At 68.6% G+C, this 56349-nt stretch carries 58 protein-coding genes, 1 tRNA gene and 1 pseudogene (2 of these 60 running past the window's edge); 30 read left to right on the forward strand and 30 right to left on the reverse strand.

The features are described from left to right. Together E6C70_RS12790 and E6C70_RS12795 are read right to left on the reverse strand one after the other, a co-directional pair. Positions 1–1395: the 5' portion of an ABC transporter permease gene (locus E6C70_RS12790; protein WP_136424921.1), read on the reverse strand. 243 nt of this gene lie to the left of the window's left edge; the window shows 1395 of its 1638 coding nt (coding positions 1–1395); the start codon lies at positions 1393–1395; its stop codon lies off the left edge, out of view. After that, a complete protein-coding gene (locus E6C70_RS12795; protein WP_136424922.1) occupies positions 1392–2360 on the reverse strand; it encodes an ABC transporter ATP-binding protein in 969 nt (322 codons plus the stop codon). The genes E6C70_RS12790 and E6C70_RS12795 overlap by 4 nt, the downstream gene beginning before the upstream one ends. Before the next feature lie 97 nt (positions 2361–2457). On the opposite strand from E6C70_RS12795, the gene E6C70_RS12800 reads away from it, so the two are divergent. Next, on the forward strand, positions 2458–3792 hold the full coding sequence (locus E6C70_RS12800; protein WP_235833444.1) for an MATE family efflux transporter: 1335 nt from the start codon (positions 2458–2460) through the stop codon (positions 3790–3792). Positions 3793–3826: 34 nt separating this feature from the next. Here E6C70_RS12800 and E6C70_RS12805 read toward each other — a convergent pair whose 3' ends face one another. Both E6C70_RS12805 and E6C70_RS12810 read right to left on the reverse strand, forming a co-directional pair. Further along, entirely contained in the window at positions 3827–5041 is a 1215-nt protein-coding gene (locus E6C70_RS12805) for an amidohydrolase (protein ID WP_136424923.1), read from the reverse strand. A 273-nt stretch (positions 5042–5314) separates the two neighbouring features. Beyond that, positions 5315–6379, reverse strand: a complete 1065-nt coding sequence (locus E6C70_RS12810; RefSeq protein WP_136424924.1) for a LacI family DNA-binding transcriptional regulator — start codon at positions 6377–6379, stop codon at positions 5315–5317. Between the two features lie 176 nt (positions 6380–6555). Here E6C70_RS12810 and E6C70_RS12815 point away from each other — a divergent pair, with 176 nt between their 5' ends. From E6C70_RS12815 to E6C70_RS12840, 6 genes are all read left to right on the forward strand, one after another. Beyond that, positions 6556–7806 (forward strand): MFS transporter, encoded by a 1251-nt coding sequence (locus tag E6C70_RS12815; protein WP_136424925.1) that lies wholly within the window; start codon positions 6556–6558, stop codon positions 7804–7806. A gap of 309 nt (positions 7807–8115) precedes the next feature. Next, positions 8116–8811, forward strand: coding sequence for an endonuclease NucS (gene nucS, locus E6C70_RS12820; RefSeq protein WP_136424926.1), 696 nt, complete (start codon positions 8116–8118; stop codon positions 8809–8811). A 357-nt stretch (positions 8812–9168) separates the two neighbouring features. Continuing rightward, positions 9169–11556, forward strand: coding sequence for a pectate lyase-like domain-containing protein (locus tag E6C70_RS12825; RefSeq protein ID WP_207670129.1), 2388 nt, complete (start codon positions 9169–9171; stop codon positions 11554–11556). 111 nt (positions 11557–11667) lie between these two features. Then, complete coding sequence (locus E6C70_RS12830; protein ID WP_235833445.1) at positions 11668–12357, forward strand: HAD hydrolase-like protein; 690 nt, start codon at positions 11668–11670, stop codon at positions 12355–12357. 3 nt (positions 12358–12360) lie between these two features. Next, the gene (locus tag E6C70_RS12835; RefSeq protein ID WP_136424927.1) at positions 12361–13203 is read left to right on the forward strand and encodes an SMP-30/gluconolactonase/LRE family protein; all 843 of its coding nucleotides are present in this window, start codon (positions 12361–12363) and stop codon (positions 13201–13203) included. Between the two features lie 335 nt (positions 13204–13538). After that, positions 13539–14180 carry a ScbR family autoregulator-binding transcription factor gene (locus E6C70_RS12840; protein ID WP_136424928.1) on the forward strand — a complete coding sequence of 214 codons (642 nt, stop codon included), beginning with the start codon at positions 13539–13541 and terminating at the stop codon, positions 14178–14180. Positions 14181–14201: 21 nt separating this feature from the next. On the opposite strand, the gene E6C70_RS12845 is transcribed toward E6C70_RS12840, so the two are convergent. Next, entirely contained in the window at positions 14202–14561 is a 360-nt protein-coding gene (locus tag E6C70_RS12845) for a hypothetical protein (protein WP_136424929.1), read from the reverse strand. A 244-nt stretch (positions 14562–14805) separates the two neighbouring features. Here E6C70_RS12845 and E6C70_RS12850 point away from each other — a divergent pair, with 244 nt between their 5' ends. After that, positions 14806–15861 carry a serine/threonine-protein kinase gene (locus E6C70_RS12850; protein WP_136424930.1) on the forward strand — a complete coding sequence of 352 codons (1056 nt, stop codon included), beginning with the start codon at positions 14806–14808 and terminating at the stop codon, positions 15859–15861. Between the two features lie 83 nt (positions 15862–15944). On the opposite strand, the gene E6C70_RS12855 is transcribed toward E6C70_RS12850, so the two are convergent. Continuing rightward, complete coding sequence (locus E6C70_RS12855; RefSeq protein WP_136424931.1) at positions 15945–16808, reverse strand: alpha/beta hydrolase; 864 nt, start codon at positions 16806–16808, stop codon at positions 15945–15947. A 204-nt stretch (positions 16809–17012) separates the two neighbouring features. Between E6C70_RS12855 and E6C70_RS12860 the strand changes: the two genes are divergently transcribed. Beyond that, entirely contained in the window at positions 17013–17357 is a 345-nt protein-coding gene (locus E6C70_RS12860; protein ID WP_136424932.1) for a hypothetical protein, read from the forward strand. A gap of 32 nt (positions 17358–17389) precedes the next feature. Here E6C70_RS12860 and E6C70_RS12865 read toward each other — a convergent pair whose 3' ends face one another. The 3 genes from E6C70_RS12865 to E6C70_RS12875 all read right to left on the reverse strand — a co-directional run bounded on the left by E6C70_RS12865 (position 17390) and on the right by E6C70_RS12875 (position 19771). Next, entirely contained in the window at positions 17390–18289 is a 900-nt protein-coding gene (locus E6C70_RS12865; protein WP_235833446.1) for an EamA family transporter, read from the reverse strand. Positions 18290–18540: 251 nt separating this feature from the next. Then, on the reverse strand, positions 18541–18951 hold the full coding sequence (locus tag E6C70_RS12870; RefSeq protein WP_136424934.1) for a DUF1622 domain-containing protein: 411 nt from the start codon (positions 18949–18951) through the stop codon (positions 18541–18543). Positions 18952–18991: 40 nt separating this feature from the next. Further along, complete coding sequence (locus tag E6C70_RS12875; protein WP_136424935.1) at positions 18992–19771, reverse strand: DNA/RNA non-specific endonuclease; 780 nt, start codon at positions 19769–19771, stop codon at positions 18992–18994. Positions 19772–19860: 89 nt separating this feature from the next. Between E6C70_RS12875 and E6C70_RS12880 the strand changes: the two genes are divergently transcribed. After that, a complete protein-coding gene (locus E6C70_RS12880) occupies positions 19861–20688 on the forward strand; it encodes an SGNH/GDSL hydrolase family protein (protein ID WP_235833447.1) in 828 nt (275 codons plus the stop codon). Positions 20689–21036: 348 nt separating this feature from the next. Here E6C70_RS12880 and E6C70_RS12885 read toward each other — a convergent pair whose 3' ends face one another. The 3 genes from E6C70_RS12885 to E6C70_RS12895 all read right to left on the reverse strand — a co-directional run bounded on the left by E6C70_RS12885 (position 21037) and on the right by E6C70_RS12895 (position 22931). Then, a complete protein-coding gene (locus E6C70_RS12885; protein WP_136424937.1) occupies positions 21037–22053 on the reverse strand; it encodes a PHP domain-containing protein in 1017 nt (338 codons plus the stop codon). 72 nt (positions 22054–22125) lie between these two features. Beyond that, positions 22126–22464: a hypothetical protein gene (locus tag E6C70_RS12890; protein WP_136424938.1), complete on the reverse strand. Its 339-nt coding sequence runs from the start codon at positions 22462–22464 to the stop codon at positions 22126–22128. A gap of 62 nt (positions 22465–22526) precedes the next feature. Next, positions 22527–22931 (reverse strand): DoxX family protein, encoded by a 405-nt coding sequence (locus tag E6C70_RS12895; protein ID WP_136424939.1) that lies wholly within the window; start codon positions 22929–22931, stop codon positions 22527–22529. Between the two features lie 217 nt (positions 22932–23148). On the opposite strand from E6C70_RS12895, the gene E6C70_RS12900 reads away from it, so the two are divergent. Both E6C70_RS12900 and E6C70_RS12905 read left to right on the forward strand, forming a co-directional pair. After that, a complete protein-coding gene (locus tag E6C70_RS12900; protein ID WP_136424940.1) occupies positions 23149–24105 on the forward strand; it encodes a cytochrome b/b6 domain-containing protein in 957 nt (318 codons plus the stop codon). Between the two features lie 65 nt (positions 24106–24170). Next, positions 24171–25553 carry an alpha/beta hydrolase gene (locus tag E6C70_RS12905; protein ID WP_136424941.1) on the forward strand — a complete coding sequence of 461 codons (1383 nt, stop codon included), beginning with the start codon at positions 24171–24173 and terminating at the stop codon, positions 25551–25553. Between the two features lie 27 nt (positions 25554–25580). Here E6C70_RS12905 and E6C70_RS12910 read toward each other — a convergent pair whose 3' ends face one another. Beyond that, entirely contained in the window at positions 25581–26984 is a 1404-nt protein-coding gene (locus E6C70_RS12910; RefSeq protein WP_136424942.1) for a pyridoxal phosphate-dependent decarboxylase family protein, read from the reverse strand. 393 nt (positions 26985–27377) lie between these two features. Next, positions 27378–28928 (reverse strand): MFS transporter, encoded by a 1551-nt coding sequence (locus E6C70_RS12915; protein ID WP_136424943.1) that lies wholly within the window; start codon positions 28926–28928, stop codon positions 27378–27380. A 61-nt stretch (positions 28929–28989) separates the two neighbouring features. Between E6C70_RS12915 and E6C70_RS12920 the strand changes: the two genes are divergently transcribed. Then, positions 28990–29568 carry a TetR/AcrR family transcriptional regulator gene (locus E6C70_RS12920; protein ID WP_168770951.1) on the forward strand — a complete coding sequence of 193 codons (579 nt, stop codon included), beginning with the start codon at positions 28990–28992 and terminating at the stop codon, positions 29566–29568. A gap of 10 nt (positions 29569–29578) precedes the next feature. Here E6C70_RS12920 and E6C70_RS12925 read toward each other — a convergent pair whose 3' ends face one another. Next, a complete protein-coding gene (locus E6C70_RS12925; RefSeq protein ID WP_136424945.1) occupies positions 29579–30061 on the reverse strand; it encodes a glutathione peroxidase in 483 nt (160 codons plus the stop codon). Between the two features lie 101 nt (positions 30062–30162). Here E6C70_RS12925 and E6C70_RS12930 point away from each other — a divergent pair, with 101 nt between their 5' ends. Continuing rightward, positions 30163–32313 carry an alpha-galactosidase gene (locus tag E6C70_RS12930; protein ID WP_328590854.1) on the forward strand — a complete coding sequence of 717 codons (2151 nt, stop codon included), beginning with the start codon at positions 30163–30165 and terminating at the stop codon, positions 32311–32313. A gap of 69 nt (positions 32314–32382) precedes the next feature. After that, on the forward strand, positions 32383–32568 hold the full coding sequence (locus E6C70_RS12935) for a hypothetical protein (RefSeq protein WP_136424946.1): 186 nt from the start codon (positions 32383–32385) through the stop codon (positions 32566–32568). Positions 32569–32604: 36 nt separating this feature from the next. Here the strand turns inward: E6C70_RS12935 and E6C70_RS16745 are convergent, their stop codons facing one another. Beyond that, positions 32605–32781 (reverse strand): hypothetical protein, encoded by a 177-nt coding sequence (locus E6C70_RS16745; RefSeq protein ID WP_168770952.1) that lies wholly within the window; start codon positions 32779–32781, stop codon positions 32605–32607. 241 nt (positions 32782–33022) lie between these two features. Further along, positions 33023–33808: an SDR family NAD(P)-dependent oxidoreductase gene (locus E6C70_RS12940; RefSeq protein ID WP_235833448.1), complete on the reverse strand. Its 786-nt coding sequence runs from the start codon at positions 33806–33808 to the stop codon at positions 33023–33025. A 134-nt stretch (positions 33809–33942) separates the two neighbouring features. Between E6C70_RS12940 and E6C70_RS12945 the strand changes: the two genes are divergently transcribed. Continuing rightward, on the forward strand, positions 33943–34452 hold the full coding sequence (locus E6C70_RS12945; RefSeq protein WP_136424948.1) for a MarR family winged helix-turn-helix transcriptional regulator: 510 nt from the start codon (positions 33943–33945) through the stop codon (positions 34450–34452). A gap of 82 nt (positions 34453–34534) precedes the next feature. Here the strand turns inward: E6C70_RS12945 and E6C70_RS12950 are convergent, their stop codons facing one another. Next, complete coding sequence (locus tag E6C70_RS12950; RefSeq protein WP_136424949.1) at positions 34535–35260, reverse strand: Type 1 glutamine amidotransferase-like domain-containing protein; 726 nt, start codon at positions 35258–35260, stop codon at positions 34535–34537. Positions 35261–35463: 203 nt separating this feature from the next. Here E6C70_RS12950 and E6C70_RS17105 point away from each other — a divergent pair, with 203 nt between their 5' ends. From E6C70_RS17105 to E6C70_RS12965, 3 genes are all read left to right on the forward strand, one after another. Next, positions 35464–35805: a biopolymer transporter Tol gene (locus E6C70_RS17105; RefSeq protein ID WP_136424950.1), complete on the forward strand. Its 342-nt coding sequence runs from the start codon at positions 35464–35466 to the stop codon at positions 35803–35805. Positions 35806–35925: 120 nt separating this feature from the next. Then, on the forward strand, positions 35926–36249 hold the full coding sequence (locus E6C70_RS17345) for a DUF7882 family protein (protein WP_491044376.1): 324 nt from the start codon (positions 35926–35928) through the stop codon (positions 36247–36249). 57 nt (positions 36250–36306) lie between these two features. After that, positions 36307–36768 carry a BLUF domain-containing protein gene (locus tag E6C70_RS12965; protein WP_235833449.1) on the forward strand — a complete coding sequence of 154 codons (462 nt, stop codon included), beginning with the start codon at positions 36307–36309 and terminating at the stop codon, positions 36766–36768. Positions 36769–36815: 47 nt separating this feature from the next. Here the strand turns inward: E6C70_RS12965 and E6C70_RS12970 are convergent, their stop codons facing one another. Both E6C70_RS12970 and E6C70_RS12975 read right to left on the reverse strand, forming a co-directional pair. After that, entirely contained in the window at positions 36816–37151 is a 336-nt protein-coding gene (locus E6C70_RS12970; protein ID WP_136424952.1) for a hypothetical protein, read from the reverse strand. Positions 37152–37268: 117 nt separating this feature from the next. Next, a complete protein-coding gene (locus tag E6C70_RS12975; protein ID WP_136424953.1) occupies positions 37269–38363 on the reverse strand; it encodes a YihY/virulence factor BrkB family protein in 1095 nt (364 codons plus the stop codon). A 224-nt stretch (positions 38364–38587) separates the two neighbouring features. Between E6C70_RS12975 and E6C70_RS16750 the strand changes: the two genes are divergently transcribed. Beyond that, entirely contained in the window at positions 38588–38725 is a 138-nt protein-coding gene (locus E6C70_RS16750; RefSeq protein WP_168770953.1) for a hypothetical protein, read from the forward strand. Between the two features lie 43 nt (positions 38726–38768). Here the strand turns inward: E6C70_RS16750 and E6C70_RS12980 are convergent, their stop codons facing one another. Next, entirely contained in the window at positions 38769–38960 is a 192-nt protein-coding gene (locus E6C70_RS12980) for a hypothetical protein (protein WP_207670131.1), read from the reverse strand. 288 nt (positions 38961–39248) lie between these two features. Between E6C70_RS12980 and E6C70_RS12985 the strand changes: the two genes are divergently transcribed. From E6C70_RS12985 to E6C70_RS17115, 3 genes and pseudogenes are all read left to right on the forward strand, one after another. Then, complete coding sequence (locus tag E6C70_RS12985; RefSeq protein ID WP_207670132.1) at positions 39249–39950, forward strand: SDR family NAD(P)-dependent oxidoreductase; 702 nt, start codon at positions 39249–39251, stop codon at positions 39948–39950. A gap of 58 nt (positions 39951–40008) precedes the next feature. Beyond that, positions 40009–40287 (forward strand): annotated as a pseudogene (locus E6C70_RS17330) (VOC family protein); the annotation flags it as partial. A gap of 24 nt (positions 40288–40311) precedes the next feature. Further along, a complete protein-coding gene (locus E6C70_RS17115) occupies positions 40312–40719 on the forward strand; it encodes a VOC family protein (RefSeq protein WP_235833452.1) in 408 nt (135 codons plus the stop codon). Between the two features lie 251 nt (positions 40720–40970). Here E6C70_RS17115 and E6C70_RS12995 read toward each other — a convergent pair whose 3' ends face one another. After that, positions 40971–41330, reverse strand: coding sequence for a VOC family protein (locus E6C70_RS12995; RefSeq protein WP_136424956.1), 360 nt, complete (start codon positions 41328–41330; stop codon positions 40971–40973). A 112-nt stretch (positions 41331–41442) separates the two neighbouring features. On the opposite strand from E6C70_RS12995, the gene E6C70_RS13000 reads away from it, so the two are divergent. The 3 genes from E6C70_RS13000 (at position 41443) to E6C70_RS13010 (ending at position 43222) form a co-directional block, all read left to right on the forward strand. Continuing rightward, positions 41443–41952, forward strand: coding sequence for a MarR family winged helix-turn-helix transcriptional regulator (locus E6C70_RS13000; protein WP_235833453.1), 510 nt, complete (start codon positions 41443–41445; stop codon positions 41950–41952). 119 nt (positions 41953–42071) lie between these two features. Further along, a complete protein-coding gene (locus E6C70_RS13005; protein ID WP_235833454.1) occupies positions 42072–42491 on the forward strand; it encodes a hypothetical protein in 420 nt (139 codons plus the stop codon). Beyond that, positions 42488–43222 (forward strand): J domain-containing protein, encoded by a 735-nt coding sequence (locus E6C70_RS13010; protein ID WP_136424957.1) that lies wholly within the window; start codon positions 42488–42490, stop codon positions 43220–43222. The genes E6C70_RS13005 and E6C70_RS13010 overlap by 4 nt, the downstream gene beginning before the upstream one ends. 6 nt (positions 43223–43228) lie before the next feature. On the opposite strand, the gene E6C70_RS13015 is transcribed toward E6C70_RS13010, so the two are convergent. The 7 genes from E6C70_RS13015 to E6C70_RS13045 form a co-directional block, all read right to left on the reverse strand. After that, complete coding sequence (locus tag E6C70_RS13015) at positions 43229–45880, reverse strand: phosphoenolpyruvate carboxylase (protein WP_136424958.1); 2652 nt, start codon at positions 45878–45880, stop codon at positions 43229–43231. 61 nt (positions 45881–45941) lie between these two features. Then, positions 45942–46565: an SGNH/GDSL hydrolase family protein gene (locus E6C70_RS13020; RefSeq protein ID WP_136424959.1), complete on the reverse strand. Its 624-nt coding sequence runs from the start codon at positions 46563–46565 to the stop codon at positions 45942–45944. Then, a complete protein-coding gene (locus E6C70_RS13025) occupies positions 46562–47644 on the reverse strand; it encodes a glycoside hydrolase family 130 protein (protein WP_136424960.1) in 1083 nt (360 codons plus the stop codon). The genes E6C70_RS13020 and E6C70_RS13025 overlap by 4 nt, the downstream gene beginning before the upstream one ends. Then, positions 47641–48729, reverse strand: coding sequence for a glycoside hydrolase family 130 protein (locus tag E6C70_RS13030; RefSeq protein ID WP_136424961.1), 1089 nt, complete (start codon positions 48727–48729; stop codon positions 47641–47643). Before E6C70_RS13030 ends, E6C70_RS13025 begins: the two co-directional genes overlap by 4 nt. A 38-nt stretch (positions 48730–48767) precedes the next feature. Then, complete coding sequence (locus tag E6C70_RS13035; protein WP_136424962.1) at positions 48768–49664, reverse strand: carbohydrate ABC transporter permease; 897 nt, start codon at positions 49662–49664, stop codon at positions 48768–48770. Then, positions 49661–50569 carry a carbohydrate ABC transporter permease gene (locus E6C70_RS13040; protein WP_136424963.1) on the reverse strand — a complete coding sequence of 303 codons (909 nt, stop codon included), beginning with the start codon at positions 50567–50569 and terminating at the stop codon, positions 49661–49663. Before E6C70_RS13040 ends, E6C70_RS13035 begins: the two co-directional genes overlap by 4 nt. A gap of 61 nt (positions 50570–50630) precedes the next feature. Next, entirely contained in the window at positions 50631–51956 is a 1326-nt protein-coding gene (locus E6C70_RS13045) for an ABC transporter substrate-binding protein (RefSeq protein WP_136424964.1), read from the reverse strand. 105 nt (positions 51957–52061) lie between these two features. Here E6C70_RS13045 and E6C70_RS13050 point away from each other — a divergent pair, with 105 nt between their 5' ends. Together E6C70_RS13050 and E6C70_RS13055 are read left to right on the forward strand one after the other, a co-directional pair. Further along, complete coding sequence (locus E6C70_RS13050) at positions 52062–53087, forward strand: LacI family DNA-binding transcriptional regulator (RefSeq protein WP_136424965.1); 1026 nt, start codon at positions 52062–52064, stop codon at positions 53085–53087. Positions 53088–53160: 73 nt separating this feature from the next. Continuing rightward, positions 53161–54180: an NAD-dependent epimerase/dehydratase family protein gene (locus E6C70_RS13055; RefSeq protein WP_136424966.1), complete on the forward strand. Its 1020-nt coding sequence runs from the start codon at positions 53161–53163 to the stop codon at positions 54178–54180. 44 nt (positions 54181–54224) lie between these two features. On the opposite strand, the gene E6C70_RS13060 is transcribed toward E6C70_RS13055, so the two are convergent. Beyond that, positions 54225–54311: transfer RNA gene (locus tag E6C70_RS13060), tRNA-Leu, on the reverse strand. A 240-nt stretch (positions 54312–54551) separates the two neighbouring features. On the opposite strand from E6C70_RS13060, the gene E6C70_RS13065 reads away from it, so the two are divergent. Together E6C70_RS13065 and E6C70_RS13070 are read left to right on the forward strand one after the other, a co-directional pair. Beyond that, complete coding sequence (locus E6C70_RS13065; protein ID WP_268895965.1) at positions 54552–55322, forward strand: HAD family hydrolase; 771 nt, start codon at positions 54552–54554, stop codon at positions 55320–55322. Next, a protein-coding gene (locus E6C70_RS13070; RefSeq protein ID WP_235833455.1) for a glycoside hydrolase family 65 protein crosses the window boundary here: on the forward strand, positions 55319–56349 show its 5' portion. Its footprint extends 1483 nt past the window's final position; 1031 of the gene's 2514 nt are visible here — the first part of the coding sequence; it begins with the start codon at positions 55319–55321; the stop codon falls past the right edge of the window. Before E6C70_RS13065 ends, E6C70_RS13070 begins: the two co-directional genes overlap by 4 nt.

The following is a 56349-nucleotide window of genomic DNA, read 5'->3' on the forward strand; positions in this document are numbered from 1 at the left end:
AACGAGCGCGAAGATGAGGGTCACGACCGCCATCATGACGAGCACGGCCGGCAGCTGGGCCACGGACGCGGCCATGATCGTGCCGGCCGCGCTCGACGGCGCTCCAGCGGCAGTGGCGCCGGCCAACGCGCTCAGCGCGGCCACGGCGAGCACGGCGACGACGGATGCGCATCCGACAACGAGGTACGCGAGGATCCAGCGCAGTCTCGTCACCGGGGTCGAGAGTACGATCTCGGCGCTGCCGCCGGCCTCGTCCTGACGGGCCCGGATGATCGCCTGCGCGACATTCACCGCCGCGATCGCCCCGATGATCGCGAACATCGCCACGATGAAGAGGTCGACCAGGTCGCCGTGCACATCCGGCCCCGCGATCTGACCGACCGTGCCGCCGAGGGTGTCCTTCAGGCCACTGTCAGCAGTGGCGTTGAGGGCTTCGCTGAGCGAGCCGACCAGCAGCCCGAACAGGGCGGCGGCGATCAGCCAGCCGATCGTCGCTCCCCGCAACTCACGCCAGACCAGCCCGATCGGGCCACGCAGGGTCACTCCGGCGCTCGTCCGGCCCGGTCGCTCGGGAACGATGCTCGCGTCGATGTCTCGCACGGACCGGACGGCGAGCGCAGCCCCCGCGCAGAGCAACCCCAGCGCTGCGCCCAGCAGCGCCGGCCACCCGGTCGGGTCGGAGAAGGGACTGGTGCGCTGACCCCACCCGATGGGCGAGAGCCAGCTGGTCCACCCGGGCGTGACGTGCAGGCCGTCGCCCGCATCGATCGTGCCGGTGGCATCGCCGATGCCGCGCACGAGATAAGCCGCGGCAACGAGCGCCGCCGCCAGCCCGTTCGCCCCGCGCGACGTCGCCATCACCTGCGCGCACAGCAGCCCCACACCCAGGAAGGCGACGCCGACGGATGCCAGAGCCGCCCCCGCAAGGAGCGCCTCACCGGTGTTCGCGCCCGTGAGGATGTAGCCGATCGACCCGACGAGCGACATCACGACCACCGCGATGACGCCCTCGACGGCGGTGGCCAGCAGCGGCACGACGCGGCCGGCGGGAGTGGATTCGACGAGCTCCGCGCGCCCGGCCTCCTCGTCCCCGCGCGTGTGACGCACGGCGAGGAACGTCGCCATGAGCCCGACGAGCACGCTGAGGAAGGCGAACAGCAGCATGAACTGGAACGCGTCGATCTGGGTGCCCTGCGGAGTGCCGCGCAGCACGAGCACGCTCGGCGTCTGTTCGAGTACGCGAATGACCTCCGCGCGCTGGTTCGGGTCGCCGTACTGGCTGGTGACGGCCGAATGCCCCACGGCGGCGAGCGCAGCGAACCCCAGCAGCCAGGCGACCAGCTGGACGCGGTCCCGCCGCAGCCGCTGCAGGAGAAGGACGCCCAGCTCGCTCATCGGGCGCCCCGTCGAGCGTGCTGACGGCGCGACCCGTCGGCATCCGTTTCCGACTGCCGGTCGCTGATGTCGTCGTGGTAGTGCCGCATGAACAGCTCCTCCAGACTCGGCGGCGTGATGGTGAGGCCCGGTGCTCCGAGTTCGGCGAGCGTTCCGAGAAGACCGGGGACGGCGTCGGAGTCCGCCGTGAAGCGCACCCGGCCTCCGTCGACCATGAGGTCATGGGCGCCCGGTATGGCGCCCAGGCGGGCGGGATCCATCCCCTCGCTCCCGAAGGAGATCTCGGTTCGCGTGAGGTGGCGCAGTTCGGCCAGCGTGCCGGACTCGACGGTGCGGCCGGCGCGGATGATGCTGACGCGATCGCAGAGGTGCTCCACCTCGCTGAGGATGTGGCTCGACAGCAGCACCGACGCCCCATCAGCGAGCGCGCCCGTCACCTCCTGCCGGAAGACGGCCTCCATGAGCGGATCGAGACCACTTGTCGGCTCGTCGAAGATGTAGAGGTCGGCCGGCAGGGCGAGCGCGGCGATGAGCGCCACCTTCTGCCGGTTGCCCTTCGAGTAGGCCCGGCCCTTCTTGCCCGGGTCGAACTGGAAGATGTCGACCAGGTGGGCACGTCGGGCGGCGTAGGCCGATCGGCCGCCGATGCCACGGAGCCGGGCGATGAGGTCGATCGCCTCGCCGCCGGTGAGGTTCGGCCAGAGGTTCACGTCGCCCGGCACGTACGCGATGCGGCGGTGGATGTCGGCGGCATCCGTCCACGGGTTTCTCCCGAAGACGGTGACATCGCCCCCGGTCGCCCGCATCAGTCCGAGCAGGATGCGGATCGTGGTCGACTTGCCGGCGCCGTTCGGGCCCAGGAAGCCGTGCACCTCGCCGGAGGCCACTCGGAGGTCGAGCCCGTCCAGGGCGGTGACCCGGCCGAAGTTCTTGCGCAGGCCGGAGATCTCCACAACGTTCGTCATGGGCGTGACATTACGCTTGTTTCACAACTTTGTGAATACTGTGTCGACCGCGCTTCCAACTGCCTCTCACGTCGGTGGCTTGCCCTAGCCTCGATGGGTGGATGCGACCCTTCGCCGCAGCGTCGATCGCGATGTCGCTCGGCTCGCACTGCCCGCGCTCGGCGCCCTCGTCGCCGAGCCGCTCTTCCTGCTCGCCGACGCCGCCATGGTCGGCCACCTCGGAGCGGTCTCGCTGGCCGGCCTCGGCATCGCCAGTACCATCCTGCAGACGATCATCGGCCTGATGGTCTTCCTCGCCTACGCGACGACGCCGGCGGTGGCTCGTCGGCTCGGCGCGGGCGACGAGCGTGGGGCCGTCGAGGCGGGTGTCGACGGGCTGTGGATGGCGCTCGCCCTCGGCGTGGTACTCGCCGTGGCGGGCTGGTTCGCCACTCCACTGCTCGTCGGCTCCTTCGGGGCAGAGGCCGCGGTGGAGGCTCAGGCGTCCGTCTACCTGTCGCTCTCGATGGCGGGACTGCCGGCGATGCTCATCGTCTTCGCCGCCACCGGCCTGCTGCGTGGGCTCCAGGACACGCGCACTCCACTCGCCGTCGCGGTCGGCGGCTTCGCGGTGAACGCGGTGCTCAACTTCGTGCTCATCTACCCGGTCGGGCTCGGCATCGCGGGCTCGGCGATCGGCACGGTGATCGCGCAGTGGGCCATGGTGGCCGCCTACCTCGTCGTCATCGCCCGGCATGTCACGCGGGTGGGCTCCCGACGGATGCCGCGCCACGCCGGCGTGATGAGCGGCGCGCGGGCCGGCGGCTGGCTGTTCCTCCGCACGCTCAGCCTGCGCGCGGCGATCCTGCTGGCGGTGTTCACCGCCACCGGCCTCGGCACCGATGAGCTCGCCGGCTTCCAGATCGTCATGACGATGTTCTCCACTCTCGCCTTCGCTCTCGACGCCCTGGCCATCGCCGCCCAGGCGCTCGTCGGGCGCGGACTCGGCGCAGGAGACGTGCCACTCGTGCGCGCCGTGCTCGGACGATGTCTGTTCTGGGGCGTCGGAGGCGGAGCGGTGCTCGGCATCGGGACGATCGCGCTCGCCTGGGTCATTCCGCCGGTGTTCACGAGCGCGGCATCCGTCGTCGACCTGCTGCCGCCCGCGCTCGTGGTGCTCGGCTTCGCCGTACCGCTGTTCGGCTACGTGTTCGTGCTCGACGGCGTGCTCATCGGAGCCGGCGACGCCCGTTACCTCGCCATCACCGGCGTGCTCAACCTGGCCGCCTTCGTGCCGCTGGTTCTCGCGGTCGGGGCATGGGCTCCGTCGGATGCGACGGGTCTCGCGCTCCTCACCGGCGCCTTCGCCATCGGCTACCTCGCGGCGCGTGCCGTCACTCTCGGCCTGCGCGCTCGGGGCGCGGCCTGGATGGTGGTGGGCGCCACCCGCTGAATGCGCTCAGACCCTCGGCATCGCGCGTGAGCCATCAGCCCAGCCATTCCCGGGCGACGGCGACGAGGGCGGCGACACCCGTCGTCAGGGTCGGCTCGATGACGGGTGCGAACTGGGCGGAGTGATTCGACGGGATGTCGGTGTCCAGCGTGCCCGCGGCCGCCGCACGGTCGTAGGTTCCCGGGTCCACGCACCCGAGCAGCCAGTACACCAGCGGGACCCCGGCCGCCGTGGCGAGCATGCCCACGTCCTCGCTGCCCATGAGCACGCCCGGGTCGATCACGCGAGGAGCGCCGAAGCGGCGGCGGAGCGCATCCGTCACCCGCCCGGCGGCGACGGGCTCGTTGACGGTCACCGGATACACCTCGCCGCTGCGGAACTCCGGCGCACGGGTGGCTCCCGATGCGTCGGACTCCGCCCGCACGATGCGACGCACCGACGCGTCGAGGCGCTCGCCCACCACAGGGTCGAAGCTGCGGATGCTCAGGCCGAGCGTCGCCTCAGACGGGATGATGTTGTTCTTGGTGCCGGCGTGCAGGGTGCCGACCGTCACGACGGCGGTGTCGGCGGGCGCCACCTCACGCGCGACGACGGTCTGGAGGCGCATCACCGTCGCCGCGGCCATCACCACCGGGTCGATCGTCTTCTGCGGGCGGGATCCGTGCCCGCCGCGGCCGAACATCTTCACGTGCAGCGTGTTGACGGCCGCCATGAACGGCCCGGCATGCACTCCGACGAGGCCCGCCGGGAAGGGATTCAGGTGCTGCCCGAGCACGACATCGGGGTGCGGGATGCGGTCGAACAGCCCATCGACGATCATCGCGCGCGCACCGCCCTCCCGCTCCTCGGCCGGTTGGAAGAGGGCGATCAGCGTTCCCGACCACTCGTCCCGCGAGGCGACCAGCTCCTCCACGGCGCCGATCAGGCAGGTGGTGTGCATGTCGTGCCCGCAGGCGTGCATGACGGGGACGTCCGTTCCGTCGGGGTCGACGCCGCGCGCGGTCGAGGCGTAGTCGAGTCCGGTGTCCTCGAGCACGGGCAGGGCGTCCATGTCCGCCCGCAGCAGCACCGTCGCGCCGTCGCCGTTCTCGAGAACGGCCACGACGCCCGTTCCGGCGATGCCGGTGGTGACGGCGAGGCCGGCGTCGCGCATCCGCTCGGCCACGATGGCTGCGGTGCGGTGCTCGTCGAACGACAGCTCGGGGTGGGAGTGCAAGTCGCGGTACAACTCATCGAGGGTGCTCGGCATGCACTCCACTATTGCGCGGATGCCGCCAGCAGCGTTAGCGGAGTGCCGATTCCGGCGCTCACTTCGGGTCTTGCACTGCTCCGACGGACGGATTGTCGCCCCGCCCTTCGCGTCGCCGACCCGCCCGACCGGTTGCTCACGCTCGCCCGCCCCGGCCTCCGCGTCTCCGCAGCTTGCGTCGCTGCCCAGCTCGCGCTGCTCCACCGGACAGATGCACGCGCCGCGGCGGCCGCAACTGTCCGATCGAGCAGCGTCATCCCCGCGTCCGCGAGTTCAGGCTCGGGGTGGCGCGGTCGTTCCGCCGCGGTGGAACGTGCTGGTGAACCGAACGGACTCCGGCCGCTCGCCGGCGAGCATCCGTACCACCGCGTCCCCGGCCGCCCTGCCCTTGGCCTGCGACGGCTGCGAGAGGGTGGTGAGGTCGTAGTCCAGGCCGTCAACGGCCACCCCGTCGAACCCGACCACGCTGACGTCCCCGGGCACGGTCAGCCCGAGCTCCTCGGCCGCACGGATGACCCCGGCCGCCAGCAGGTCGCTCTGAGCGATGATCGCGGTCGGCCGGTCACCACCGCCGCCGTCGCCGAGCAACTCGCGCCCCGCGATGACGCCTTCCTCGACGTAACTCGCCGCGGTGACCACGCCGCGCGCATCCGGGAAGACATCCCACGCACCCCGCGCACGCTCGATCGCCGTCTCGACGGTCGACGCGTCCACTCGCGCGGCCGTCAGGGGTCCGCGGGCACGGGACGGCTCGAGCGGCAGCGCCACGATGGCCACCCGCTCGTGCCCGAGCTCGCGGAGATGCTCGGCGCCGAGCCGGGTCGCCTCGCGGTTGTCCAGTGCGATCTCGGGAACGTCGTCGCCGGCATCCCCCTCGATGACGACGGCCGGGATGCCCCGCTGCGTGAGCAAGGCGACCGAGCGCTCGAGCGTGGGGCTGCAGCCGAACAACACGACGGCGTCGAGTGGCGCCGTCTCGAGGCTGACCGGGGTGTCGCTGCCGGTCGTGCCCGTGAGCAGCAGCATGGCTGCGTCGATCTCGCCGATCGCCTCGGCCACGCCGTCGAGCATCGCGATGTTCACCGGATCGCGGAACGCCTCGCTCACGCGCTCATCGATGACGACCCCGACGATGCCGCTCCGGCCGCGACGCAGCGACCGGGCGCGCGGGTCGGGTCCGGCGTAGTGGAGCTCCTTCGCGGCGGCCAGCACCTTCTCGCGGGTGGCACCGGAGACCGGCCCGGTTCCGCTGAAGGCGAGCGAGGCGGTGGATGGCGAGACCCCGGCCCGCGCGGCCACATCCGCCAGGGTGGGTCGGGATGCCGTGTCGGTGTCCATGAATCCTCCGGCGATGAGGCTGCGGGTGGTGACTGTCGGGGGTGCCGCTTCAGTGTGACGTAGGCGATCGAGGCCGATTCCGGCTTGACCGTCTGCGTCTGGCTCGATATCTTAGTCGAATCGATTCGATCGAATCGATTCGACCCCATCAGCCTCCTCAGCAGCCAGGATTAGCAATGTCGCACGCCACCCCCGACACCTCCTCGACCCCCGTGACCCGCTCACGTCGAGAGCTCGTGGCGTGGCGCAATGCGATCTTCGCCATCTTCTTCCTCAGCGGCCTGTCGATGGCCACCTGGGTCGCCCGCATCCCGGCGGTCCGCGACGACGCCCACCTCGCCCTCGTCACGGTGGGCTTCGTCATCCTCGGCATGTCGATCGGTTCCGTCATCGGCCTCATCGCCGCCCCGTGGATGATGGCCCGCCTCGGCGCCCGCCGCTCGATGATGGTCTCCCTGTTCATCGTCTCCGTCGGCCTCGTCATCGTCGGTATCGGCAGCACGGTGTTCGGCTCGCTGCCCGTGCTCATCATCGGCATGGCGTTGCTGGGGTTCGGCAACGGATCCGTCGACGTCGCCATGAACGTCGAGGGCGCTCTCGCCGAGCGAGCCAACGGCAAAACGCTCATGCCGCTCATGCACGCGTTCTTCAGCTTCGGCACGGCGGCCGGAGCCGGCATCGGCGTGCTCGCATCCGCCATCCGCCTGCCCGTGCTGTGGAACTTCAGCATCGTCGCCGTCCTCGTCGCCATCGCGATCGTGGTCGCCGTGCGTTTCGTGCCGGTCGATGCCGACGCCGAGGACACGGTGGCGGATGCGCCCAGCGTGCCGTGGCGGGAGCGGGTCCGCGAGAACCTGTCCGCGTGGGGCGACGTACGCCTGCTGCTCATCGGCGTGATCATGCTCGGAATGTCGTTCGCCGAGGGTGGAGCCAACGACTGGGTGGCTCTGGCCGTCGTCGACGGTCATGGCGGCGACAACACGTTCGGAGCCGTGGTGTTCGGCGTCTTCACGATCTCGATGACCGTCGCCCGTGTGCTCGGTGGCCCCGTGCTGGATCGCTTCGGTCGCGTCCCCGTCCTGCGGGTGTGCGCCGCGATCGGCATTGTCGGGCTGTCGCTGTTCATCTGGGGATCGGAGCCGTGGATGTACATCACGGGCACGGTGCTCTGGGCCCTCGGATGCGCGCTGGGCTTCCCCGTCGGCATGTCGGCGGCGGCCGACGACCCCAAGCGTGCGGCTGCCCGGGTGAGCGCCGTGGCCATCATCGGCTACTGCGCGTTCCTCGCGGGCCCGCCCCTGTTGGGCTTCCTCGGCCAGCACTTCGGCATCCTGAACGCCCTCATTGTGCTGCTGGTGCTCATGGTCGCCTCGGGAATCGCCGCCCCCGCCGCCCGCGAGCAGGGCACCCGCGCGCCGCGCGCCTGACGCTTACGCGGCTCAACCAGGCCGAGCGTGCTGGTGTTCGCCCGCGCCGAGCGGGCTTGAGAGTCTTCCCCGCGCCCACCGCTGCCCTCACGTCCACGCCCGCGCCTACCGCAGCCTCCCGCCCTCCGGCCGTTGCACCGGCCTCCCCGTCCTCCGCGCCACTTCAGCGCCTACCCGCTCGCGGTCCCCGCACCTCCCCGTCCTCCGCGCCTTTTCACCGGCCTCCGCGCCAGTTGAGATGGCGCGGGGCCCGGCGAAGTGGCGCAGCGCGCCGGAGATCGCCCGCATCCGCCCGCCTAGAATCGACGGATGCGCCTCGTCATCGCCCGCTGCTCCGTCGATTACGCGGGCCGACTCTCGGCGCACCTGCCGCTCGCGACGCGGCTGCTCATGATCAAGGCGGACGGCAGCCTGCTGGTGCACTCCGACGGCGGCAGCTACAAGCCGCTCAACTGGATGAGCCCGCCATGCACGCTCACCATCAGCGAGCCGAGTGACGAGCAGCGCGAGGCCGGCGTGAGCGCACTCTGGACGGTCAGGCACGCAAAGACCGACGACCTGCTCGTCGTCTCGCTCTACGAAGTGCTGCATGATTCCGCGCACGAGCTCGGGGTCGACCCGGGCCTGCAGAAGGACGGCGTGGAGGCGCACCTGCAGAAACTGCTCGCCGAACAGATCCACCTCCTGGGCGACGGGCACCGGCTCGTGCGTCGGGAGTACATGACGGCGATCGGGCCGGTCGACATCCTGGCGACGGATGCGGCGGGCCGCTCGGTCGCCGTCGAGCTCAAGCGCCGAGGCGACATCGACGGGGTCGAGCAGCTGACGCGCTACCTCGAGCTGATGAATCGCGACCCGCGTCTTGCGCCGGTCGCCGGGGTGTTCGCCGCCCAGGAGATCAAGCCGCAGGCCCGCACGCTCGCGGAAGACCGCGGCATCCGCTGCGTGGTGCTCGACTACGACGCGATGCGCGGAATCGACGACGGCATAGCCCGCCTCTTCTGACCGGCTTCCCGGCCTCCTGGTCCGCCCGCCCCATACCCTTCCCCCCGCCGCCTCCACCTCCGCCGCCTCTGGTCTCTGAGTTGACGCAAAACGTCGGCTTCCGCCGCTCGCACCGACGATCTGCGTCAACTCGAGTACCGCCGATATGCGTCGACTCGAACAAAAGGGGCCACGCCGCACGACGCGCCGCCGTAATCCGCCGGCAGAGCCATCCCATCCGACGCAATCCGAGAATTTACTTACATCTCAGTAAGTGTCCTCGCTAGCATGTGCAGCAGTGCGCCCTGAACGGGGGCGCCGTTCAAGGGAGAACATGCCGTGTCTCGAGCTCTTCGAAGCGTGGGGGTGGGCGTCGCGGTGGCAGCGGTCGTCGCCGGATCCAGCGCTTTCGCCCTACCGGCCCTGGCCGATCCGAGCGGGCCGGACTTCGGTCCCAACGTGACCGTCTTCGACCCGAGCTGGTCGACCGACGACATCAACGCCGCCTTCGTCGCGGCCTCGCACGAGAGCGAGTTCAGCCAGAACCGGCACGCGTTCTTCTTCAAGCCCGGCACCTACGGCAGCGCGGCTGGCGAGAACGACCCGGCGACGGCCACCGACATCGTCAACGGTCAGATCGGCTACTACACCTCTGTCGCCGGACTCGGCGCGACCCCCGATGACGTCACCATCAACGGCGCCGTCCACTCGGAGGGCCGAGCTCCGACCGACCGCTGCCCATGGGACGGCGGCGAGGGCGACACCGCCCTGACCAACTTCTGGCGCTCACTCAGCAACGTGGCGATCAACCCCATCCAGCGACCGGTGGCCGACGACCTCGGCCAGCCGGGCGCCTGCTATCCGCCCGCCCTGTTCCCCGAGGGTGGAGCGGATGCGCACCAGATGCGCTGGGCGGTCTCGCAGGCAGCGCCGCTGCGTCGGGTGCACATCGAGGGCAACCTCTCGATCTTCCCGCACTTCGGCGGCTACTCCAGCGGCGGCTTCCTCGCCGACAGCAAGATCGACGGAACCGTACAGGCCGGCTCGCAGCAGCAGTGGTACACCCGCAACTCCACCATTGGCGGCTTCGACGGCGGGGCGTGGAACATGGTCTTCTCGGGCGTCCAGGGCGCCCCGGCGCAGAACTTCGCCGAACCCAAGACCGGCGGAGGCACCGGCATCGTCACGGCTGAGGACACCACTCGCGTCAGTCGCGGTGCGCCGTATCTCTACCTGGACGGCAATGACTACAAGGTCTTCGTGCCGAAGGCGGAGGCCGACTCGAGTGGCCCGGACTGGTCGACGGATGCCGCTCACGGCGACTCCATCGACATCGCCGACTTCTACATCGCCCACGAGGGCGACTCGGCGGCCACCATCAACGCGGCGCTCGCGGCGGGCAAGAACCTCCTGCTGACGCCCGGCGTTTACCACCTCGCCGACACGCTCCACGTCACCCGCGCAGACACGGTCGTGCTCGGCATCGGCCTGGCATCACTCACGCCCGACAACGGGACGTCGGCCATCGAGGTCGGCGACGTCAGCGGCGTGAAGATCGCCGGCATCACCGTCGACGCCGGCGCCACCAACTCGGCGACCCTCATCAAGGTCGGACCGACGGATGCCGCGCACAGCGAAGCAGCCGACCCCACCACGCTCTCCGACGTGTTCATCCGCGTCGGCGGACCGTGGGCAGGCAACGCCACGACGAGCATCGAGGTCAACAGCGACCACGTGCTGCTCGACCACATCTGGGCCTGGCGAGCCGACCACGGCCTGGGCGGCAGCGGAACCTGGACCGGCAGCACCGGCGACCACGGCCTCGTGGTCAACGGCGACGACGTGACGGCGACCGGCCTGTTCGTGGAGCACTACCAGAAGAACCAGGTGCTCTGGAACGGCAACGGCGGATCGACCACCTTCTACCAGAGCGAGATTCCCTACGAGGTGCCCGACCAGGCCTCGTGGATGGACGGCACACGCAACGGCTACGCCTCATACCGGGTGGCCGACTCCGTCACGAGCCACCACGCGGTGGGAATGGGCGTGTACTCCTTCTTCAACCAGGGCGTCCCGGTGCTGCTCGAGAGCGGCATTCAGGCGCCGAAGTCGAAGAACGTCACGTTCGAGTCGATGACGAGCGTCTTCCTCAGCGGATCGGGCGGCATCTCCCACGTCATCAACGACGCGGGTGCACCCGTCATCGGCAGCTACGCCACAGCACAGCTCGCGAGCTACCCGCCGGCGGACACCACCGCTCCGACGGTCGCGCTGACGGCGACCCCCGCCGCACCGAACGGCAGCAACGGCTGGTACACCAGCCCGGTCACGCTCACCGCATCCGGAACCGACGACTACACGCCGGGACCAACCTTCGAGGCGAGCGTCGACGGGGCGGCCTGGGCACCGCTCACGGGCTCGGTGACACTGGCCGACGGCAACCACACCGTGCTGGTGCGGTCGGTCGACGCCTCGGGCAACACGTCAGACGCGGTCACGTGGACCGGCAAGGTCGACACGAAGGCGCCGAAGGTGTCGGCGGGCGGCAAGGGCAAGACGGTCGTGCTTACGGGAACGGATGCCGGTTCCGGCGTCGCGACCATCCAGTACGCCGACTCGCTGACGGCCGTGCTGAAGGGGCAGTGGAAGACCTACACCGGCCCGATCACCCTTCAGCCGGGCCTGCGCATCGTAGCCTTCCGGGCCACGGATGTCGCCGGCAACACGTCCAAGCTGGACGCCGTCGTCAGGGTCGTCCTGCGCTGATCGAAGCACCATCATCGACGGGACCGCCCGGGCCGAAACGCCCGGGCGTTCCCACCCCCCGAACAGGAGTTCTCGACCATGCACCCAGATTCCTCGCCTACCATTGCGGGCGTGAGTACTACCCCGATCCTTTCCCCTCCCACGGCGGCCACCCGAACCTGGACCGCCGTCCTCTTCGACCTCGACGGCACCATCCTCGACTCGGCGCGCTCCATCACGGGCGCCCTCGAGGTGACCTTCACCGAGCTCGGCCTGCCGGTTCCCACCCAGGACGAGCTGATGGCTTACGTCGGCCCGCCTCTGCTCGACTCGCTCAAGAGCCTCGCCGGGCTGAGCGACGCCGACGCCTGGAACGCCCTCGCGCTGTACCGCTCGCACTACGAGAAGGACGCGACCCGCACGGCCGTCTTCCCCGGCGTCGCCGGACTTCTCGAGCGCCTGCAACGGGCCGGCATGCCCGTCGCTCTGGCCACCAGCAAGCCCGAGCGCGTCGCCCGCACCCTGCTGGAGCACTTCGGCCTCACGAAGTACTTCACCGCGATCGCCGGAGCATCCGACGATGAGTCGCGCAGCGCCAAGAGCGACATCGTCGCGGATGCCATCGAGCACCTGCGTCACGCCGGTGTCGACACCGAGCGCGCCGTCATGGTCGGCGACCGCGGCTACGACGTCGTGGGCGCGGCAGCCAACGACATCCCGACCATCCTCGTCGAATGGGGCTACGGCTCCCCCGTCGAGGCGGTCGAGGCGATCTCCACGGCGCACTCGGTCGACCAGCTCTGCAAGAAGCTGCTCGGCTGACCCGTGCGCGCCGACAACCTCACCGGCCGCATCACGCACCACGGCGAGGGACCGGTGTGGTCCGACACCTGGGGCGGCCTCCGGCTCGTCGACATGATGGCCGGTGAGCTCGTCACGGTGACGGATGCCGGCATCCGTCACCTCTCGGTCGGCAGCCCGGTCGCGGCGTTCCATCGGCCCCGCGTGGGTGGCGGCTACGTCGTCGCGATCGAGCGCGGAATCGCCCTGAGCGACGACGTCGACACCCCGCCGACGCGGTCGGTCGAGCTGTGGACCGACCCCGAGGTGCGCATGAACGACGGGGGCGCCGACCCGTCCGGTCGCCTCTACGCCGGGTCGATGGCGTATGACGAGGAAGCGGGACGCGGATCGCTGCGGCTGATCGACGTCGACCTCACCGCGCGCACCATCCTCCCCTCGGTCAGCATCTCCAACGGCATCGCCTTCTCCCCCGATGAGAGCCTGTGCTACTACGTCGACACGCCGACCGGGCGCGTCGACGTGTTCGACCACCTCGACGGGGAGCTGGTGAACCGCCGCCCGTTCGTCGAGATCGACCGCGGACACCCGGACGGGCTCACGGTCGCGGCGGACGGCAGCGTCTGGGTCGCCCTCTGGGACGGCTCGGCGGTGCACGGATATTCCGCCGATGGCATGCTCGCATCCGTGATAGAGGTCGCCGCCCGACAGGTGACCGCGTGCACCTTCGGCGGACCCGACCTGGCAACCCTGTTCATCACGACGTCGCGACAGGGACTGGCGGATGGCGACGACCCCGCGGCCGGGTCCGTGTTCGCAGCGCGACCGGGCGTGAGCGGCCTGCCCGTCCTCCCCTTCGCCGGCTGACCTCCCGGCGCCGCAGACGCGCGCTTGTCAGCCCGGGACCAGTCGCGGAGGCCCGCTGCCTCCCGTGACGGTTCAGCGGATGCCGCGTGCGACGGCGGCCGGGCCATACGGGGCGGCCCCGTGACGGGTCCGCGGATGCCGCGTGCAACACACCGGTCCGGCCCCGCGGGGCGGCGGCGGGTTGCATCCGAGATCCGCTGACCGGTCGCGGGATGGACGGCCCGGGCGGCCGACATCCGACCGAGTAAACCGAGCGGGCTGTTTTCTGGCCGCCGCCCGAGGACGCGTTACGCTGAGATCATCCCGACCCGCTCCGACCGCCACCAGGAGAATCCGTGCCGCAACAGGAGCGCGCTCGCATCACGCGAGAGCGGGTACTCGAGGGGGCGGCGCGCGTCTTCGCCCGCGTCGGCTTCGCCGGGGCCTCGCTGAGCGACATCACGGCCGAGGCCGGCACCTCCAAGGGCGCGCTGTACTTCCACTTCACGTCGAAGGAGCACATCGCCCGCGCCATCGTCGACCACGAGCAGAACCTCGCGAAGGAGTCGGCGACCACGGTGATCGCCGCCGCCGCGAGCCCTTTGGAGGCCGCGATGGGGCTGTGCGGGGACTTCGCGCGTCTCGTCGCGAGTGACCCCATCATCCGCGCGGGGGTGCGTCTCACCTCGGAGGCGGGCGAGTTCGATCCGCCGCTCACCTCGCCGTTCGAGGACTGGTTCATCGCCCTCGAGCAGCTGTTCTCAGCCGCCGTCGCGACCGGACAGGCCCGCGCCGATCTCGACGTGCCCACCTTCGTGCGGTTCGCCATCCCGGCCTTCACGGGAGTGCAATTGGTATCGGGCGCGCTCACGGACTACGCCGACTTCGCGCAGCGCGTGCGGGAGATGTGGCTCTTCCTGCTGCCGGCCGTCGTCGCGCCCGAGCGTCTCGGCGACGTCGTCGCCGCCCTCGACCGGGTCCTGCCCGCGTCCGCCTGACGCCTCGCGCCCTCCGTCGCGTCAGCCGGTGACGTCGACCGTGAAGTGCAGCACGTCACCGCTCGACGTGTTGGTCATCGTCACGTCGGTCGTGCCGACCATCTTGGCGCTGAACCCGGGGTTGAAGGCGGTCGATCCGTCGTCGTGGCCGGCCACGAAGGTGAGGACGCGATCATCCGTCATCTTCGCCTCCCACGAGGCGTAGGTGTTCTCATCGCCCGTGATCACGAGGGTGCCGGGAAACGGGACCGTCACCGTGGTGCCGTCCACCGACCCGACGTCGGCCATGATCGGCGGGAGCGCGCTGGTCGGAGTGGCCGGCTGGGTCGTGCTGCACGCCGCCGTGGCGAGGGCGGCTGCGGCGATGATCACGACGGCCACGCGCCGAGAGATCCTTCCCCGACGACCGCTTCCTGGATGACGGATGCCCTGAGCCATGGCCTTCCCCTCCCCGCCGGTGTGCACACGCTAGCACCGCCCACTCCGCCGGTGAAGGCGCCCGCCCGCCTACGTTATCTCTCGTCCGCCTGCAAGGGTCTCACCGTGTCGGCGGCGTTGATTACACTGATGACACTGGTCATCTAGGCCGGGCGCCCGCCCGAACGACCCGAGACGGAGTTCGAGCGTGAACGAGGCAGCCCACCCCCTCCCCGCGAGCGGTCAGCAGACCGGACGCTATGTGTTCGAGGAGCACATCGGCACCGGTGGAATGGCCGAGGTCTACCGAGCCCGCGACAACCACCTCGGACGCGAGGTGGCCATCAAGCTGTTCCGCGCCGAGGCGGCCACGCCCTATGACGAGGTGCGCCGCGAGCGTGAGATCCAGCTGCTCGGATCGCTGCGGCATCCGGGGCTCGTCGAGATCTTCGATGCGGGCTCCTTCGACGACCGGGGATCACTGCGGCGGTACATCGCGATGGAGTACATCGAGGGCAACTCCGTCGCCACGCGTCTGCGGAGCGGCGCGCTGTCGGCGCGTCTGGTCGCGGACATCGGCGCCCAGGTGGCCGACGCCCTCGCTCACGTGCATTCCCACGACGTCGTGCATCGCGACGTGAAGCCCGACAACATCCTTCTCACGGAGCAGGCCGCCTACGGCTACACCCTCATCGCGAAGCTCGCCGACTTCGGCATCGCCCAGTTCACGGATGCCACCCGCTTCACCGACCACAACTCCGTCCTGGGCACCGCGCAGTACATCTCCCCCGAGCAGGCGAGCGGCCAGGAGGTCGGAGCGCCGACCGACATCTACTCGCTCGGCCTCACCCTGCTCGAGTCCCTCACCGGCGAGCGCGAGTACCAGGGCACGGCGATCGAGGCGGCGTTGGCTCGCCTGAGCCGATCGCCCTCCGTCCCCGAGGACCTCTCGGATGAGTGGCGCGACATCCTCACCGCGATGACCGCTACCGATCCGCAGGCGCGGCCCACCGCTCACGAGGTCGCTGCCACTTTGCGCGACATCATTCGCGCGTCGATCCTCGAAGGACGCGCCAAGCACACCTCTCGCCGCTCACGACGGGCCGCGAACGCGGAGCGCGGCAGCGCGCGGGCGACCGTTCGCAGCGCGGACCGCGACCGGCAGCGCAAGCCGTGGGTGCTCACCACCGCGATCGTCGGTCTCGCGGGCGTCGTCGTCGGCACCGTCGTGGGTGTGCTTCTCGGCACCCACGTCATCGGCTGAGTCTTCCGCACCCGGCATCGGGCCGCTCATCCGCAGACCCTCGACGGGCGGTGGGGCGAGGCGCTGACCCCGCCCCGCACGAGCTACCCGCCGTACCGCTGAACGAACGCGAGCGCCTCGTCGGCCACCTCGCGCCAGCCGCTGTCGATGACGAGCGAATGGCCGCGGCCGGGAATGGTGATCTCCTCCGTCACGCCGGGGTTCTTCGACTGGATCTTGTAGCTCGCGTTCGTGATGGCCGGAGGCACGGTGTGGTCGTTCTCCCCGCCGATGATGAGCAGCGGGCCGCGGTCGGGGTTCTTGGAGTCGACGGCCGTCTCTCCGCTGAACGGGTTCACGTTCGCGAAGGCGGCCTCGAACAGTGGCGCCCCCGCGGCCGGCACGTGGAAGGTCTCGAAGAGGTGCCGGCCCTCCTCCTCGTCGAGGTTGTTCACCCAGCCGTACTGGAACTGCTCCCACGTGAGTGAGACGCCCTTGCCGGCGTTGGCGGGATTGGTGAGCACCGGGGAGGCCGACTTCAACGCCGAGACCGGCAGCGGCAGCACGCCCTTGAACGGTGCGTTGTCGATGGAGACGGTGACGGATGCGGCGCCCTCCCCCGCGATCTTCTGGGCGATGAGTCCGCCGAACGAGTGGCCGATCACGACGGGGGCTCGGTCGAGCTTTGAGATGGCGGCGATGTAGTGGTCGGTGACCTGCTGCACCATCTTCTTGGCGAACGCCTCGGGGTGCTCGCGGGCCTCGGCCACGGTGGCGGGGTCATCGGGCCAGCCGGGTGCGAGGGTGATGTAGCCGGCCTCCTCGAACAGGTCGCGCCACGGCTGCCAGCTGCTGGAGAGCAGCCACAGCCCGTGGACGAACAGGACGGGAGGGAGGCCGGACTCATTGGCTCGCTCGATCTCGGCGAGCTCCCAGTCGGCGAGGGTGGGCGTTTCGGCGTCGGTCATGATGGTGCCCTTCGGATGCGTTGACGGTCGGCGGCGCCGACGGCTGAGGGGAGGCGGGGGTGGGTCCGATCGTCACGCTAGTCCTCCGACGCCGCGCACTCCAGAGCCGAATTCGAGACGACTCGGCGACCGCCCCTCCGCACCTGTCAATCCCGCGCGTCGGGCGGCATCCGGTCGTATCGTCGCGTGCGGAAGGGACTTCACATGACGGTGAAACTCAATCAGGCAGCCCTGAAGCACGCGCGCGCGCTCGTGCGCGACGGGAAGGTCGTGAAGGACGAACGCGATGCTTGGAGTGAGGATGCTCCCAGCGCCGACGAGGAGAACGCCTTCATCGACAAGCACGGCTATGCGGAGTACTCGAAGTGGCACCTCGGCGTCGATGCGGATGCAAGCGAGGACACCAAGGGCCGGTACAGCTTTCCGTACGGCGACTTCTCGAAGGTCCATCGCTGCGGCGTGATCTCGGCGGAGAGCCGCGCGGGTCAGTACGACCACGACGACATCGAGAAGGCGCTGAAGGGTCTGCTGGAGTCCATCGACGACTGAGCCAGGATCAACCGGAATGACCCTGGCCGGGTTCAGGGAATGGTCTCGGCGGTGTACTCGAGATCGGTGTGCGGGCGCTGGCGCTGGGTCGCGATGGCGATGCCGGCCGAGAGGCACACCACCGCGATGGCGATCACCTCGAGCGGCGTGAACTGCTCGTGCAGGACGAGCACGCCGAACACCGCGGCGACCACGGGCCCGAAGCTCGTGATGATCGCGTAGAGCCGAGGAGTGATGCGCCGCAGGATGACGGTGTCGAGGCTGTACGGCAGGGCCGAAGAGAGCACGCCGACACCGAGGAGGAGCAGGATGACGCGCCCGTCGAGTGCCGAGACGTCGAGCGTGACGAGCGCCACCGGCAGGAGGAGAACGAGGCTCACGATGCCCGCGACGGTCAGTCCCTCCAGTCCCGGCAGGCGGAGGGCCACCCGGCGCGTGAGCACGATGTAGGCCGCCCAGCTCGCCGCCGCGGTGAGCGCGAGGGCGACGCCCCATCCGTCGACCCGACCGTCGAACCCGGTGAGCAGGAACACGCCGACGGCAGCGGCGAGAGCACAGATCACGTCGATGATGCGCCGCGACATCACCAGCGCGAGAGCGAGTGGGCCGAGGAACTCGATGGTGGCGGCGACCCCGAGACCGAGCAGGTGGACCGCCTGGTAGAACGAGAGATTCATCACGGCGAGCACGACCCCGAGCGCGATGGCCGGCCACAGCCGTTGCCACGTCAGCTCCGCGCGCTTGGGCCGGTAGAACGGCAGGACGACCGCCGCCATCACCAGCTGACGCACCGCCACCACGACGAAGGCGCCGACGATGGGGATGACCAGGCCCGCGAGCGCCGAGCCCAGGTTGATGCTGACCTCGGTGCCGAGCTGCGTCGCCGCTCCGACGGCGCTGCGCCGGCGAACGGATGCGGACTGCTCACTCACCCCTCGAGCGTAGGCGGCGCCGCGCCCGCCTCCGACCCGCGATGAGATGCCGCGTGCCATGGATGCCAGCCCGCTAGCGTCGAGGGTGGCGGCGGGGTGGCGAATACTGGGCCTGCGGGCGTCGTCGGAGCTGGCGGAGGAAGAGCTAGCCCGACGGCGTCGGACTGGAGGTGGGAGAGCTAGCCCCCGGGCGTCGTCGGAGCTGACGGAGGAAGAGCTAGCCCGACGACGTCGAGCTAGCGGAGGAAGAGCTAGCCCGACGGCGTCGAGCTGGCGGAGGTCGAGTCCACCGGCGGGGTCGCGGATGCCGGGTCGCCGCCCGACCCGCGATTCTTCTGCCAGGGCCAGTACCCCGTGATCTCGAGCTCGAGCGAGAAGCTGAGGAAGGTGCGGATGAGCACGATGCCGCCGAGCACGGCGACGCTCTCCAGCGTCGGGGTGACCGCGACGGTGCGGATGATGTCCGCCGCGACGAGGAGTTCGAGGCCGAGCAGGATGGACCGCCCGAGCTGCTGGCGGAAGCGACGGTAGCTGTCGGACTCGTGACGCGTCAGTCGCACGATCGTCATGACACCCGCGGCGAGCGCGCCGATGACGATGGCGGCGACCCCGGTGGCGTCGAGCACCTTGCCGATGGTCTCGATGACGTCAGCGAAGCTCATGGCTCGCAGTCTGGCACCGCCCGAACCGCCAGGCCGGGAGTCAGAGCACGATGTCGGAGAACGACCTCAGTCGCCGCCACGGCTCGGCTGCCACAGTCTCGGGCAGATGGTCGGCAGCGATGAGCTCGGGCATGACGAGGCCCGTGAGCGATGCAACCTGCTGCACGGCGACCTCGAAGGTGCGGAACGGCCCGAGCTCCGGCTCATCGGTGATGGCGCGGCGCTTCTCGGCATCCGGCACCAGAGGGGACTGGTCGAGGACGAACGCGGCCGACGCGAGGTCGTCGCCCGCGACCCAGGCGATGATCTTCCAGAACCGCAGCGGGACGCGGATGCCGCGGTAGGGCGGGTCGTCGGGTGAGAGCACGGGCGCGGTGAAGACGCTCAGTCGCAGCCGCTCGACGCTCGCGAAGTCGAGCACGTGGTTCTCGAGCCCGAGCCACAGCTCGGCCGACTGGTTGAACTCGGATGCCTGGGGCGCGGCATTCGTGTAGTGGAAGGTGTCGGAGTTGGCCTGCTTCGCGTCAACACCCCACACCGGATCGCGGCGGCGCACGAGGTGCCCGCGATCGAAGCCGTTGTTCGCGTACACCGCGGGCCCGGTCTGCGCCTCGGCCGGAACGCGATCGTCGAGCCGCCAGTCGTCGCCCCGCTCGAGGTCCACGAGGGCTGTCCCATCGACATTCACGCCCGCCACGCGGGCGAGGCGCCTGCTCGCGTCGAGGAGCACCGTGAAGTGCGTGTAATCGAGGGTCGTCACGGCATCCGCCCCCCGCGGCAGGTCGACGCGCACGGTCAGGAAGTCGGGGGAGAACGCCATGGCGACACTCGACCACACCCCGCCGACGTCGGCAACGGGTACCGAGCCGTCGCGCGGATCTTCTAGCGTTGGAGTATGGGATGCGGAGCATGAGGGGGCGGACGGCGATCGCCGGCGCCGTGGTGATCGCCGGCGGTGCGACAGTATGGGCGCGCTGGCTGGCGCGGCGGCAGCATCACTGGGCGCGCACTCTGGCCGATGCGATTCCGGTGAACTCGGCGTTCTGGCGCGAGCAGGGCGCGAAGTCGGGCGAGGTGCTCTACGTCGCCATCGGCGATTCGGCCGCACAGGGAATCGGGGCGAGTCGCCCGTCGCACAGTTACGTCGGGTTCGTCGTGAGACGGATGCGCGAGCTCACCACGCGACGCGTTCGGGTCGCGAACCTCGCGATCTCGGGGGCCACCATCCGCATCGCCATCGATAAGGAGTTGCCTCTGCTCGAGGCCCTGCATCCCGATGTGCTCACCGTGTGCATCGGCGCGAACGACATCGCCGCCTTCGACCCGGAGCGCTTCGACCGTGACGTGCGCGAGCTGTTCGAACGGCTGCCCGACCACGCGATCGTCGCCGACCTGCCGAGCTTCTACTTTCTGCCCGGGGAGCGGAAGGTGCGGGTTGCCAACACCCTGCTGCGCGCCGCTGCGGCCGAGCGCGGGTTCACGGTGGTTCCGCTCCACGACACCACCGCCCGGCAGGGGCTGTGGGGGGTGACGACCCAGTTCGCGGGCGACCTGTTCCACCCGAACGACCGCGGATACCGCATCTGGGCCGCGGTGTTCGAGGACGCGGTGGCAGCCCGCCTCGCTGAGGTCGACTCCCGGCTCGCCGCAGATTCCCGTCCCGCTGGCGAGCCCCCGGCCGCCCTGGATTCAGGCAATAGCACGCCACTCAGGCCGGATCCCGCGAATCAAGCCTGACCCGCGTTCGATCGCCTGAATACCGGACGGGGTGCCGGATGCGGCGACATGCCGGACCACGCCATGGCCAGCGATTCCCGCGCCACTGGCGAGCCCCCGGCCGCCCCGGATTCAGGCAATAGCACGCCACTCAGGCCGGATCCCGCGAATCAAGCCTGACCCGCGTTCGATCGCCTGACTGCCGGACGTGGCGCCGGATGCGGCTCAGGTCGCACCCGCGCCAGCCATCCGCGAGCTCCGCGCCACTTCGTCGTTCTCTGCGCCAGTTGAACTGGCGCGGACCCCGACCAACTGGCGCGAGGTGACGCCACGTCGGGCTAACCCACCGACTGGGCGGCGTGCACGGCGTCACCCGGCGGGACGCGCCCACTCCAGCAGCTTCTCGAGCGGCCAGGTCGTGATGATCCGCTCCGGCGGCACACCGGCGGCCTCCGCCCGAGCCGCACCGAGGTCGAGCAGGCCGAGCTGACCCGGCGCGTGGGCGTCGCTGTCGATGCTGAACAGGCATCCCTCGGCAAGTGCCAGGGCGATGAGGTCGTCGGGAGGGTCCTGCCGCTCGGGCCGCGAGTTGATCTCGACCGCGACATCCTTCTCGGCACAGGCGGCGAACACCCGCCGGGCGTCGAAGGTCGACGGCGGACGCGTGCCGCGCGAACCCTGCACCAACCGGCCGGTGCAGTGCCCGAGGATGTTCGTGCGAGGATCGTTCACTCCGCCGAGCATCCGCCGAGTCATCGCCTCCGACTCCGTCCTCAGCTTCGAGTGCACCGATGCGACCACCAGGTCGAGCTGCGCGAGCATCTCGGGCGCCTGGTCGAGCGTCCCGTCGGGCAGGATGTCCACCTCGATGCCCGTGAGCAGGCGGATGCCGCCGCCGTGCGCGTCGATGCCCTCGATGATCTCGATCTGCTCGGTCAGACGCTCGGCGCTCAGTCCGTTGGCCACGCGCAGGTTCGGCGAGTGGTCGGTGATGGCGAGGTACTCGTGACCCAGTGCCTCCGCCGCGCGGGCCATCGACTCGATGCTGGTCGTGCCGTCGGACCAGTCGGTGTGGGCGTGCAGGTCGCCTCGGAGCCTCGTGCGGAGGCCGGATGCCGGCGCATCCGCCGGGGCGTCACGGGCCCGCAGCTCGGCGAGGTAGTCGGGCACCCGGCCATCCGCCGCCTGTTCGATGACGGCGTAGGTGGTGTCGCCGATGCCCGCCATGCGCTTGAGGCTGCCGTCGGCCACACGGTTGGCGACCTCCGCGGCCGAGAGGGGCTGGATGATCGCCGCGGCCTTGCGGAAGGCCTTAGCGCGATACTTCGAGGCGAGTTCCCGCTCGAGGCGGAACGCGATCTCCTCGAGCGCCTCGACCGCATCCATTCCCCTATTGTGCCGGTGCCGGGGACTGGGGGGCGACCCCGGCACAGACGTCTGCGAGCCGGCTGGTACCGACTACGAGTTGGGGGCGGTGTTCCGGTTGCCGTTCCGGCCGTCCCTGCCGGTGCCGGTGCCGTTGCGGTTGCCGCCACCAGGGCCGAAGGCGCCGTGGCCCGGGCGATCGATGCCCTGATGCATCGAGTGCGAGACCGTGATGAAGCCGGTGGCGGCCACGGCCCCGCTGAAGAAGCACACGACGGCGATGCCGACGGCCCCGAGCACGAGCCAGAGCGTGCGGCGCGAATGCGGTTCGGCAGGAGCGGCATACGGCGTCGTGTTGCCGTACGGCGCAGTGTTCGCATACGGCGCGGCGTTGCCGTACGGCTCGTGGGCGGGCTGCTCGGGAGAGGTCATTCCGGGATGATGCGCCGCCCGGCTATCACGCAGCTATGCGGGCCATGCGCATCCGCTGCGAATCATCGATCGCGCCGGGCCGCCGCGGTCGACCAGAGTGCCAGCAGCACGAGCAGCGGCTGGAACAGCAGACGGATGAAGCGGGCTCGATCGGTGGTGAGCCCGAATCCGTCGCGGTGCTCAGTGTACTGGGCGATGTTGCCCGGGAAGATCGCCGTGAAGAACGCCGCGACGATCCAGCCCACTCGCCGCCGCTCCTTCGGCAGGGCGAGCAGCGCTCCACCCAGCCCGATCTCGGCCATACCCGAGGCCACCACGACGCCGTCGGGATCCATCGGCGCCCACGGTGGAACCTGGTTGCGGAACTCCTTGCGCGCGAACGTGAGGTGGCTGACCCCGGCGAAGACGAGGAACGAGCCGAGCACGACGCGGCCGATGGTGCGGGGGACGGAGTTAGAGGCGGTCATGCTCCCAGTCAGCCATGCGACGATGGGCGAGGGCAAGCGGTTGCGGATGCGCGGCCGAGCACCGAGGGTCGTGTCCGGACCGCGGCTGCGTCGTGTTAGGGCTCACCTCAGGCGGCAGGCCTCCCGCGATAGGCTGCGACCCGGCGCGGTCGCCGCGCCCACCCACCAGCATCCGCCCGCCGCCAGCCCCGCCCGATCCGAATCCGAGGAGACCCGCATGAGCGCGCCCCCCTCCTCAGCGGACGCGCCGGGACGCAATCGCTGGCGATCGCTCGCCTGGCTCATCCCGGCAGCGATCCTCGCGGCCGCCGTGATCGTGCTGCTGGCCATCGGATTCCGCTCGACGGCCGCGGGAGGCGACTTCATCCGCACCTATCCGGGCGCCTCCGAGCTCCCGGCCGGCGCCCCGGTCGGCATCCCCGCGTGGCTCGGCTGGCAGCACTACCTCAACGCCCTGTTCCTCGTGCTCATCGTCCGTACGGGGCTGCAGGTGCGCGCCGACGCGCGCGGATCGCACGCGTGGACGGGGCGCGCACGTCGCGGGGGCAAGCCGCCGCATCGCATGACGCTCGAACTCTGGACCCATCTCGCCGTCGACACGCTGTGGATCGCGAACGGCGTCATCTACGTCGTCGTGCTGTTCGCGACCGGCCAGTGGGTGCGCATCGTGCCGACCTCGTGGGACATCGTGCCCAACGCCGTCTCCGCGGCACTGCAGTACGCCTCCCTCGACTGGCCCACCAAAAACGGGTGGGTGAACTACAACGCCCTCCAGCTGCTGAGCTACTTCGCCGTCGTCTTCCTCGCGGCTCCGCTGGCCATCGTCACGGGCATCCGCCTCTCGTCGTACTGGCCGGCGAAGTGGCGGCGCGCCCGCTGGTACCCGCTGGGGCTCGCCCGCGCTCTCCACTACCCGACCATGCTGTTCTTCGTCGCGTTCGTCATCGTGCACGTCACACTCGTGCTCACGACCGGGGCCCTGCGCAACCTCAACCACATCTACGCGTCGCAGGACACGCAGTCGTGGGTGGGCTTCGGCATCTTCGCCGCATCGACGGTGCTCCTCGTCCTGGCCTGGTTCGCGGCACGACCGGTCCTCACGAAGCCCGTCGCCCAGCTGTTCGGCGAGGTGGTCAAGACCCCTCCGCGACGCCAGCGCCCTCCGCGCGGCTGAGAAAACCTCGAATTCGGGCGCATCCGGTCGTGGGTGGGGTTTGACTAGGATTCACTGAACATCGGATGCCCGAACCTGCACGACGGACGACGCAAGGGGGTGCCACCATGTGGAGCACGTGGCCGCATCGCATCGCCGTGCTCATGAGCGTCGCGATCGCCCTGTTCTGGATCCTCACGCCGACCTCGCAGACTGCGGCGACCCAGATCGCGCTCAACAAGCTCGCGGGCATGACCAACACGCAGGTCGAGGCCTTCATCGCAGCACACCCCGACCTCGGCGAGCAGCTGATCAACTCCGCGCCCAAGGAGATGGCCAAGTGGTGGACCTCGCAGACCACCTCCGAGAAGGAGCACCTCATTCGCACGCTTGCGGATGGGCTGGGCGACCTCGACGGAATCGACTACGCCTCGCGCGACCGGATGAACCGGGCCTTCCTCGCCGAGACGATGAAGAAGACGACCGCGCAGGTGGCGAAGACGCCCGCCGATGCTCAGGCGGTTGGAATGCTCGCCGCCCTCAAGGCGATCGAGGGCGCCCTGAACGGCAAACACTCACCCGCACGGCACCTCATCAGCTTCACGGATGACCAGCCCCCGCTCGCTGCCGTGGCCATCGGCGACCTCGACACCGCCCGGGTGGTGACCTTCAACGTGCCCGGGATGGGCACGTACACCAACGACATGCAGCTGTGGACCCAGTCCGCCCAGAACGTGTACGACCAGCAGGGACTCGTCGGCGGAAACCATCGTCGCGCGGTCGTCGCCTGGATCGGCTACAAGACGCCGCCGCCCGGCGTGGACGCAACCCTCGGCGATTACGCCGCGCGCGGCGGCCCCCTGCTAGCCGAGGACATCGCCGGTCTCACGGCGTCACGCAGCGTTCGCAAGACGATCGCGCCCGTCGTCAACGTCATCGCGCACTCCTACGGCACGACGACGGCCGCTGATGCCCTGGCGCAGAACAAGCTGGGCGTCTACTCGTTCGTCATGCTGGGCTCAGCGGGCATCGAGAACTACATCGCCCACGCGTCCGACCTGCATGCCGCCCACGTCTACTCGGGCGAGGCGACGAAAGACCCCGAGGCGGCCTGGGGTCGGCTGAGTCGCCACGATCCGCGCGCGCCCGGCTTCGGTGCCACCGTCATCGAGGTGGACGGCGATGCGCGGCTCGCCCTGCTGCCGGTAACGGGCCACGCTCCGATCCTGCACTCGGAGTGGAACGACGATCCGCTCTCGTCGGCGTGGTCCAAGATCAAGGACGTGAAGGTGTTCGAGAAGCAGTACCTCGCGCACGAGTCGACCTTCGGCTACCTCGACAACGGCACCGAGTCGCTGTTCAACACCGCCATCGCCACGACGCCGTCGGCGAATGAGGACCTGACGAGCGGTCGACCGACGACGAGAGAACCGGTGCCCGATCGGGCGGGACGTACGTCATCCGACTGACGTCGATCGGTTGTCGGGCCCGATGGCTCACATGGAGTCGAGGATGCCCACCAGCTGCTCGAAGGTCGTCATCGGGTTCACGATGGCGAATCGCGTGTTCGGCCGGCCGGCGTGCGAGCTCGGCGTGACAAAGGCGCGCTGCTCGTTGAGGAGGCGGGCGGACCAGGCCTCGTAGTCGGCGGCCGCCCATCCGTCTCTCTCGAAGACGACGATGGACAGCTGCGGCGCCCGCACGAGTCTCAGCTCGGGCCGTCTCTCGATCTCGGCGGCGATGTCGCGCGCGAGTTGGAGCGATGCGGTCAGCGCGGAGCGGTAGGCGCCCCCGCCGTAGGTCGCGAGGGAGAACCAGAGCGGCAGTCCGCGCGCACGACGGGTGAGGTGGGCGGCGTAGTCCGACGGGCTCCAGTCGGGCGTCTGCGTGAGGGTGTCGAGGTACTCAGCGTGTTGCGTGTGCGCGAGCCGCCCGAACTCCGGCTCGCGGTAGATGAGCGCACAGGCGTCGAAGGGGGCGAACAGCCACTTGTGCGGGTCGACGATGACCGAGTCGGCTCGCTCGACCCCCGCGAAGTACGGGCGGCCGATCGGCGAGAGCATCGCCGCGAGACCATACGCGCCGTCGATGTGCAGCCAGAACTCGTGGTCGTCCTTCAGGGCGGCGATCGAGGCGATGTCGTCGACGATGCCGAAGTTGGTCGATCCGCCGGTCGCGACGACGACGAATGCGGACTCGCCGTGCTCGTCCAGGGCCTCGCGCACCGCGCCACCGGCCAGACGCCCGAACTCGTCGGGACGAACGGCGACGACGTCGACGTCCATCACGCGGGCGGCCGAGGCGATCGAGGAGTGCGCCTCGACGCTGCAGACGATCTTCCAGCGGATGGGCGTCTCATCGCCGCGTTCGGCCCGGGCGCGCTTGGCGTTCTCGCGAGCGGCGACGAGCGCCGAGAGATTGCCGAGCGTCCCGCCCTGCACGAAGACGCCGCCGGCCGTGGACGGGAGACCGAACTCGGCGGCGAGCCACGCCAGCGCCTGGTTTTCGGCGTAGACCGCGCCCGATCCCTCGAGCCAGGATCCGCCGTACACCGCGCTGGCCGACACCACGAGGTCGAACGCGGTGGCCGCCTTGGTGGGTGCGGTGGGGATGAAGGACAGGTACTGCGGGTGGTCGGTGGTGATGCACGCCGGAGCGAGAACGTTCTCGAACAGGCCGAGCGCTCGGCGTGCCCCGATGCCGTCCTCCGTGATGGTCGACCCAGCGAGGCGAGTGAGCTCGGTCAACGACATCGGCTTGTCGAGGGGGGTGTCGCTGCCGAGCATGCGTCGGCGCGAGTAGTCGAGGACGAGGTCGACGATCTGCCCGGTCTCCTCCGAGACGGTGTGCATGCGATTGGCGGGCGCAACACCCGTCTGGGTCTTCTCGCGCTTGCTCATGGTCATCCTTCCGCCGTCGTGGCCAGTTCCGATTGTGACGGATTGCCCACGGGATCTCCGAACCCGTTCCGTGCGCGTCGACGGGCTCAAAGGGCGAATGCGCGCGTCACACGCCACCGTTGGGGAAAGGATCGCGCGCCCAAGCCCGATTCCGCGCAGATTCGCGCTGCCGATTCGCGCAAGAGAATTGCACATGAAAGGAGCCGGCCCGACGACTCCCGGCTGTCCTCAGCCGGGAGCCCTCTTTCGGTCAGGGCCTGAATCGGCATCGGCGACATCGTCGTCTCCGACCTCATCCCGGTGGTGCGCCGAGCACTACCTCCGGACTCCGTCAGTTTACGTTCGCACATGCACAGAACCCAAGGCTTGACATCCCGCCTGCACGTCGTTCCATCACCTCCGGCGCGCCGACGCGTCGACGCGCGTCGAGGGGATCACCCGCCACGCCACGATCGCGGCAACGCTCATGATGACGGCAGCGATCACCGCCGTCGTCTGCATGCCGATGGTGAACGCGTGCTGCGCGTGCTGCAGCACCTCCACCGCCTGCGGCGCATCCGACCCGCCGATGGCCGCGGTCGCGGAAGCGAGCGACTCGCGCACAGCAGCCGCGGTCTGCGGGGAAACGGATGACGGGACGTCGAGCACGAGCCGGTAGACCACCACCTGGAGTGAGCCCAGCAGGGCGATGCCGAGGGCGACGCCGAGTTCGTAGGCGGTCTCGGAGACGGCGGACGCGGCGCCGGCCTTGCGCGGCGGCACCGCGGAGACAACCGCATCCGTCGTGAGGGTGACGGCCAGTCCCACGCCGAGTCCGACCAACGCGAGGGCACCGGCCAGCCAGAGGTAGGAGTCCGCGCCCTCGGCGACGGCCAGGAGCACGAGGCCCGCCGCACCGACGAGGAGGCCGGTCGCGATGGCGCGCCCCATCCCGAGGCGGCCGACGACGCGGCTCACGATGACGACGACCACGACGGATGCGAGCGCGGCGGGTAGCTCGCGCAGCCCCGCCTCGAGAGGTCCGTACCCGCGCACGAGCTGGAAGTACTGCGAGAGGAAGAAGATCATGCCGCTGAATCCGAGCACGCCGATGAGGTCGGCGAGCACCGACCCGCTGAACGCGCGGTTGCGGAACAGTTCGAGGTCGATGAGCGGAACCGCGAGCGTCCTCTGGCGGCGCACGAAGACGACTCCGGCGATGACACCAACCACGACGACTGCCGCCGCCAGCCATGAGACGCCGTGGGTCGCCAGCTCCTTGATGGCGAAGACGACCCCCACGACGGCGACGATCGACAGGGCGGCACTCAGCACATCGAGGCGACCGGGACGCGGATCGCGCGACTCCCGCAGCAGGAACGCGCCGGCGACGACCATCACGATCATGACGGGCACATTGATGAGGAAGACGGAACCCCACGAGAAGCGCTCGAGCAGGGCGCCACCGACGATAGGCCCGAGGGCGGCACCGGCGCTCGCGCCCGCCGACCAGATGGCGATGGCGGTGCGGCGTTGCGTCGGGTCACGGAACATCTGCCGGATGAGCGAGAGAGTCGAGGGCATGAGGGTCGCCGCCGCGACGCCGAGAAGCGCGCGGGCGAGGATGAGCATCCCGGCTGTGGGCGCGAAGGCGGCGAAGACGGATGCGGCTCCGAACGCGACAGCGCCCATCAAGAGCATCCGCTTCCGTCCGATGCGGTCGGCGAGCGTTCCCATGGTCACGAGTAGTCCGGCGAGGGCGAAGGAGTAGACGTCGCCGATCCACAGCAATTCCGTCGCGGTCGGTGCGAGGTCGCGGCTCAGCGCGGGCACGGCGAGCGACAGGACTGTCGCGTCGATGGCGAGCAGGACGACGGCCAGCACGAGCACCGGGAGAGCGGCCCATTCGCGCCAGCCGGCGCGGGCGGGCGACGTGGCGGTGCTGTCGGTCAGAGTGTCGATCATTCCTCTAATGTACCGTCCGGACGGTTGGTTAGCAATCCGGATGGACGGTAGGCTGGGGCTGATGGAACCGACCCGGCTGCAACGCAACCCCGACCGCACGCGGCGTGCACTGCTCGACGCGGCCGCCCGATTGGTCGTCCACCAAGGCACGTCGGTGAGCCTCGAGGTGCTGGCACGGGAGGCCGGCGTCTCGAAGGGCGGCCTGCTGCACCACTTCAAGAGCAAGGAATCGTTGTTCGAGGAGCTCGCGGACGATCTCAACGAGTCGTTCGTGGACGCGGTCCGTCGCAACACCGATCCGGCTGACACCGCGCCCGGCAGCCTGATGCGCGCCTACGTCAAGGCGACCTTCGACGACCTGGTGGAGTTCGGCTACGCGCGCGACCACGCCATCCTGTGGGCTGCCCTCGGCACGATTCCGGGCGTGGCCGAGCGCTGTCAGGCGGATGCCGCGCGCTGGGACGCCGCGCTCGCCGATGACGGACTCGACCCGCAACGGGTGCTTCTCATCTCGCGGACGGCGGACGGCCTAGCGCTGGCGGCACTGTTCGAGGCGCCGTCCACCTCGGCCCAACTCGACAGTTACAAAGCCCTGCTCCTCGCACTCACCGAGCAAAGCGGGCCGCTCGTCGAGGTCTGAGGAAGGCGCCTCAGGCGGGGAGGTTGGCCTCGATGGCCTCGATGATCTCGGGAGCGTCCGGGACAGTCCTCGGCCGGAATCGCTTGATCTCGCCATCCGGAAGCACGAGGAACTTCTCGAAGTTCCACATCACCTTGCCGGCCTTGCCGCCGGCGTCCTGGGCCTTCTTCAGCTCCGTGTAGAGCGGGTGCTCCTTGCGACCGTTCACGCGGACGCGATCGAAGATGGGGAACGTGACGCCCCACGTCGTCGAGCAGTACTCGGAGATCGCCTCATTGCTCGAGAGCTCCTGAAGGAACTGGTTGCTCGGAAAGCCCAGCACCGTGAAGCCGCGGTCTCCGTAGGTGCGCTGCAACTGCTCGAGCGTCTCGTACTGCGGAGCAAGGCCGCACCGTGATGCCACGTTGACGATGAGCACCACCTTGTCGCGGTAAGGGGCGAGCGTGGTCTCGGTTCCGTCCATGGTCTGGATCGGGATGTCGTCGATGAGCATGTTTCAGACAACCGCGCGGCCCGACCACGCATTCCCGGGGTCCGGCATCCGATCGTCCTCGATGCCCCGCTCATCGCCCGACGTCCCGCTAGTGTCGGTGCGTGCGGAGAGAAAACACCATGCAGGACGGCGCGCAAGTGCTCCACCTTCGCAACGGCGGAACCAGCCTCGTCCTCGACCTCTCGGCCGCCGGGATGCCTGCGTTCGTCCATTGGGGCGCAGACCTCGGCGACCTGTCCGATTCCGAGCTCGCGGGCCTCGTTTCGGCCTCCCTCGTGCAACGGGTCTCCGGCGGACTCGACCATCCCGCCCGCCTGAGCATCCTCCCGAGCGAGGCGTATGGCTGGCAGGGTTCCCCCGGCCTCGTCGGCTCACGAGCGGGCCGGGACTTCTCGCCTGCTTTCGTGACGACCGCTGTCGAAACGGATGCCGCATCCGTCGTTGTCAGCGGGCTCGACCCGGCGGCGGGCCTCGAGTTGAACGCCGAGCTCTCGCTCGACGGGTCCGGCACCCTGTTGCAACGCCTGCGAGTGCGCAACGCCGGCGAGGACGACTATGAACTCGAGCGCCTCTCGGCCACCCTGCCGCTGCCGTCCAGTGCCCGCGAGATCCTCGACACGAGCGGGCGTCACCTGCGGGAGCGCATGCCGCAGCGGCATCCGTTCGTCATGGGCTCGCACGTTCGCGAGAGCCGAAAGGGTCGCCCCGGGGCCGACTCCACACTCTTCCTCACGGTCGGGACACCCGGGTTCGGCTTCGAGCGTGGGCTGGTGCACGGAGCCCACCTGGCCTGGAGCGGCAACCACCGAATGCTCGTGGAGCGTCAGGTCACCGGTGCCGCGATCCTGCAGGGCGGCGAATTGCTCGCCCCGGGCGAGGTGCGATTGAAGCCCGGCGAGAGCTACCTCTCTCCCCCGCTCATCGCCTCGTGGGGCGACGGCCTCAACGCGTTCACGGCTCGGCTGCACGCCCACGTCCGCGCGCGACCGAGTCATCCGCGCTCGCCTCGGCCCGTCACGCTCAACACCTGGGAGGCCGTGTACTTCGCCCACGACCTCGACGGGCTGCGCGACCTCGCATCCGTCGGCGCCCGGGTCGGCGTCGAGCGATTCGTGCTCGACGACGGCTGGTTCCGCGGGCGACGCGACGACCGAGCGGGGCTCGGCGACTGGTTCGTCGATGAGGCGATCTGGCCGCATGGACTCGATCCGCTCATCGAACACGTGCACGGCCTCGATATGCAATTCGGCCTCTGGGTCGAGCCCGAGATGGTCAACGACGACTCCGACCTCGCGCGGGCGCACCCCGAGTGGGTCCTGCAGACGGGTGACCGGATGCCGATTGAAGGGCGCCAGCAGCAGGTGCTCGACCTCTCGCACGCGGGCGCATACGCCTACGTCCGCGAACGGATGCTCGCGCTCCTCGCGGATCACTCGATCGACTACCTCAAGTGGGATCACAACCGTGACCTGATCGACGCCGGGAGCACCATCACCGGACGAGCGGCCGTGCACGACAACGTCGAGGCGCTCTATCGACTGCTCGACGATCTGAAGGCTGCGCATCCCGGCCTCGAAATCGAGAGCTGCGCCTCGGGAGGGGCACGCGTCGACCTCGGCATCCTGGCGCACACCGACCGCATCTGGACGAGCGACTGCATCGACCCGCTCGAGCGCCTCCCCATCCAGAAGTACACCGGTGTCGTGGTGCCCTACGAGCTGATGGGGGCACACGTCGGAGGCACGGTCTCGCACTCCACCGGGCGCACATCGACCCTTCCGCTTCGCTCCGCGACCGCGTTGTTCGGCCACTTCGGCATCGAGTCCGACCTGCGCACGTTCAGCGAGCCGGAACTGGACGCCTTGGCCGCGTGGGTCGGCTATCACCAGCGCCACCGCGCGATGTTCCACACGGGGACCGCGGTGCACGCCGAGCTCGACGATGACACCGGCGACCTGCGCGGCGTGGTAGCGGAGGACCTTTCGCGAGCCGTCTTCGTCTTCACCCAGGTGCGGTCGAGCGACACCTACCCGCCAGCACCGCTGCGCTTTCCCGGGCTCGACGACGACATCGTCTATCGCGTGGGTATCCCGGTCGAACCGGCATCCGACCCCATCGCCGGCCAGTCCGCGCTCGAGTGGGCGCAGTCGGGCGTCGAACTGTCGGGTCGGGTGCTGCGCACCGTCGGCGTCGCCGCGCCCGTGTTGTTCCCTCAGCACTGCATCGTCATCGAAATGGCCGCCATCGACTGAGCGGCCCACGTGAGTCAGTCGTGGGGAACGTCAGTGGGCATATCGAGACCGAGTCGGGATACTGGGCTCATGGATGAAGACGACGTTACTGAACTGTCGCTGTTTGCCGGAGGCGTCTACCTGGTGGAGCTGTCCTCAGGGAGGCACGTCTCCGATAAGCGGCGGGTCCCCCTCCGGGCGAGTGTCGATGAGAAGACCGGTGAGGTGCGGCTGTTCGTCGACCCGGAGAGCCTGAGCCGCCTGCAGGATCGCTGAGATCCTCGCCACACCGGCCCGGAAGATGATCTGCCCCTATTCAGGGTCCGCCGAGCGGTGCTTCGCCCTTTTACGCCGAACCCGCCCGGCGTACCGGGCGGCCGCCGACGTCGCCTCGTACTGCTCATCGTCTCCGCGCAGCATCTCAGCCCGCCACCACCGGACCATCAGCGGCACCGACAGCACCACGCCGATGGCGACACACCAACCCATGAACGCTCCGATGAACTCCACGCGTCGCTGGCTCCCTCTGGCCCTGTGAATGTACGCCCGCGGTCGGTTGACGGGTGACAGTCTGAATAGAAGCTACTGGAGGGGTTCATGCGTTCGCTCGAGATCCCGCTACGGGCCGACGCCGACACGACGTTGCTGGCTGACGTCGCTGAACGCAACAGCGCTGAGCTCCTGATGCGCATGGGTACCGGGCGGGCGGTGGACACCGTCGTCCCGCGCGTTACAGCGTGGTCGTCAGTACCCCGCCATCCGCGCGCACGGCCGCGCCGTTGGTGGCCGAGGCAAGCGGGCTGGCGAGGTAGGTGACGAGGGTCGCGATCTCGGTGGGTTCGATGAACCGCTCGAGCAGGGAGCTGCGGTTCTGCCCGATGATGATGTCCTTCATCGCTTCGGCCGGCATCGACTGGTTCTCGGCGACCGCCGTGATCGTCGCGGCCACCCCGTCGGAATAGGTCGGACCACCGAGCACCGTATTGACGGTGACGGATGTGCCGCGGGTCAGCTTCGCGATGCCGTTGCTGAGAGCGATCATGGCGGCCTTCGTCACTCCGTAATGCACCATGTCGGCCGGCACGTTCACGCCCGATTCGCTGCTGATGAAGACGATGCGTCCCCAGTTGCGTTGCAACATTCCGGTGAGGACGTGCCGGGAAAGGCGTACCCCGCTCATGACGTTGACGTCGAAATAGCGTGACCACTCCTCGTCGGCGAGCGACGCGAACTCGGCGAGACCGAACAGTCCGACATTATTGACCAGGATGTCGATGTCGCCGAGCGAATCCAGCAGCTCCGACACCTCGCCGGGCTTGGCGAAGTCCGCCACGAGACCTCTCGGGTTTGCACCCGGGTGATCCTTACGGAGCCGATCAATGGCAGCGTCCACCCGGTGCGGGTATCGCCCGTTGACAGTCACCTCCACGCCCTCGCCAGCGAGCGCCGACGCGATCGCGTACCCGATTCCCTGACTCGACCCGCTCACGAAAGCGGTCTTACCCTGCAGGCGCATGTCCATACTTCTTCCATCCGTGACGATCGAGCCGTTGATTCACTTGCTTAGGCAAGTTATTCCAAGGATCCATGACTTGCGTAGACAAGTCAACTCGAGAGAGAACGCTCGAGAGACGACCTAGACTCATGGTCATGACAGAACCGCCCACTCGCACCGAGATGAGCGCTGACGACCTCACCGTATGGTCATCCGTTGCGACGATGCTGGAGCGGCTTCCCGCAGCCCTCGACTCTCAACTGCAACGCGACAGCGGTCTGACCCACTTCGAGTACGGAGTCCTCTACGCACTCGACGCCGCTCCCGATCGCACACTACGCCTCAGCACCATTGCCGACTATGCGAGCTGCACGCTGTCCCGCCTCTCGCGCGCGGTGTCGCGAATGGAATCGAGAGGGTGGGTCGAGCGTGTGATCGACCCACGCGACGGGCGGTTCACGCTGGGCGTCCTCACAGCCCAGGGCCATGACAAGGTCGCCGATTCGACGCCTGGTCACAACGCTCTGGTGCACAGCCTCGTCTTCGACGTCCTCACCCGCAATCAAGCCACGCAGCTGGGGATCGCCAGCCGAAAGATCTCGACCGCCATCGGTCGCGAGAAGACCTGGACCCCGCCGATGAACCCGGAAAACGAAGAGGCTTAGCCACCACCTCGAGGCGCTCGAGCCCGTGAGCTCTCGACCACTTGGGTGCGGCTTCTCGACCGCAGGGAGGTCGCGGACGTCGTCAGCCGCCGATCGTGGAGACCAGCACGCCTCCCTCGGTGCGTTGCACCCGCCAAACGCTGCCGCTGCCCTCGACCTGGAGCCCGCCTTCACCGATGATCAGATTCGTGCGCTCGTCGATGCCGAGTCCGCCGGCGACCATCCCGCATTCGACGGCGGCGACCAGCCGGGACAGCATGCCGCGCTGTGCCACATGCACCTCGATGGCCACGTCGACGAGGCCGATACCGGTCTCGATCTCCAGCTCTTCGCCTGGATCGTCAGGGTCCTCAGGGGAGACGACCACACCGCGGATGCGCGACGCGCCTCCGAGCGAGCCCTTCGCCGCGATCATCGCGCCGGCCGAGACCCCGAGGTACGGCACTCCGTCAGCAACCAGCCGGCGTATTTCCCCGAACACCGGCTCGAGCCCGGCGCGCACCTCCTCGACGATGCCGCCCCCCACCGCGATGCCGTCGACGTCGGCGAGCGCACCGAGCCCGACGTGCTCGGTGGATCGACCCGCGGTCAGGTGCACCTCGATCGCAGATCCCGATCCGGCCGCTGTGAGGAGCTCGCCGAGCGCTGCCGCCTTCTCCTCAGCCTCGGGGTGCAGTGAGATCACGGCAACGCGTGCCTGCGCGCGGCCGGCGTGACGCGCACGCAGCGTCGCCTCTGCGACGAATGACGCGTGGAGCGGAGCATCCGCAACCGTGGTCGCGCCGCCGCCGATGAGGTGCACGCTCACGCGGCACCAACCCCAGATACGACGGTAGGCGATCGTGCCGCGTCGCCGAACTGGTCTTGAGCGGGGACGTCGCGCCGGATCGAGTCGACGTCCCTGGCCGCGTCTTTCGCACTGAGGGTCATGCGAAGAGGCTACTCGCGAGGAGCCTGGGCGGTGTTAGGCCCGGGGTCTTACTCACTCGGGCGGGCGGGCGCCGTTACCGTATGAATGTGGTGGACCGTGAACAGGACTCACCGGCCGAGCCGGCCGACAGCGAGCGGTGGCTGACGATAGGCGGTCGACGATGGCGCCGTACCGATCCTTCGCTACCCGATGACCTCGTGCGCGCCCTGAAGTCGCACCTGGGACGCGGTAGGTCCGGCGTCAGGAGCGCGAAACTCAAGAACGACGACGGCGCGACGGCGTCAGCGCGGGTTCGGGTAGGCCTCGCGAAGAGAGGGCTGGGAGAGCGGGGGCCGTACTGGTGGGACGAGCCTGAGGAGACGCGACTGGAGCGAGCGCGCGACGCATTGCGGCAACTCGAAGCGCTCGACAGCGCGAACTGATCACTGACGCCCTTGCAAACAGGGCTCGACTCCGTCAGTGTCTCGAGGCTCAGGGACCGTGTCGGTGGTGGGGGTTATGGTGCGGCTGTGGGGTATTTGCAGTACGGCGGCCGGTCGATCGTGTTCAGTTTCGATGACCGGACTTTGGCGCACCTGCAGGTGGTGTTCAGTGCGAAGCTGCGCCGGAAGGAGTCATTCTTCTTCCATTGGGACGCGGAGTATCAGGGCCGGTCGGTGTGGATCACGCCGAAGGTGCCGATGGTGTTCGTGTTCGAGGGGTCGAGGGCGCCGACGCTGAACGCGGCTTGGATCGCCGAGCTCGTCGAGAGTTCGTACAGTTCGAACGGGCTCACCCTCCACGATGAGCCGCGGGAGTCTGCGATCCCATCCGAGCGCGCTGGCAAGGTCTCGGGATCAGCTCGGGCGCGCCGGCCCGTTGGGTAACTGCACCACAGAGGCACTTGCGTCGGAGGGCGCTTGGATCGGGAGGAGAATGGGGTGATGGGATCTTCTGCTGACGGACTGCTCTCGGTCGTCTACTCCAGCACCGCAACGAACGCGATGAGCGGGGCCGACTTGGAGGGGCTGTTGGCGGTCTCCCGCGAGACGAACGCCCGGACCGACGTGACGGGGATGCTGCTGCACCGGAGCGGACGCTTCATACAGGTTCTCGAGGGACCGGCGTCGAGCGTGCTGGACCGCATGTCCCACATCACCGCCGACAGCCGGCATCGCGACATTCGGACCCTGATCGAAGAACCCATCCAGGAGCGCCAGTTCCCGGAGTGGACCATGGGCTACACCACCGGATCGACCTCGGATGGTGCAGCCATTCCCGGCTACCGAGCGACCTTCGATGACCTGACCGTCGAGGAGGAGCCGGACTCGACCACGATCAGGGCGCTCCGGGAACTCATCCGCTGGTACACCACGCCGTCACGCTCGGACACCGGCCGTAGATAACGCGCCCGCGTCCAGGAGGCGGCGAGGTGAAGAACTCGCCTCTCCTGTCAGATCCAGTCGAGTTCATTGAAATGTTCGACGGTGGGCGTCGGACCGGGCCGTCGGCCCTGAAGTTCGGCGAGTCGCGTGCGGAGCGTGTCGGCGAGCTCGCCTGCGTCCAGCGAGTCGTCGGCTTCTTCGTCGCACGGAGTTGCCAGCACGTCGTTGCCGAGACCGACCACCATCTCCGCCACTGGGTTCTCGCCCGCTCCGTCCAGTCGAATAGGAACGGTGATCGCCTCGGCGATGTTTCTTTTCGCAAGCAAGGCCGAGATCTGCACCACGAGCGACCCGATCTCATCCGACGTGCACACGGTTCGGCCAGCGTAAGCGATCTCTTTCACCGCTATAGCCTGCACTACTGACAGCAACGAGCCGCAGGGGTTGCCAAGCTGGACCCCGCGACAGTGCGAGCCACTGCTATAACGCAGGCTTCCGCGACCGTCCCCACTCGACCCCCGTCAATCAGCTGCTTCTGCGCGCTTCTTGTCAGCCTCGGACCCATCGTCCTCGCCGTTGCTCAGCCGGATACGCCTGCCCTCTTCGACGTCGGCCTGCTCCTGCTTGTCCTTCTTGTCGCTCTTGACGGTGTCCCTCGGGGGCAGCTTGATGTTCTCCTCGGCCGCGATACCAGCCTGCAACTGTCGGCCCCGCTCGAGTTCGGCGTCGAGCTCTGCTCCGAAGAGCAGGGCGAGATTGGCGATCCAGAGCCACAGCAGGAAGATGATGATTCCCGCGAACGAACCGTAGGTGCGGTCGTAGTTGGAGAAGTTGCTCACGTAGAAGCCGAACCCGACCGATGCGATCAGCAGCACGACGAGGGCGAGGATGGCGCCGAGGCTCACCCACCGGAATTTCGGCTGCTTGGCGTTGGGGGTCGCGTAGTACAGAACGGCGAGGATCAGGATGACGGCGAACGCGAGGACCGGCCACTTGACGATCGACCACGTGACCTTCAGGGCCGCCCCCACTCCGAGCGCATCGCCGACGGCATCCGCGACCGGTCCCGACACCACCAGCAGGATCGCGATGAGGAGGATGAGCACAATGGCGATGACCGTCACGACGAGTTGCGTCGTTCGCAGCTTCCAGAACGGGCGACCCTCTTCGATTTCGTAGATGCGATTCATCGCACGGCTGAACGCGCCGACGTACCCTGACGCCGACCAGATGGCCAGCACGATTCCCGTTACCAAGGCGAAGCCCGCCGCCGGTGAAGCGGCGAACTGCTCGAGCGGTTTACGGATGATCTCCACGGTGCCGCCCGGAGCCACATCCCTCACGATGCCGAGCAGCGCCGTCGTGGCGCTCTTTCCCTGCCCGAAGACGCCCAGCAGCGAGGTGATGGCCAACAGTGCGGGAAACAAAGAGAGCACGGCGTAATAGACCAGTGACGCGGCAATGTCAGGGCATTGGTCGGAGATGAACTCTCGGAAGGTCTTCTTGGCGACGTACCCCCACGAGCGCCGCGTCACCTCGGTGGGCGAATCGGGCTTGCGCTCGTCATCGGGCGCCGGGGCATCCGCCTGCTTTTTACTCGCCGTCTCTGAGGACACAACAACTCCTACCCGCTCGCGTGGTGCTGGTCATGTGATCGCCGCTCTGAAAAGAGTGCGCCTTCACTGCCGTCTGGAGCAGGGGCATGACAACACACCACCGCGCGTGGTACGAGGATGGGAGCCCAAACCGGGCGACAAGGACGATGTTTGTTCGATGCACGGCACGGCTGCCCTGTTGTCAAGCCGTAGCGGAAACCACGGCGGGGGCGTGGGCTGCCTCCATGGACAGCGAAAAGCAAAACACTCAGGGAACGCCGGACGAGGACGAAGCAGCCGACACTGCTTCCGGTGGCGCCCCGGACGCGCCCGACACGACAGACGACGAAGACCGTCCGGTGGACAATCCATCCGGCGGTTGAAGGACCCCCACCAGCGGGCGTGTCGATCTGCCGCCCACAGTTGTTACAGCGCGCTGAGCTCGTCGCGCAGCCGCTGCTTTGTTGCGTCGTCGACTCGACCACCGGCAGCGCCGAGTGCCGCGTCGAGGCTCATCCCGCGGGCCAGGCTGATCATCGGGTTGGAGGACACCCCAGGAGCGATGCGCTCGAGAATCGCAACCGCATCTGAATCATCCAGCAAGGTGCCGACCTTCACGGTGGCGATGTTGTACCTGCCCATGCTGCTCCTCAGTCTCGACTTCATCGTTACACGTCGCCCCCTCTTCGTCGAGACCCGATCCCAATCGTGACCGCGCCCGCCTGCCGTGGCGGTCGACGACCCCGATGCCGCGTTCGCGCAGGCTGTCGCGCAATTGGGCCGAGTCCACCATCCACAAGCCGATTCGCTGACTGGCAACGGTTCCGCGTCGTTGCAAGTACGACGACAGAGCCGTGTAAGTGAGTGCGGTCACCGTTGGTCTGGGACTCGGCAGAGGAGGCAGGCGTGAGGAAACGCTTCGAGGAGATGACCGTGCTCGTCACGGGAGCTAATCGCGGGCTCGGCTCCGCGTTCGCGAGTGCGCTCGTGGAACGGGGAGCGATGAAGGTGTACGCGGCAGCCCGCGACCCCGAGGCGATCCGCACTCCCGGAGTCACTGCGGTCGGGCTCGATGTGACGGACCACACACAGCTCGCGGGACTGGCAGAACGACTGTCGGACGTGACGATGGTGATCAACAACTCCGGTATCCATCGGCGCACCTCACTGTTCGATGACGACGCTGTCGATGTCGTCGAGTCCGTACTGCGCACGAATCTGCTCGGCACGCTCGCTGTGAGCGCGGCTTTCACGCCGGTGATCATCGCGAACGGGGCCGGCGTGATCGCGAATATGCTCTCGGCGGGGTCGTGGCTTGCCGGGCCGGGCAACCTGGCGTACGCCGTCTCGAAGGCTGCTGCGCTGTCGTTGACGAACAACATGCGGGCCGAGCTGGGACCGAAGGGTGTGCAGGTGACCGCAATCCATGCCGGATTCATCGACACCGACATGATGGCCGCATTTCCCGGCGCGAAGCTCAGCCCACGCGACGTCTCGAATGCCGCACTGTCGGCCATCGCGGAGGGAGCCCAGGAAGTGCTCGTCGATGAGATGTCTTGGCGCGCGAAAACGGCATCCGCGCTCCCGGTACCGGGATTCCCCGCCTGATCGCTTGCTGATCCCTCACCGGACGCGAGACGAGGATACTGCTGCGTATGCTCGGTGGATGGTCGTCGGGTTCGATTCTGTACTTTTCCGATCTCCGAATCCGGAGCGTGCCGCCGCGTTCTGGGGTGCGATTCTGGAACGGTCCCCGGTCGACCATGGCGGGGAATGGCAACTAGCGGGCTGCGATGGACAGATCGGACTGCGCTTCACCCACGGCGACGGCCACGGCGATGGAAAGAATCGACTCCACCTGCATCTGAGCGAGGCGCGACGCGCTCAGCAAGACACCATCGCCGCCTGCGAAGCGGTCGGTGGCTGGCTTCAGGGCAACGGTCACGTGCCGGCGAACAGCTTTGCCGTGATGGCCGATCCGGTTGCTGATGAGTTCTGCGTGATCGAAGACGGCAACGCTTACCTCTCGGGATGCGGACCCCTCGGTGAGGTCACGTGCGAAGGCACCGCCGCCGTCGGCCGATTCTGGAGCCGCGCGCTCGGCTGGCCGATGGTGTGGGAGGAGGGAGAGGAGACCGCCATCCAGTCACCGTCCGGCGGAACGAAGCTCGCCTGGAGCGGGGATGATGTCGATCCGGCACGAAACAACACCCGCCAACGCTTCATCCTCGCCGTTGATCGTGCCGAGCTCCGAGCAGAACTCGACCGCCTTTCAACCCTCGGAGCCACGGATGCCGTCAGCATCTCCTCAGGCATGCTCCTTCGCGATCCCGATGGAGTCGAGTTCGAGCTGCGCGTGCTGCCCGCCGATCGCTGACGATGCGCTGCGCTGCGTTGCGCTGCGCTGCGCTGCGCACACGATGATCGCGGTGTGCTGCGCCATTCAGGGGTGGGCGAGCATGAACCGCGTGAGTGCGGTTGCGACGCGCTCGGGTTTGCCGTCATTCCACGGGGCGTCGTGCCCTAGGCCGTCGAATTCGACGAGTTCGGAGTTTGGAAGCACTCTGCGGAGGTCGCGGATCGCTTGCCGGAGGAATGCGGGGTCTCCGTCCCCTCTGAATGATTCGCTCATCGAGTGGAGAGGCACACGAGGTGGCCGTCAACATCGCGGATGACGGCCATCGTCTCACCCCAGGGTCGCCACATGGGTTCATCGACGACGATCCCGCCCTCCGTCTTCCACGCTTCGACGATCGCACTGAGGTCGTCGACGGCGAAACCGACCGCCACGCTGGTATCGCTCGGGGTTGTCGAGCGTTCATGCAACATGACCTCCACGTTGTCTCGCGTCACGAGCCACGCGAATTCGCCGCGTCGATCGCGAAGCTCCAGGCCCAGCACGTCCCGGTAGAAGTGGATGGCCGGCTCCAAGACGCTGACAGAGACGATCAACCTGAGGACTGACGGATCGGGGTGTTGAGAAGGCATACGAGATCGTCACAGTTTTGACAGGTACCTGTCAAGCTGTAAGGCTGGGGGGTGGCGGGACGCCGTGACCTTCGTGAACCCGCCGTCGGTCGCAGACAGAGCGAATGAGGGGATGGACATGACGCACGAGCGAGATCCTGGGCAGGTTCTGACGGAGTTGATCAACGAAGTGTTCCGCGCCAATGGGGCGTTCTTAGCTGCCGGCAACCACCTCACATCGGCTGCGGGTCTGACCGCCGCGAAACTGCAGGTCCTCGGATTCATCAGACGGGGGCCTGTCACCGTCGCCTCTCTTGCCCGCTCCCGAGGGTTGAGCCGGCAGAGCGTTCAGGAGGCCGCGAATCGCCTCATCGCCGACGGACTTGTCGAGCGTGAAGAGAATCCCGACGATGGGCGTGCCCCTCTGCTTCGCATCACCGCTGAGGGATGGCGGGCCTTCCGCGCCACCGAACCCGCTCGGGATGCCTGGGCCAACCAGACGGCCCGGAGCGTGAACGTGGCGGACATCGAGACCACGATCACGGTCCTTCGAACCCTGCGCGACACCATTTCAGATGGACGACCTTCTCGTGGCCAAAGCGAAAGAACGATTGCGCGGCAAACCCCCACTGTCCGCCCCTAGAAAGTCGCTGCGAACAGCCGCCGCAGCCACCCCACCAGCTCCTCGCCGACGCGAGACGCGTCGCCGAGCGTTGACCAGTCGGTGCGGGGTGCCACGCCGATCCGGGGCAGGATGGACGCATGGATGCCTGTTCCCAGCTCGCCGAGACGGCGTCCGATCTCGCGCGAACGGCGGCATCGCCGCGACATTTCCTTATCGAGCTCGGCGAGCGCGTCGGCGGAGTGCGTCGGGGCGTGTTCTGGGCTACGGATGCCGCCAGCGGCGGAAGCAACCGTCTGCGTGGGCGGGGCTTCCGTCCCGTGGTCGACGACGACACCGATGGGCAGGCTCGTCACTTCGCAGGCATCGTGGCAGTGGCCGCCCGTCTCGGGCCCGGTCTCACCCGCTGGCTCTCCATCCACGTCGGCCGGGATGCCCCGGAGTCGGCCGACGGCCGCCTGACCGACCTCGCCGTCGGGTTCGTCGCGCGCATCCGCTCCGGCCAGTTGGAGCCGGCGGATGCGGCCGAGTGGATCCGCGGAAACCTCTGCGGCCGATGAGTCCCGATCAGGCCGCCGCTGTCCTCGGCGTCTCCCCCTCCGCGACGGACGCGCAGATCCGGGCCGCTTACCGAGCGCGCGCCCGAGCCGCGCATCCCGATCGCTTCGCGGATGGCACGGCCCGGCAGCGAGCCGAGGCATCGGAACGGTTCATCCTCGTCGGCCGAGCATATGAGGAACTCAGCCGACATCCGGCACGACGTGGGGCCGGCCCGACCGCTGCACCCGCGACCCCGATGCCGCGACCCGCAGATTCGACTCCGGCCCCTGAGGCTAACGACGGCGCCGTGTTCGGCTCGGGCATCCCCCGGCCCGCATCTGTGCTCTCAGCTCGCACGCGATCGTTCTGGCGCTGGACTGCCATCATCGTCGCGGCGCTGCTCGCGCTGCTGTTCTCCAGTAACTCGGTGGGCCTCTCCCCGGGCAACTTCGGCGTCTCCATCGAGTCGCCCTGGTACCTGCCCCTGATGATCGCGGCCGAGTTGCTGTGCCTGCTCGCCTGCGTTGCCTGCGCCGTGTTCGCGGCGACCGGGCGCCTTCTCGTCGCTGCGGCACTGCTCTCGGGCCTCGTGCTGCTGGGCTTCTTCGTCGCGAGCCTGCTGCTCGCGCCGTTCACGGTGAGCAGTCTGTTCTTCGCGGCGTTCGGGACGGCCCTCACGGCGAGCCCGTTCGTGGCCCTGCTGCTGATGGGACGTGCCCAGCGCGATCGGGTGGCGCTCGGCAGGGGCTGACGCGGATCAGCCCGTGTTCTGGATGCCGGCCGCGACACCGTTGACGGTGAACAGGAGAAGGCGCTTGGCCTCATCCGTTCCGTCGGAATCGTCACCGCTACGCACACGCCGGAGGGCCCGCAGCTGCAGCAGCGAGAGCGCATCCACGTAGGGACTGCGCAGCCGTACCGCCCGCTGAAGCACCGGCCGTCCCTCGAGCAACTCGGAATGGCCACTCGCGCGGAGCACCCACTCGGCGGTGAGCGCCATCTCGTCGAGCACGAGCGCCGCGAGTTCGTCCCGATCACCGAGGGCGAGATACCTCTCGGCGAGCCGTCTGTCGGCCTTGGCGAGGCTCATCTCGACGTTGTCGATCATGGAGCGGAACAGCGGCCAGCCCTCATACGCTCTCCTCAGCGCATCCTCATCTCCGACGGATGCCAGCGCCGTGCCGAGTCCGAACCATGCCGTCAGGTTGATGCGCGCCTGAGCCCAGGAGAACACCCACGGAATCGCGCGCAGGTCGTCGAGCGACTCGACCGACAGGCCGCGACGGGCCGGCCGCGAGCCGAGCGCCAACAGCCCGATCTCCTCCATCGGCGTGACCCGGGCGAACCAGGGTGCGAAGCCGTCTGCCTTCACGAGCTCGAAGAACCGCGTGCGGGATGCGCTGTCGAGCGCGGTGGCGAGGTCGCGGAACTCCTCGGCGGCTGCCCGGTTGGCCTCCTCGTTGGAGGGAGCGGATGCCAACAGCGTCGCGGAGGCCATCTGCTCGATGTGGCGCTCGGCGATCGCCTGGTCGCCGTAGTGGGCGAAGATCACCTCGCCCTGCTCGGTGAGCTTGAAACGTCCGTCGACGGATCCCGGCGGCTGCGACAGCACGGCCTCGTTGGCCGGCCCTCCGCCGCGGCCGAGCGCTCCCCCGCGGCCGTGGAAGAGCGTGAGCACGATGTCGTTGCGCGCGGCCCAGTCGGCGATGCGAGCCTGGGCGGCGTCGAGGGCGAGCGTGGCAGCGACCGGACCGACATCCTTCGACGAGTCGGAGTAGCCGAGCATCACCTCGACCCTGCGGCCGGTCGCTTCCAGTCGGGCCTGCACGGGCGGCAGTGCGAGCATGCCGTCGAGGATGTCGGTCGAGGCTTGGAGGTCGGCGAAGGTCTCGAACAGCGGGATGACGTCGAGCGTCGGAGCATCCGTGCCGAGCGCGGCGTCGGCGAGCGCGTAGACGTTGCCGAGATCCTCGGCGCTCTGCGTGAACGAGACGATGTAGCGGCGCGAGGCGTCGACCCCGAACCGATCCTGCAGGCCCTTGATGGACCGGAAGACGGCGAGCACCTCATCCGTCATCTCCGCACGGTCACCGCCGGCACGGATCTCCGCCAGCGCCGTTCGATGCACCTGCGAGTGCTGCCGCACCTCCAGTTCGGCGAGGTGGAACCCGAACGTCTGCACCTGCCAGATCAGCGATTGCAGTGCGCCGTATGCACTGCGGCGAGCGCCACCCGCGGCGAGCGAGGCCTGGATGACGCGCAGTTCGTCGAGCAGTTCCTCGGGTGCGGCGTAGGCGAAGTCGCTGCCCGTGCGTGTCGCCGCGATGCGGGCGGCGATGACCAGCAGCACCCGGCGGTGCGGTTCGTTCGGAGCGCGGGTGCCGATCTGCGATGTCACCGTCTCGGCGAGCTCGGTCTGTCGCGTCCACAGCGCATCGAGGTCGGCGGATGGCCGCGCCTCGGAGGAGTCCAACGTCAGCGAACGGCCGATGCGCGTCGCCGCACGTTCGAGGCCCAGCAGAACGTGCTCCGAGGCGATGCGAGCCGCCTCGGTCGTGATGTCCGCGGTGACGAACGGGTTGCCGTCGCGGTCGCCGCCGATCCAGGTGCCCAGTCGCAGGAACGCGGGAGCCTCGGCGGGCGCGCGGCCGGCGGCATCCTCAAGGAGCGAGTCGTCGAGCATGCGGTAGACGCGCGGAACCACCTCGAACAGCGTCTGGTCGAAGATCGCCATCGCCGTCCGCACCTCGTCGAGGGGCGTCGGACGGGTGGTGCGGATGGGCGACGTGCGCCACAGGGTGTCGATCTCCTCGAGCATACGCCGCTGCAACTCGACGGCCGCCGCACTCCCCGCGAGCACGGCGTCGTGACGTTGGAGCAGGTCGGAGATGCGGCGGATGGCCGAGGCCACCGCCCGCCGGCGAGCCTCGGTGGGGTGCGCTGTAAGTACGGGATGGAATCGCAGCGCACTCAGTCGCTCGGCGGTCTCCTCCACCCCGACCTCTTCGATCAGTCGGGCCAGAGCGCCCGGCAGGGTGTCGCTCGCCGCATCCGTCCGCGCCGAGTCGCGCGAACGCAGCACGCGCACGCGATGGTGCTCCTCGGCGAGATTGACGAGGTGGAAGTACACCGTGAAGGCCCGAGCCACCTGCTCGGCGCGATCGGCGGTGAACGCATCGACGAGTTCGGCGGCCGTGTCGATCGAGACGCTTCCATCACCCTCGTAGGCGCCGATGGCGAGCCCCCGCAGACGCTCGACATCACCCAGCAGCTCGGCGCCGCCCGCCTCGCTGAGCACCCGGCCGAGCAGGTTGCCCAGCAGGCTCACGTCGTTGCGTAGGGCCTCGTCGACGCCGCCCCTCACGAGTTCGCGATCGGGCTCGTCCAGGCGGTCGGAGATGTTGGTCACGCGTCGAGCGTACGACCTCCCCGTTTACGACCGTGTTTCGTGACGCCTCGATATGGCTCCGCTACTCGACCAGCAGATCGGATGCCGTTCGCCACCACTCATCGGCGATCATCCGGTGGCCGCGCGCAGACGGATGCACGCCATCCGGCACGATCTGTTCGACACCCTCGCGGGCCGCGGCGGCGGTGAACAGGTCGTCGAGGGGAACGAGCCGTGCGGAGTACTCCTCGGCGAGGGATCGGGTCACAGCGATCTTCTCCTCGAGGTCGTCATCCCGCCACGCACGCTGATCGTCGGTGAGCGGTACGAAGAAGGGTTCCATCAGCACGAGCCTGCTCACCCCTGCTGCGACGGTCGCGTCGAGGACGGCCGCGTAGCCCTCCCGGAACGCGGTCGCTGTCGTGGGGTCGTCGCTGTCGTAGCGCCGCCACATGTCGTTGACGCCCACGAGCACGGTCACGACGTCGGGCCGCGCGGCGAGCACGTCATCCGCCCATCGTCGACGCAGGTCGGCCACGCGGTCGCCACCGACGCCGGCGTTGATCACCTCGACCGAGGCGGCGGCCGGGTCCTCGGCGATCAGGCGGACATATCCGTCACCCCATCCGTCGGGATCCTCGCGGCGTCCGGCATCGGTGATGCTGTCGCCGCCGAACAGCACTCTGGGTCGTACGGACGGGCTCATGGTTTCTCTCCTCGAATGCTCTTCGGACGGATGTCGGTTGGCAGCTGGCGCCCGTAGAACTGCAGTGATCGCTCCCCCACCGGCGAGTCCCACCCCTGGGCGAACGTGTCCCGACCCCGCCAGTCGATGATCCCGCCCCAGGCAAGCGTTCCCCCGGTCGTGAGGGCGATCGGATGGAACGGGTCGCCCACCTCGTACAGCGCCTGCCCGGCGGACCACACGCCGCCGCGATCGTAGAAGAAGTCGAGCACGAGGCGATCGTCCCGCACGAACGCCGTCGCAACCTCGTGCACCCGGCCGCGGCCGAGGTCCAGATAGGGCTGCGGACTGAACGTCCACGATCGGAGGTCGTCGGACCGCCCGACGTGCGGCACGCCGTCGCACCCCTCGGAAAGGAACATCAGGTACTCGCCGCCCACCGTCACTGCGTTGCCGGAAGCGTCGCGGGGTATGACGGCGCCCTTGGCCCACAGCCGGCTGGTGCCGTGGTCGATCACCGGGCCGAGCTTGGACCAGGTGCGCAGGTCATCGGAGACGGCGACGTTGATGTCGCAGCCGATCGAATCGACAGGATACCCGGGCGCCGGATATCGCGAGCGGTCGGCATCCGTCACGGCGAAGATGCCGTTGTAGAACAGGAACCAGCGACCGTCGGCGCGATAGATCTTGGGATCCTCCACGCCGAGCGTCTCGTTGTCGAGCGACGGCGAGACGACCGGGTTGGCCGCATCGTCGACCCAGCCGTCCCGCTCGGTGAAGACGGCGTGGCCGATGCGAGAGGCCAGCGACTCCTTCTTCGGCGACGCACGATAGAAGAGGTGCAGCTCGTCATCCCGCGCGATGAGGGTGGGATTGAAGATCGACTCGCTCGTCCATCCGATGGCCGCCGGGTCGTGCCACTGACGCTCGGGCGTGAAGTCGAGGCCGCTCAGGCGCTCGAACGGACCGATGGCCCAATCCGTGTCGGGCGGAAACTGCCCGAGGAAGGTCGACTGCGAGAGCGCGGCGGTCGCCGGATTGCGCCTGAGGCGCGCTTCGGCGAGCGCCAGCGACTCCTCGTGCCGGGAGAACGGCCTCACCCCTCCCCTCCGCCGATGCGGGTGAGGCGTGCCACCCCGATCTTGTGGTCGGCCATGCCGTAGAACACGAAGTCGACTCCGTCAATGCGCTCGATGGCGGTCGGGAAGACGACGTTCGCGACGATGCCGTCGGTCTCCTCGGGCGTCTCGGGCTCGAGCAGCGGGCGCTCGAACCGCTCCAACACGCGGGATGGGTCGCTCGCGTCGAGGATCATCGCCCCGGCGCAGTAGCGCACATGGCGCTGGGGAACGAACGCTCCCCCCTCCAGATGGCCGGACACCCCGTGGTGCATCAGCAGCCATCCCTCCGGCACGCGGAGCGGCGGCGGCCCGGCGCCGATCTTGAGCGCCTCCCAGTCGAACAGCGGCGTCGCGACGATGCGATGCCCGCCGAGCCGCACCAGCCGCGAGATGTCGGCCATCACCTCGGCGACGGGAACGTAGGAGATCCAGATGCTCGGTCGCGCGTCATCGACCCCGTCCGGAACCGCGACGGTGTCGTCGGGTCGGACGAAGCTGAGGTCCCACATCGGCCGGTGCAGCACAGCGAAGCTCGGCTCGCCATCCGGCCCCGGAACCGCCTCGGGGAAGAACACGACGTCCTTGTTCGGATAGATGTTGAGGTCGACGCCCTGCTCGTCGTCGTAGTCGAACTGCAGTGGGCCGAGCCGAGTCCAGCTCTCCAGGTGGCGCGACACCGCGAGCGCCGGGCGCGGTCCCGTCGGTCCGAAGGCGACGTAGGTCATCACGTGCAGATCGAGCTCCTCGATGCGGGTGATGCGGGGATCCTCCGTTCCCCCGTGTCCGCTGCCCCGCTCCCACGTGCGCTCGGGCTGCAGCGCGATGCCGAGGCGCTCGACATCCGTCGGCACACCGCCCTCGACGATCACGCGTGCGTCGCCGATGCGGGAGAAGTTGCCGACGCCGACGAGCCGCGGGAACAGACGGATGGAGCCATCCGGTTCGCGAGCGGTCGCCGGGTTGATCACGCCCTCCGCCTCATCCGCCCTCCCGGATGCCGGCGACATCAGGATGCCGACGCGTTCGAGGCGGTACGAGGTCGCTGTCGAGGAATCGGGCCTCATTGTCGATGGGTCCTTTCAGGGAGGAGCGGCACGGTCGATCAGCCCTTGACGCTTCCGACGACGCCGCCGACCAGGTAACGCTGCAGGAACAGGTAGGCGGCCACGAGCGGCGCTGCGACGATCATGGTAGCCGCGGCGAGCAGACCCCAGTCGTTCGTGTAGGTCCCCTGGAAGGCGTAGAGGCCGAGCGAGATCGGCGACTTCGCCGGGTCGGGCAGGAGGATCGTCGCCAGGATGATGTCGTTCCACACGCCAATCGCCTGGAGGATGAACACCGTGGCGATGGCCGGCTTCGCCATCGGGATGACGAACGTGATCAGGTAGCGCCAATATCCGCTCCCGTCCACGGCGGCCGCCTCGTCGAGCTCCCGGGGGAGCGACTTGACGTAGCCGGCGATGAGGAGCGGGCCCACCCCGACCCCCGCGGCCATGATGAGGATGTAGCCCAACTGCGTGTTGTACAGGCCCATCCGCAGCAGGAGCTGGAACTGAGTGATGAGGGCGTTGGGCAGAAACAGCATCACCACGAACAGCGCGTTCCACAGCCGCGGCCAGCGCAGATAGCCGCGACTGACCGGAAAGCCCATCAGCACGGCGATCGCGGTTCCGAGTCCGGCCGCACAGATCGTGTACAGCACGCTGTTGAGGATGTATGCGCCGAAGTTGCCCTGCACCCACGCCTGCCCGAAGTTCGCCCACTGCGGCGACGTGACCAGCCCCACAGGATTCGCGAAGAAGTCGGCGTTCGACTTGAGCGCGGTGTTGAGCAGGAACAGGAGCGGGAACAGGTAGCAGAACACCACGATCACCACGAGCGCGTAGTTCACGATGCGCCCGGGTCGGATCAGCCGCCGACGACGGGCATCCAGGGCGGTCCGAGCCGCGACCGGTGCATCCCTCTCGGCGGGTCGCGGGGTCGACGTCGTGGCGGTCACAGTCGGGCCTCCCGTCGGCGCAGGTAGATCAGCACGAGCAATGACGCAACGCTCACGATGATGAACTGGATGACCGAGATCGTCGCCGCGTAGCCCTGCGACTGCCCGAGTCCACTCGTGCTGCTTCCTCCGAAGGCCTGCGAGAAGATCGCCAGCGAGAGCAGCTGGGTGGCCGGGTTGTTCGGCCCCGTCAGCACGTAGGCGAGCTGATAGCTCTGCAGCGACCCGACGATCGCGAGGAGCACGTTCGCGGTGATGGATGGCGCGAGCAGTGGCACGGTGACGAGTCTGAGCCGCTGGCCGCCGCTGGCCCCGTCGATGTCGGCCGCCTCGTAGAGCTCCTCCGGTATGGCCTGCAGTCCGGCGAGGTAGATGACGACAGCGACACCGAGTCCGGCCCAGATCTGGACGAAGATGACCAGGCCGAGGGCGAGGTTGGGATCGCCGAAGAAGGCCGAGTCCGCACCGAACCACGACCACACCGTCGCAGCGGGTCCAGCGGACGGGTTGAAGAACAGCGACCAGATCAGGCCGATGACGGTCACGCCCAGGATCGTCGGGAGGAAGACCACCGCCCTGGCGAACGTCTTGCCGCGCAGCTTCTGGTTGAGCAGCACCGCGATGGCGAGCCCGAGCGCGTTGATCGCGACCGTCGAGACGACCGCATAGATGAGCGTGTTCTTGAGGGCGTTCACGTTGTAGCCGATGCGGGCGGCGGAGAAGAACCGCTCGTAGTTGTCGAGGCCGACCCAGTTGACCGGGATGCCGGGAAGACCGCGGATGTCGGTGAACGAGATGAGGAAGACCGCTACGGCCGGCACGATCGCGAAGACGACCAGGACGACGAGCCCGAAGCCGAACGTGATGCGCAGCGGAGACCGGGCTCCGAAGGGATAGGTGCTCATGGCGTGTCCCGTGAGGACGCTCGCGCGGGGGCGGACGGGAGGTCCGCCCCCGCGAGCGTTCTCAGAGTCCGGCCTTCCACGCGGACTGCGCCTCTGCTGCGGCGTCGGCCGCGGACTTGCCGCCGAGCGGGGAGATGGCGGGGTAGTTGAACGGGAAGACGGCGGCCTGGCCGGCATCCGGGTTGGCGCGCCAGACGGTGTCCCACGCCGGTGAGAAGGTCGACGTGTACTTCTCGATGCCCTTGAGGAACTCGCTGGCCGGGATGTTCGGCTCGGCCGGTGCGAAGCCCGTCGTCTGGATGAACTTCGTGTAGACGTCGGGCTGCGAGAAGAAGCTCAGGTAGGCCAGCGCGGCGGTCTTGTTGTGACCGTTGGCCGCCGCGACCATCCGCAGTTCGACCTTGCCGCCCAGGTACTGGTTGTCCGCTGCCGTGTCACTGACCGGAAGCGGGAAGTAGCCGTAGTCGAATGCGCCCTTGACCGCGGAGTCGATCGTGGTCTGGTTCCAGGTGCCGTCGACCGTCATCGCGAACTGGCCGCTGGCGAACCCGGAGGGGATGGCGTCGTAGCCGACCCCGGCGAAGTTCTTCTGCGCCACGTCGTACAACGAGGAGACCCGCTTCATCACCTCGAGCTGCTTGCCGTCCGCGAGGTCGGCCTTGCCCTTCCACAGGTCCTCGGCGAGTTTCGTCTTGTCATCGGCGGTCGGATACAGTCCCTGCACCGCCGCGATCATGTCGAGACCTGCCGGCCAGCTGTCCTTTCCTCCGATGCCGAGCGGTGTCACGCCCGCGCCCTGAAGGGTGCTCATCACCTTCTCGAACTCCGACCACGTGGTCGGCACCGACAGCCCGTTGTCGTCGAAGATCTTCTTGTTGTAGAACACGCCGGTGTAGTAGCTGAGGCCGGTCGGAACCGTGTAGTCCTTGCCCTTGTACTTGAGCTGGTCGATCACCGACGGCGTGAAGTTCTTCAGGAAGTCCTGGCCCGTCAGGTCGACGAACAGGCCTGCCTCGGCGGCAGCGGTGTCGTCGTCGACGGCGCCGTTCTTGACGTAGCTGGGCATCTCGCGTGGCGCAGCGAGGGTCACGTCGACGTTTCCTGCCGTGAGTCGTGAGGAGCGACTGGCCGGGAAGTTGTCGTTGGGAACCGCACTGAACTCCACCTTCACGTCGGGGTACTTCTTCATGAACGCGGTGTTGACCTCCTTGAAGGCCTTGTCGGATGCGGTGGCGCTCGAGACCAGGATCTCGAGCTTGCCGGTGACGGCGCCCGTGTCCGATGGTGTCGATCCGCTCGTGCATCCGCTCAGGAGCGCGAGGGCCGCAGCCGCTCCGATCGCTCCGACGATGCCCCTCTTACGGGCACCTGACAACCTCTTCGCCATGGTTCACTCCCTTGTGATGACCCGAACCGAAACGTTTCTGTTCTTTCGCCGAATATAGCCATGAAGCTTCGGTTCCGCAAGGGTTCGGGGCGGTAGTGTGCCTTCATGCCCACCCCGCGCGAACGCGTCACCATCATCGACGTCGCACGCGAAGCCGGTGTCGCGATCAGTTCCGCGTCCACTGCCCTGAATGGGCAGCCCGGCGTCTCGGAATCGACGCGCGATCGGGTGCGATCAGTCGCGAGCGCGCTCGGCTACGTTCCCTCTGCGCGCGGCAGGGCGCTGTCGGCGAAGCGCGCGTACTCGGTAGGACTCGTCGTCGAGCGCGACTTCGACATCCTCGAGTCCGATCCGTTCTTCGGCGCGTTCATCGGAGGCATCGAGGAGTACATCGCGCCGCGCGGCTACGTCCTCGCCCTGCAGATCACGCAGGACAGCACCCTCACCGTCGACCGCCACCTCGCCCTGGCGCGAAGTCGGCGCGTCGACGGGGTGTTCCTCAACGAGATCAAGGCGGACGATGCTCGCGTGGCGGAGCTCGCCGAGCTGGGTTTTCCGGCGGTCGGCATCAACCCCGCCGTCGGCGACTTCCCGTTCCCGGCCGTGCGTCAGAGTGGCACCGAGGCCATCCACGAGCTCGTGCGCACCTTGGCCGAACTCGACCATCGCCGTATCGCGCACGTCAGCGGTCCGCCGCACTACGTGCACTCGCTCGAGCGCATCTCCGCGTGGAGGGAGGCGATGGAGGCCGTGGGACTGCAGGCGGAGGACACCGTCAACGGTGGCTTCACCTCCGACGGCGGCAGACGCGCGGCCGACGTGCTCATGACCGGCGAGCGCCGACCCACCGCGGTCTTCTGCGCGAACGACCTCTCCGCGATCGGCTTCATGAACCGCGCCATCGAACTCGGCTTCCGCGTGCCCGAAGACGTCTCCGTCGCCGGATTCGACGGCATCAACTTCGGCGAGCACGTGCGACCGACCCTCAGCACCGTCCGCACGGCGCCCCGTCATCTGGGTCGCGAGGCCGCCCGCCTCCTCCTCTCCGCTATCGACGGCGACGAGGCAGCGGACAGCACCATCGCACCAGCGCGTCTCGTGCTGCGCGACTCCGTGGCACGCCTGCGCTGATCGGCCGCCGTCAACCCCGCGGATACGCCCACTCCCCTCGACTAGCGTGCATCAGGAACGCGAGGGGCCATCCATGCGCATCGTCATCGTCGGAGCAACCGGCAACATCGGCACCGCCATCCTGCGTCGCCTGAGCGCTGGCGACCCATCCGCTGACCTCGTCGGCATCAGCAGGCACCGACCCGACCAGACGGTCGAGCCGTATCGCGACGTGGAGTGGCACCAGCTCGACATCTCGGCGACGGATGCCGTGCAGCGGCTCACCGAGGCGATCGCCGGAGCCGACGCCGTCGTGCACCTGGCCTGGCTCCTCCAGCCCAACCATCGTGAGCACGTGCTGTGGGCGACGAATGTCGTCGGCACGCGCAACGTCCTGACCGCCGTGGCCGCCGCAGGCGTTCCTCATCTCGTCGTCGCGTCCTCCGTCGGCGCCTACAGTCGTGGCCCCAAGCACCATCGTGTCGACGAGAGCTGGCCGACCGGCGGAGTCCACACCTCTCACTACGCCCGGCAGAAGGCCGTGGTGGAACGTCAGCTCGATGCGTTCGAGACAGCCCATCCGGGCGTCGTGGTGAGCCGCGTCCGCCCCGGCCTCGTCTTCCAGCGCAGCGCGGCGCACGAGATCGTCGACCTGTTCATCGGACCACTCGTCCCGACGCGCTGGCTCGGCCAGGTTCGCCTCCCGATCCTCACCGTCCCGGCTCAGGTCATCTCGCAGGCCGTCCACGCCGACGACCTCGCCGACGCGTTCGCGCGCATCCTCGAGCGACGGGCCGGTGGCGCATTCAACATCGCGGATGAGCCGGTCCTCGACCCCGCCGCTCTGGGCCGCGTCCTCGGCGCGCGCGTCGTGCTGCCGATCCGTCGAACGGTCGTTCGCGCCCTCATGTGGGCGACATGGAAGCTGCGTCTCCAGCGCGCCGACCCGGGTTGGCTCGACATCGCGACCAACGTCCCCGTCATGTCGACCGAACGGGCGCGCGTGCTGCTGGGTTGGGAGCCGCAGCACACCTCGACCGCCGCCCTGCGAGAACTCCTCGACGGCATCGCCGACGATGCCCGCGCTCCGGCGTCACCACGTTTGTCGCGATGAGCGTTGCCTCAGCGATGGCAGAGGGTCGGAGGCCCTCCGACGTGTGGTGCGCGAGGGGGGACTTGAACCCCCACACCCTTGCGAGTACTGGCACCTGAAGCCAGCGCGTCTGCCAATTCCGCCACTCGCGCATCCTGTCGGCCGCCCGGCGAACCGGGCAGACCAACTCAGCGAGATTAGCACTTCACCCCCGCATAAGCCATTCGAGGCGACGGATGCCGGAGCCCGCCCGTGCGCCCGTCACCCTATATAAGAGGCGCGCGCATCCGACACCCCGTCGCCAACGCCTTCCGCGCGGGTATAGCGTTTTCTCCAGCACCGCCGGGCCGCCGTTGGCCCATTTCTCGCCCCAGACGAGATGGAGGCCCAGCGTGAGCCACGAGAAGACGACGACCCGGTCGCGAGTCCCCGAGACGATCCGCGCATTCCTGTTCGACCTCGACGGAGTGTTGACCCCCACGGCCGTCTCGCACATGCATGCCTGGTCGCGGCTGTTCACCCCTTTCCTCGTTGAACGAGGCGCGGCGCCGTACGTCGAGGCGGACTACTTCGCCCACATCGACGGCAAGCCGCGTTACGAGGGGGTGCGCGACCTGCTCGCTTCCCGCGGCATCGAGCTGCCCTACGGCTCGCCCGCCGATGCGCCGGGCGACGACACCGTCTGCGCGCTCGGCAACCGCAAGAACTCCGTCTTCACCGCCACCATCGCCGAGGAGGGTGTCGCGCCCTACCCGCGCTCGTTCGCCCTGGTCGAGGAGGCGCAGCGACTCGGATACGCGATGGCCGTCGTCTCGAGCAGCAAGAACGCACCGGAAGTACTTCGGGCAGCGAGCCTCGACGGCTTCTTCGAGGTGGTCGTCGACGGCAACGTCGCAGCCGCCCACGGCATCCCCGGCAAGCCAGCACCCGACACCTACACCTACGGGGCCGAGCTGCTCGGTATTGCCTCGGATGCCTGCGTCGTCGTCGAGGACGCCGAGTCGGGCGTGCGCGCCGGAGCGGCCGGCGATTTCGGCCTCGTCCTCGGCGTCGATCGGGGCGTTGGCCGTGCGACACTCGAACGCGAAGGAGCGGACATCGTCGTCGACGAGCTCGACGAGATCATCCCCGACCTGCACGACATCAGAGAGGACCGCCCGTGAGGCTGCCCGAGGACTACTCCTACGACTACACGCGCTACCCGGTCGACGACTGGGCGCTCGTCGAGACGTCGTTCAGTCCCGACAACATGGGCCAGACCGAGACCATCTTCTCGGTCGGCAACGGCTACCTCGGCATGCGCGGCAACATCGAGGAAGGCCGCGACGGCCACCAGCACGGCACCTTCGTCAACGGATTCCACGAGACCTGGCCCATCCGTCACGCCGAGGAGGCCTTCGGGTTCGCGCGGGTCGGGCAGACCATCGTCAACGCCCCCGACGCCAAGATCGTGCGGCTCTACGTCGACGACGAACCGCTGGTCATCACCGAGGCCGACCTGCTGAGCTACGAGCGCCGCCTCGACTTCCGCACCGGCATCCTCGAACGCGACCTCGAGTGGCGCACTCCCGCCGGCAAGCGGGTCGCCATCCGTTCTCAGCGCATGACGAGCTTCACCGACCGCCACATCGCGGTCATCACGTACGAGGTCACCCTCCTCGACGCCGACGCCAACGTCACCCTCTCCAGCCAGATCCTCAACCGCCAGGACGGTCGCGACGAGTACCGCGCCAACGTCGACGCCCCCATCGAGGGATTCGATCCGCGCAAGGCCGACACGTTCGTCGAGCGCGTGCTGCAGCCCCGCATCAAGCGCGAGCGCGACGGCCGCATCATGCTCGGCTACCGCTGCACGAATTCGGCGATGACCATCGCGGTGGCGGCCGACCACCACATCGAGTCGGCCGACGGATACTCCACCTCGGTCTCGCTCGACGACGACCTGGCCAAGATGGCGTACCGCATCCACGCGAAGCAGGGCAACACCATCCGTCTCACGAAGGTGATCAGCTACCACACGGCCCGCACTCTGCCGGTGCGCGAGCTCGCCGACCGGTGCGACCGCTCGCTCGACTCGGCGCGCGAGTACGGTGTCGACGCCATCCTCGACGACCAGAGCAGCTGGCTCGAGAGCTACTGGAACCGTGTCGACGTGCAGGTGAAGGGCCGGTCGGCGCTGCAGCAGGCCAT

Origin of the sequence: Orlajensenia flava (genome assembly GCF_004801905.1) — a bacterium.
Taxonomy (GTDB): Bacteria; Actinomycetota; Actinomycetes; order Actinomycetales; family Microbacteriaceae; genus Orlajensenia; species Orlajensenia flava.

Coding starts and splice junctions, on each gene's coding strand:
- E6C70_RS12910 (WP_136424942.1), bottom strand. CDS start 26,984: ATGAGCAAGCGCGAGAAGACCCAGACGGGTGTTGCGCCCGCCAATCGC.
- E6C70_RS12915 (WP_136424943.1), bottom strand. CDS start 28,928: ATGATCGACACTCTGACCGACAGCACCGCCACGTCGCCCGCCCGCGCC.
- E6C70_RS12875 (WP_136424935.1), bottom strand. CDS start 19,771: ATGGCGTTCTCCCCCGACTTCCTGACCGTGCGCGTCGACCTGCCGCGG.
- E6C70_RS12885 (WP_136424937.1), bottom strand. CDS start 22,053: ATGGATGCGGTCGAGGCGCTCGAGGAGATCGCGTTCCGCCTCGAGCGG.
- E6C70_RS12860 (WP_136424932.1), top strand. CDS start 17,013: ATGACGGTGAAACTCAATCAGGCAGCCCTGAAGCACGCGCGCGCGCTC.
- E6C70_RS13040 (WP_136424963.1), bottom strand. CDS start 50,569: ATGAGCACCTATCCCTTCGGAGCCCGGTCTCCGCTGCGCATCACGTTC.
- E6C70_RS13050 (WP_136424965.1), top strand. CDS start 52,062: ATGCCCACCCCGCGCGAACGCGTCACCATCATCGACGTCGCACGCGAA.
- E6C70_RS16750 (WP_168770953.1), top strand. CDS start 38,588: ATGGACAGCGAAAAGCAAAACACTCAGGGAACGCCGGACGAGGACGAA.
- E6C70_RS12905 (WP_136424941.1), top strand. CDS start 24,171: ATGCCCGAACCTGCACGACGGACGACGCAAGGGGGTGCCACCATGTGG.
- E6C70_RS12870 (WP_136424934.1), bottom strand. CDS start 18,951: ATGAGCTTCGCTGACGTCATCGAGACCATCGGCAAGGTGCTCGACGCC.
- E6C70_RS12795 (WP_136424922.1), bottom strand. CDS start 2,360: ATGACGAACGTTGTGGAGATCTCCGGCCTGCGCAAGAACTTCGGCCGG.
- E6C70_RS16745 (WP_168770952.1), bottom strand. CDS start 32,781: ATGGGTTGGTGTGTCGCCATCGGCGTGGTGCTGTCGGTGCCGCTGATG.
- E6C70_RS13010 (WP_136424957.1), top strand. CDS start 42,488: ATGAGTCCCGATCAGGCCGCCGCTGTCCTCGGCGTCTCCCCCTCCGCG.
- E6C70_RS12925 (WP_136424945.1), bottom strand. CDS start 30,061: ATGCTCATCGACGACATCCCGATCCAGACCATGGACGGAACCGAGACC.
- E6C70_RS13045 (WP_136424964.1), bottom strand. CDS start 51,956: ATGGCGAAGAGGTTGTCAGGTGCCCGTAAGAGGGGCATCGTCGGAGCG.
- E6C70_RS13055 (WP_136424966.1), top strand. CDS start 53,161: ATGCGCATCGTCATCGTCGGAGCAACCGGCAACATCGGCACCGCCATC.
- E6C70_RS12810 (WP_136424924.1), bottom strand. CDS start 6,379: ATGGACACCGACACGGCATCCCGACCCACCCTGGCGGATGTGGCCGCG.
- E6C70_RS12945 (WP_136424948.1), top strand. CDS start 33,943: ATGACAGAACCGCCCACTCGCACCGAGATGAGCGCTGACGACCTCACC.
- E6C70_RS13030 (WP_136424961.1), bottom strand. CDS start 48,729: ATGAGGCCCGATTCCTCGACAGCGACCTCGTACCGCCTCGAACGCGTC.
- E6C70_RS12815 (WP_136424925.1), top strand. CDS start 6,556: ATGTCGCACGCCACCCCCGACACCTCCTCGACCCCCGTGACCCGCTCA.
- E6C70_RS12935 (WP_136424946.1), top strand. CDS start 32,383: ATGGATGAAGACGACGTTACTGAACTGTCGCTGTTTGCCGGAGGCGTC.
- E6C70_RS12920 (WP_168770951.1), top strand. CDS start 28,990: ATGGAACCGACCCGGCTGCAACGCAACCCCGACCGCACGCGGCGTGCA.
- E6C70_RS17115 (WP_235833452.1), top strand. CDS start 40,312: ATGGCCGATCCGGTTGCTGATGAGTTCTGCGTGATCGAAGACGGCAAC.
- E6C70_RS12880 (WP_235833447.1), top strand. CDS start 19,861: ATGAGGGGGCGGACGGCGATCGCCGGCGCCGTGGTGATCGCCGGCGGT.
- E6C70_RS13020 (WP_136424959.1), bottom strand. CDS start 46,565: ATGAGCCCGTCCGTACGACCCAGAGTGCTGTTCGGCGGCGACAGCATC.
- E6C70_RS13000 (WP_235833453.1), top strand. CDS start 41,443: ATGGACATGACGCACGAGCGAGATCCTGGGCAGGTTCTGACGGAGTTG.
- nucS (WP_136424926.1), top strand. CDS start 8,116: ATGCGCCTCGTCATCGCCCGCTGCTCCGTCGATTACGCGGGCCGACTC.
- E6C70_RS12900 (WP_136424940.1), top strand. CDS start 23,149: ATGAGCGCGCCCCCCTCCTCAGCGGACGCGCCGGGACGCAATCGCTGG.
- E6C70_RS12855 (WP_136424931.1), bottom strand. CDS start 16,808: ATGACCGACGCCGAAACGCCCACCCTCGCCGACTGGGAGCTCGCCGAG.
- E6C70_RS12940 (WP_235833448.1), bottom strand. CDS start 33,808: ATGCGCCTGCAGGGTAAGACCGCTTTCGTGAGCGGGTCGAGTCAGGGA.
- E6C70_RS12890 (WP_136424938.1), bottom strand. CDS start 22,464: ATGACCTCTCCCGAGCAGCCCGCCCACGAGCCGTACGGCAACGCCGCG.
- E6C70_RS13005 (WP_235833454.1), top strand. CDS start 42,072: ATGGATGCCTGTTCCCAGCTCGCCGAGACGGCGTCCGATCTCGCGCGA.
- E6C70_RS17105 (WP_136424950.1), top strand. CDS start 35,464: ATGAATGTGGTGGACCGTGAACAGGACTCACCGGCCGAGCCGGCCGAC.
- E6C70_RS12965 (WP_235833449.1), top strand. CDS start 36,307: ATGGGATCTTCTGCTGACGGACTGCTCTCGGTCGTCTACTCCAGCACC.
- E6C70_RS12805 (WP_136424923.1), bottom strand. CDS start 5,041: ATGCCGAGCACCCTCGATGAGTTGTACCGCGACTTGCACTCCCACCCC.
- E6C70_RS12895 (WP_136424939.1), bottom strand. CDS start 22,931: ATGACCGCCTCTAACTCCGTCCCCCGCACCATCGGCCGCGTCGTGCTC.
- E6C70_RS12995 (WP_136424956.1), bottom strand. CDS start 41,330: ATGCCTTCTCAACACCCCGATCCGTCAGTCCTCAGGTTGATCGTCTCT.